The 57,671-nt window shown below is 51.1% G+C and carries 45 protein-coding genes and 1 other RNA gene (2 of these 46 only partly in view); 31 read left to right on the top strand and 15 right to left on the bottom strand.

What is annotated here, in order from left to right:
- From eno to rnr, 3 genes are all read left to right on the top strand, one after another.
- On the top strand, positions 1 to 80 hold the 3' end of the coding sequence (gene eno / locus NST04_RS02695) for a phosphopyruvate hydratase (protein ID WP_036726271.1). 1,207 nt of this gene lie to the left of the window's left edge; only the last 80 of its 1,287 coding nucleotides appear in the window; its start codon lies beyond the left edge, outside the window; it ends in the stop codon at positions 78 to 80.
- Positions 81 to 309: 229 nt separating this feature from the next.
- Positions 310 to 543 (top strand): preprotein translocase subunit SecG, encoded by a 234-nt coding sequence (gene secG / locus NST04_RS02690; protein WP_036690096.1) that lies wholly within the window; start codon positions 310 to 312, stop codon positions 541 to 543.
- Positions 544 to 773: 230 nt separating this feature from the next.
- Positions 774 to 3,692 carry a ribonuclease R gene (gene rnr, locus NST04_RS02685; RefSeq protein WP_341185163.1) on the top strand — a complete coding sequence of 973 codons (2,919 nt, stop codon included), beginning with the start codon at positions 774 to 776 and terminating at the stop codon, positions 3,690 to 3,692.
- Positions 3,693 to 3,809: 117 nt separating this feature from the next.
- Here the strand turns inward: rnr and NST04_RS02680 are convergent, their stop codons facing one another.
- Positions 3,810 to 4,148: a hypothetical protein gene (locus tag NST04_RS02680; RefSeq protein WP_341183082.1), complete on the bottom strand. Its 339-nt coding sequence runs from the start codon at positions 4,146 to 4,148 to the stop codon at positions 3,810 to 3,812.
- A gap of 202 nt (positions 4,149 to 4,350) precedes the next feature.
- Here NST04_RS02680 and smpB point away from each other — a divergent pair, with 202 nt between their 5' ends.
- Positions 4,351 to 4,830 (top strand): SsrA-binding protein SmpB, encoded by a 480-nt coding sequence (smpB, locus tag NST04_RS02675; protein ID WP_036690100.1) that lies wholly within the window; start codon positions 4,351 to 4,353, stop codon positions 4,828 to 4,830.
- A 201-nt stretch (positions 4,831 to 5,031) separates the two neighbouring features.
- Positions 5,032 to 5,396, top strand: a transfer-messenger RNA (tmRNA) gene (ssrA, locus tag NST04_RS02670).
- A 518-nt stretch (positions 5,397 to 5,914) separates the two neighbouring features.
- Here ssrA and NST04_RS02665 read toward each other — a convergent pair.
- Entirely contained in the window at positions 5,915 to 6,811 is an 897-nt protein-coding gene (locus tag NST04_RS02665; protein ID WP_341183081.1) for a LysR family transcriptional regulator, read from the bottom strand.
- A gap of 169 nt (positions 6,812 to 6,980) precedes the next feature.
- Between NST04_RS02665 and NST04_RS02660 the strand changes: the two genes are divergently transcribed.
- The 4 genes from NST04_RS02660 (at position 6,981) to NST04_RS02645 (ending at position 11,459) form a co-directional block, all read left to right on the top strand.
- Positions 6,981 to 8,462, top strand: a complete 1,482-nt coding sequence (locus NST04_RS02660; RefSeq protein WP_341183080.1) for an SLC13 family permease — start codon at positions 6,981 to 6,983, stop codon at positions 8,460 to 8,462.
- Between the two features lie 49 nt (positions 8,463 to 8,511).
- Positions 8,512 to 9,753, top strand: coding sequence for a 2,3-bisphosphoglycerate-independent phosphoglycerate mutase (locus NST04_RS02655; protein WP_341183079.1), 1,242 nt, complete (start codon positions 8,512 to 8,514; stop codon positions 9,751 to 9,753).
- Positions 9,754 to 10,293: 540 nt separating this feature from the next.
- Positions 10,294 to 10,788: an RNA polymerase sigma factor gene (locus tag NST04_RS02650; protein WP_341183078.1), complete on the top strand. Its 495-nt coding sequence runs from the start codon at positions 10,294 to 10,296 to the stop codon at positions 10,786 to 10,788.
- A complete protein-coding gene (locus tag NST04_RS02645) occupies positions 10,785 to 11,459 on the top strand; it encodes a zf-HC2 domain-containing protein (RefSeq protein WP_341183077.1) in 675 nt (224 codons plus the stop codon). The genes NST04_RS02650 and NST04_RS02645 overlap by 4 nt, the downstream gene beginning before the upstream one ends.
- Before the next feature lie 153 nt (positions 11,460 to 11,612).
- Here NST04_RS02645 and NST04_RS02640 read toward each other — a convergent pair whose 3' ends face one another.
- Positions 11,613 to 13,457: an alpha/beta fold hydrolase gene (locus tag NST04_RS02640; protein WP_341183076.1), complete on the bottom strand. Its 1,845-nt coding sequence runs from the start codon at positions 13,455 to 13,457 to the stop codon at positions 11,613 to 11,615.
- A 60-nt stretch (positions 13,458 to 13,517) separates the two neighbouring features.
- Positions 13,518 to 14,084 carry a TetR/AcrR family transcriptional regulator gene (locus tag NST04_RS02635; RefSeq protein WP_341185162.1) on the bottom strand — a complete coding sequence of 189 codons (567 nt, stop codon included), beginning with the start codon at positions 14,082 to 14,084 and terminating at the stop codon, positions 13,518 to 13,520.
- Positions 14,085 to 14,212: 128 nt separating this feature from the next.
- Between NST04_RS02635 and NST04_RS02630 the strand changes: the two genes are divergently transcribed.
- Together NST04_RS02630 and NST04_RS02625 are read left to right on the top strand one after the other, a co-directional pair.
- Positions 14,213 to 15,469, top strand: coding sequence for a mechanosensitive ion channel family protein (locus NST04_RS02630; RefSeq protein WP_341183075.1), 1,257 nt, complete (start codon positions 14,213 to 14,215; stop codon positions 15,467 to 15,469).
- Positions 15,470 to 15,564: 95 nt separating this feature from the next.
- Positions 15,565 to 16,482: a VOC family protein gene (locus tag NST04_RS02625; RefSeq protein ID WP_341183074.1), complete on the top strand. Its 918-nt coding sequence runs from the start codon at positions 15,565 to 15,567 to the stop codon at positions 16,480 to 16,482.
- Positions 16,483 to 16,578: 96 nt separating this feature from the next.
- Here NST04_RS02625 and NST04_RS02620 read toward each other — a convergent pair whose 3' ends face one another.
- On the bottom strand, positions 16,579 to 18,909 hold the full coding sequence (locus NST04_RS02620) for a helix-turn-helix domain-containing protein (protein ID WP_341183073.1): 2,331 nt from the start codon (positions 18,907 to 18,909) through the stop codon (positions 16,579 to 16,581).
- 255 nt (positions 18,910 to 19,164) lie between these two features.
- Here NST04_RS02620 and NST04_RS02615 point away from each other — a divergent pair, with 255 nt between their 5' ends.
- The 7 genes from NST04_RS02615 to NST04_RS02585 all read left to right on the top strand — a co-directional run bounded on the left by NST04_RS02615 (position 19,165) and on the right by NST04_RS02585 (position 31,144).
- Positions 19,165 to 20,103 (top strand): ABC transporter permease, encoded by a 939-nt coding sequence (locus NST04_RS02615; RefSeq protein ID WP_036726287.1) that lies wholly within the window; start codon positions 19,165 to 19,167, stop codon positions 20,101 to 20,103.
- A gap of 10 nt (positions 20,104 to 20,113) precedes the next feature.
- The gene (locus NST04_RS02610; protein WP_209994846.1) at positions 20,114 to 20,998 is read left to right on the top strand and encodes a carbohydrate ABC transporter permease; all 885 of its coding nucleotides are present in this window, start codon (positions 20,114 to 20,116) and stop codon (positions 20,996 to 20,998) included.
- A gap of 38 nt (positions 20,999 to 21,036) precedes the next feature.
- Positions 21,037 to 22,578 (top strand): DUF3502 domain-containing protein, encoded by a 1,542-nt coding sequence (locus NST04_RS02605; protein ID WP_341183072.1) that lies wholly within the window; start codon positions 21,037 to 21,039, stop codon positions 22,576 to 22,578.
- A gap of 32 nt (positions 22,579 to 22,610) precedes the next feature.
- Entirely contained in the window at positions 22,611 to 23,657 is a 1,047-nt protein-coding gene (locus tag NST04_RS02600; RefSeq protein WP_341183071.1) for a glycoside hydrolase family 130 protein, read from the top strand.
- 91 nt (positions 23,658 to 23,748) lie between these two features.
- The gene (locus NST04_RS02595) at positions 23,749 to 28,284 is read left to right on the top strand and encodes a polysaccharide lyase family 8 super-sandwich domain-containing protein (protein WP_341183070.1); all 4,536 of its coding nucleotides are present in this window, start codon (positions 23,749 to 23,751) and stop codon (positions 28,282 to 28,284) included.
- Positions 28,285 to 28,488: 204 nt separating this feature from the next.
- Positions 28,489 to 29,796 (top strand): aminoacetone oxidase family FAD-binding enzyme, encoded by a 1,308-nt coding sequence (locus NST04_RS02590; protein ID WP_341183069.1) that lies wholly within the window; start codon positions 28,489 to 28,491, stop codon positions 29,794 to 29,796.
- 31 nt (positions 29,797 to 29,827) lie between these two features.
- Entirely contained in the window at positions 29,828 to 31,144 is a 1,317-nt protein-coding gene (locus NST04_RS02585) for a BaiN/RdsA family NAD(P)/FAD-dependent oxidoreductase (protein WP_341183068.1), read from the top strand.
- An 84-nt stretch (positions 31,145 to 31,228) separates the two neighbouring features.
- Here NST04_RS02585 and NST04_RS02580 read toward each other — a convergent pair whose 3' ends face one another.
- Both NST04_RS02580 and NST04_RS02575 read right to left on the bottom strand, forming a co-directional pair.
- The gene (locus NST04_RS02580) at positions 31,229 to 31,648 is read right to left on the bottom strand and encodes a type II toxin-antitoxin system death-on-curing family toxin (protein ID WP_341183067.1); all 420 of its coding nucleotides are present in this window, start codon (positions 31,646 to 31,648) and stop codon (positions 31,229 to 31,231) included.
- A complete protein-coding gene (locus NST04_RS02575) occupies positions 31,645 to 31,908 on the bottom strand; it encodes an AbrB/MazE/SpoVT family DNA-binding domain-containing protein (RefSeq protein ID WP_341183066.1) in 264 nt (87 codons plus the stop codon). The genes NST04_RS02580 and NST04_RS02575 overlap by 4 nt, the downstream gene beginning before the upstream one ends.
- Positions 31,909 to 32,014: 106 nt before the next feature.
- On the opposite strand from NST04_RS02575, the gene NST04_RS02570 reads away from it, so the two are divergent.
- Positions 32,015 to 32,368, top strand: coding sequence for a nitrous oxide-stimulated promoter family protein (locus tag NST04_RS02570; RefSeq protein WP_341183065.1), 354 nt, complete (start codon positions 32,015 to 32,017; stop codon positions 32,366 to 32,368).
- A gap of 67 nt (positions 32,369 to 32,435) precedes the next feature.
- On the opposite strand, the gene NST04_RS02565 is transcribed toward NST04_RS02570, so the two are convergent.
- Genes NST04_RS02565 through NST04_RS02555 form a run of 3 tightly spaced genes read right to left on the bottom strand, consistent with a single transcriptional unit; the run spans position 32,436 to position 35,022 of the window.
- Entirely contained in the window at positions 32,436 to 32,978 is a 543-nt protein-coding gene (locus NST04_RS02565) for a GNAT family N-acetyltransferase (protein ID WP_341183064.1), read from the bottom strand.
- Positions 32,979 to 32,990: 12 nt separating this feature from the next.
- The gene (locus tag NST04_RS02560) at positions 32,991 to 34,307 is read right to left on the bottom strand and encodes a HAMP domain-containing sensor histidine kinase (protein WP_341183063.1); all 1,317 of its coding nucleotides are present in this window, start codon (positions 34,305 to 34,307) and stop codon (positions 32,991 to 32,993) included.
- 7 nt (positions 34,308 to 34,314) lie between these two features.
- Positions 34,315 to 35,022, bottom strand: a complete 708-nt coding sequence (locus NST04_RS02555) for a response regulator transcription factor (protein ID WP_341183062.1) — start codon at positions 35,020 to 35,022, stop codon at positions 34,315 to 34,317.
- Between the two features lie 176 nt (positions 35,023 to 35,198).
- Here NST04_RS02555 and NST04_RS02550 point away from each other — a divergent pair, with 176 nt between their 5' ends.
- The 3 genes from NST04_RS02550 to NST04_RS02540 all read left to right on the top strand — a co-directional run bounded on the left by NST04_RS02550 (position 35,199) and on the right by NST04_RS02540 (position 38,819).
- Positions 35,199 to 35,903 carry a TVP38/TMEM64 family protein gene (locus tag NST04_RS02550; RefSeq protein ID WP_341183061.1) on the top strand — a complete coding sequence of 235 codons (705 nt, stop codon included), beginning with the start codon at positions 35,199 to 35,201 and terminating at the stop codon, positions 35,901 to 35,903.
- Between the two features lie 64 nt (positions 35,904 to 35,967).
- On the top strand, positions 35,968 to 36,363 hold the full coding sequence (locus NST04_RS02545) for a DUF948 domain-containing protein (protein WP_341183060.1): 396 nt from the start codon (positions 35,968 to 35,970) through the stop codon (positions 36,361 to 36,363).
- 308 nt (positions 36,364 to 36,671) lie between these two features.
- Positions 36,672 to 38,819: a pectate lyase family protein gene (locus NST04_RS02540; protein WP_341183059.1), complete on the top strand. Its 2,148-nt coding sequence runs from the start codon at positions 36,672 to 36,674 to the stop codon at positions 38,817 to 38,819.
- 112 nt (positions 38,820 to 38,931) lie between these two features.
- Here NST04_RS02540 and NST04_RS02535 read toward each other — a convergent pair whose 3' ends face one another.
- Both NST04_RS02535 and NST04_RS02530 read right to left on the bottom strand, forming a co-directional pair.
- The gene (locus tag NST04_RS02535; RefSeq protein WP_341183058.1) at positions 38,932 to 39,147 is read right to left on the bottom strand and encodes a hypothetical protein; all 216 of its coding nucleotides are present in this window, start codon (positions 39,145 to 39,147) and stop codon (positions 38,932 to 38,934) included.
- A gap of 34 nt (positions 39,148 to 39,181) precedes the next feature.
- The gene (locus NST04_RS02530) at positions 39,182 to 39,409 is read right to left on the bottom strand and encodes a helix-turn-helix domain-containing protein (RefSeq protein ID WP_341183057.1); all 228 of its coding nucleotides are present in this window, start codon (positions 39,407 to 39,409) and stop codon (positions 39,182 to 39,184) included.
- 162 nt (positions 39,410 to 39,571) lie between these two features.
- On the opposite strand from NST04_RS02530, the gene NST04_RS02525 reads away from it, so the two are divergent.
- On the top strand, positions 39,572 to 39,838 hold the full coding sequence (locus tag NST04_RS02525) for a DUF6809 family protein (RefSeq protein ID WP_341183056.1): 267 nt from the start codon (positions 39,572 to 39,574) through the stop codon (positions 39,836 to 39,838).
- Positions 39,839 to 39,896: 58 nt separating this feature from the next.
- On the opposite strand, the gene NST04_RS02520 is transcribed toward NST04_RS02525, so the two are convergent.
- Positions 39,897 to 40,697 (bottom strand): WYL domain-containing protein, encoded by an 801-nt coding sequence (locus tag NST04_RS02520; protein ID WP_341183055.1) that lies wholly within the window; start codon positions 40,695 to 40,697, stop codon positions 39,897 to 39,899.
- Positions 40,684 to 41,997: a helix-turn-helix transcriptional regulator gene (locus NST04_RS02515; RefSeq protein ID WP_341183054.1), complete on the bottom strand. Its 1,314-nt coding sequence runs from the start codon at positions 41,995 to 41,997 to the stop codon at positions 40,684 to 40,686. Before NST04_RS02515 ends, NST04_RS02520 begins: the two co-directional genes overlap by 14 nt.
- A gap of 176 nt (positions 41,998 to 42,173) precedes the next feature.
- On the opposite strand from NST04_RS02515, the gene NST04_RS02510 reads away from it, so the two are divergent.
- The 5 genes from NST04_RS02510 (at position 42,174) to NST04_RS02490 (ending at position 48,144) form a co-directional block, all read left to right on the top strand.
- Positions 42,174 to 42,971 carry a nucleotidyltransferase domain-containing protein gene (locus NST04_RS02510; protein ID WP_341183053.1) on the top strand — a complete coding sequence of 266 codons (798 nt, stop codon included), beginning with the start codon at positions 42,174 to 42,176 and terminating at the stop codon, positions 42,969 to 42,971.
- Positions 42,972 to 43,239: 268 nt separating this feature from the next.
- On the top strand, positions 43,240 to 44,505 hold the full coding sequence (locus NST04_RS02505) for a class I SAM-dependent methyltransferase (protein WP_341183052.1): 1,266 nt from the start codon (positions 43,240 to 43,242) through the stop codon (positions 44,503 to 44,505).
- 3 nt (positions 44,506 to 44,508) lie between these two features.
- The gene (locus NST04_RS02500; RefSeq protein WP_341183051.1) at positions 44,509 to 47,118 is read left to right on the top strand and encodes a metallophosphoesterase; all 2,610 of its coding nucleotides are present in this window, start codon (positions 44,509 to 44,511) and stop codon (positions 47,116 to 47,118) included.
- A 173-nt stretch (positions 47,119 to 47,291) separates the two neighbouring features.
- A complete protein-coding gene (locus NST04_RS02495) occupies positions 47,292 to 47,741 on the top strand; it encodes a LytTR family DNA-binding domain-containing protein (protein WP_341183050.1) in 450 nt (149 codons plus the stop codon).
- Entirely contained in the window at positions 47,734 to 48,144 is a 411-nt protein-coding gene (locus NST04_RS02490) for a hypothetical protein (RefSeq protein ID WP_341183049.1), read from the top strand. The genes NST04_RS02495 and NST04_RS02490 overlap by 8 nt, the downstream gene beginning before the upstream one ends.
- 124 nt (positions 48,145 to 48,268) lie before the next feature.
- Here the strand turns inward: NST04_RS02490 and NST04_RS02485 are convergent, their stop codons facing one another.
- Positions 48,269 to 50,650 carry a GH36-type glycosyl hydrolase domain-containing protein gene (locus NST04_RS02485; RefSeq protein WP_341183048.1) on the bottom strand — a complete coding sequence of 794 codons (2,382 nt, stop codon included), beginning with the start codon at positions 50,648 to 50,650 and terminating at the stop codon, positions 48,269 to 48,271.
- A 216-nt stretch (positions 50,651 to 50,866) separates the two neighbouring features.
- Between NST04_RS02485 and NST04_RS02480 the strand changes: the two genes are divergently transcribed.
- The 3 genes from NST04_RS02480 to NST04_RS02470 form a co-directional block, all read left to right on the top strand.
- Positions 50,867 to 51,802 carry a GNAT family N-acetyltransferase gene (locus NST04_RS02480; RefSeq protein ID WP_341183047.1) on the top strand — a complete coding sequence of 312 codons (936 nt, stop codon included), beginning with the start codon at positions 50,867 to 50,869 and terminating at the stop codon, positions 51,800 to 51,802.
- A gap of 340 nt (positions 51,803 to 52,142) precedes the next feature.
- A complete protein-coding gene (locus NST04_RS02475; protein ID WP_341183046.1) occupies positions 52,143 to 56,717 on the top strand; it encodes an S-layer homology domain-containing protein in 4,575 nt (1,524 codons plus the stop codon).
- A gap of 109 nt (positions 56,718 to 56,826) precedes the next feature.
- A protein-coding gene (locus NST04_RS02470; RefSeq protein WP_341183045.1) for a response regulator crosses the window boundary here: on the top strand, positions 56,827 to 57,671 show its 5' portion. Its footprint extends 298 nt past the window's final position; 845 of the gene's 1,143 nt are visible here — the first part of the coding sequence; it begins with the start codon at positions 56,827 to 56,829; the stop codon falls past the right edge of the window.

Here is a 57,671-nt window from a genome sequence, read left to right as displayed (position 1 = left end):
AACTGCTTCGCATCGAAGACGAGCTGGGCGAATTGGCTCAATACAACGGCCTGAAATCCTTCTACAACCTCAAAAGATAATTTCTTTTGAATCTATAGGTACTATGAGCCTGCCGGTTTCCGGCAGGCTTTTTGCTGCAGCCTGCTCGGTATAGAGAGAAAGGCAAGATTTTCATAGAGAGATAGGCGGGAATGCCGTCTGGAAGGTTGTATTCATTCTGTGGCTATGATAAAATAAGAATGCTGTTTATGAAACGGAAATTCTAATTTAGCATAGATAGTGATGCTTGGACGTAGGAGGTGGAAGTGAATGGATATCTTTTTGAAAGTAGTGCTTCTGATTTTTGCCGTAGGTCTGATTGCGGTCGTTCTTCTGCAAAAAGGGAAAAGTGCAGGTCTTTCCGGCGCCATCTCCGGCGGTGCTGAGCATCTCTTCGGTAAAACAAAGGCGCGCGGTATGGAGCTTGTGCTGCAGCGTGTAACAGTTGGTCTGGCCGCAGGATTCTTCATTATGTCAATCGTTGTAGCCATTGTAGTTGAATAACGGGTCTATAGTAAGCCTTCGCTCTGTTCTGAATGGAATAGACGGGGGCTTTTTTGTATGCAGATTTAATATTGTGAACATCATAACAGGGATGCCCGGGATTGATTTCGTGTATACTAGGGTATGAAGTATATAAAGGTAAATTTTACTTGAAATGATTACTGTGCAATAGGACAAGGCATACAGTATGCCGATGCATAGGAATGCAGCAGGAGGCTGAGGTGACGAACATGATAACACAGGAAATCTTACTTGATTTCATGCGGGAGACCGCTTATAAACCACTAACTTATGAAGAACTGGTGAGCCATTTCGCCGTTGAGGATAGTGCCGATTTCAAAGCCTTTGAGGCTCTATTGATTGAACTGGAAAAGGACGGCCGGATCATATTGACCCGGAGCAGCCGCTATGGTGTGCCTGAGCGGATGGATTTGCTGCGCGGACGGCTGCAGGTTCATGCGAAGGGCTTTGCTTTTCTGATTCCCGATAACCGGGAGCACCCGGATGTGTATATCCACGCGAACGATCTGAAGGGCGCAATGAACGGGGATATCGTCTTGATCCGTATTACCTCGAAGAGTCCGTCCGGTGGGCGTATGGAAGGCGAAGTGGAACGGATTCTGATCAGAGGCGTGTCGCAGACGGTGGGTGTCTTCCAGAGCCTGGAGACGTATGGCTTCGTGCTGCCTGACGATAAGCGGATTAACCGGGATATTTTCATCCCCAGGGAGTCTTTCAAGGGTGCGGTAGACGGGGAAAAGGTGGTTGTCCGCATTGTGAACTATCCGGAGGGCCGTGCAGCGGCTGAGGGTGAGATCATTGAGATCCTTGGCCATAAGGATGATCCGGGCGTGGATATTCTATCGGTAATCCGTAAGCATCAGCTTCCGGAGGCTTTTCCGGCTGAGGTGATGGTGGAAGCGGAGCAGGCGCCGGATTCGATCACAGATGAAGAGATTATCGAGCAGGGGCGGCGTGATCTGCGCGGGCTCAATATCGTAACGATTGACGGCGCGGATGCCAAGGATCTGGATGATGCGGTGAACGTAGAGCGTCTGGAGAATGGTCATTATAAACTGGGTGTTCATATTGCTGACGTAGGCTATTATGTGCGTGAAGGCTCTGAGCTGGACAAGGAAGCCTATGACCGCGGGTGCAGTGTGTATCTGGTGGACCGTGTCATTCCGATGCTCCCGCACCGGCTGTCGAACGGTATCTGCAGCTTGAATCCGCAGGTTGACCGTCTGACGATGTCCTGTGAAATGGAATTCGACGAGCAGATGAAGGTCGTGAAGCACGATGTCTTCACCAGTGTGATCCGCACGAAGGAGAGAATGACCTACTCTGACGTACGGAAGATTGTCGAGGATGAAGATCCTGAGCTGCTGGAGCGGTATGCTCCGCTAATCGGGGATTTCCGGCTGATGAAGGAGCTGGCGATGAAGCTGCGTGGTGCCAGGATGCGGCGCGGGGCGGTGGATTTCGATTTTGAAGAGAGCAAGATTATTGTAGATGAGGCCGGTAAGGCTATCGATATTGTAAAACGTGAGCGCTCTGTGGCAGAGCAGATTATTGAAGAGTTCATGCTGATCGCTAATGAGACGGTGGCGGAACATTTCCACTGGCTGAAGGTTCCGTTCCTGTACCGGATCCATGAGGACCCGGACCCGGAGAAGCTGCAGAACTTCATGGCTTTTGCGGCTAACTTCGGTTACCACGTGAAGGGCAGGGGTAATTCGGTTCACCCGCGTGCGCTGCAGGATCTGCTGGAGCAGATTCAGGGAACGAAGGAGCAGACGGTAATCAGCACGATGATGCTGCGCTCCATGAAGCAGGCGAAGTACGATGCCGAGAGCACCGGGCACTTCGGTCTGGCAGCGGAATTCTATTCCCATTTCACCTCACCGATCCGCCGTTATCCCGATCTGGTCATTCACCGTGTCATGCGTGAGGTCCTTGAGAATGGCGGAGCGCTAAGCGAGAAGCGTCACGAATACCTGGCCACCCGGATGCCGGATATTGCCCAGCAGTCCTCGGAGCGTGAGCGTGTAGCTGTTGAAGCCGAGCGCGATACCGAGCAGCTGAAGAAAGCGGAGTTCATGCAGGACAAGGTTGGCGAGGAATTCGAAGCTATGATCAGCAGTGTGACCAGCTTCGGGATGTTCATTGAGCTGGACAATACGGTCGAAGGTCTCATTCGCCTCAGTGCGCTGACGGATGATTACTACCACTTCGATGAAGCTCATATGGCGCTGATCGGCGAGCGTACCTCCAAGGTCTTCCGCATCGGCGATGAAGTGAAGATCCGCGTGGCCAAGGTCAACATGGATGACCACACCATTGACTTCGAGCTGGTTGATATGAAGCCGCGCGCGGCCGGAGACCACCGGAGCTACGGCGGACGCGGCGGCAAAGGCGGCCGTCCGGGCGCCGGAGGCTTCAGCAAGCCGTTCGCCGGTAAGGCTGGAGGCGGCAAGGGGCGGGGCGGCAAAGGCAAGCCGGGCAGCGCTGCTGCCGGAGGCAAGAACGGCGCCGTCAAGAAGAAGGGCGGCGCTTCGGGCGGCAGCTTCGGCGCTGCCGGTAAGGGCAAGGGCGGTGCGGCCGATGGCTTCGGCGGCGCTGTAGCAGAGCCGCGCCCGGATGGAGCAGCGGCGTGGGACACCGCCGGCGCAGCAGGCAGCGGCCGCAAGCGCGGGCGCGGGCCGGAAGCAGCAGCGCAGCGCGGGCTTGCCGCCGCGTCTTCGGCAGGCGCGGCGAAGGGTGACCGCCGGGGCGAAGCCGGCGGGTCTGGCGCTCCGCGCGAGCGCGGCAGAGGCCGCGGCGCGGAGGGCGGTGCCGGGGGCCGCGGCATCGCGTTCGGCTTTGGCTCGGGCAAGGGCGGCTACGGCGCGCCGAGCGGTGGCGGGTCTGAGCAGGCGGGCGGTGAGCTGCGCGGCGTAGACGCGGGCACACGGTTCCGCAGCCGCGAGGACCTCGGGGCCGAAGGGCGCGGCGCAGCGCCAGAGGGCAAGGGCCGCCGCAAGAAGAAAGGCGGCGTGTTCATTGGGCCTTCCGTGACGCCAGGCAACGGGGAGTCCGCAGGCCAGGCAGGAGCTGATACTGGCGAGAAGAGCGGGCGCCGTAAGCGTAAGAAGAAGCCTAAGGCGTAGGTTGAACGACAAGGCTGGGGCGTAACCTAAACCTCTAGATGAAAAAAGTGGAATCTTAATTCAGATTCCACTTTTTTCATTAAATTCACAGCCATAAGTGCAAATCACACTTCATGTTCATTTTTTGCTTTTCATCACCCAATCTCCTGTATACAACCATAATTCTTCTTCTTCATGCATTAATTTTAGCTCCTGCCAGTCCCTTGGATCATCACTTTCTAACGTCTCCACAATTTTATATTCTGAAAATGCATTTTTTGTTTCTGGTAGCTTGGCAAAAATGTAGTCTTTGGGAGGATGTAATTGTAATAAATCGATTTGCTCAAGCCACTGAATAGCAGTGTCAAGTTCCAGCTTTTTTTCTAGTATTTGAGCATGATCCGCCGCGTGAACTGATTTTAGTGCATAAATGAGCTGTTCCCGTTCTACTTTTAGCCCTTGAATTACATTATCCATGTTTACCTCCTTGATAAGTAAATCCTTCAAATATATTGGCATGGTGAACATGAAAATACAATATTAGAGCAGCTATATAATAAACTTCGCACAGCCGCAGCATAGAGCGTTCCTTCCTTGCGCTGGCCGCTTGCCTTTTGATACAATATAGACCTGGTGTCCGTAAAGGATTGCCGGGAATTCAATGCAAGGAGTGACGCTCATGGGTAAAAAAGCAGACGGGAAAGTGCTCGCCCAGAACAAAAAAGCTTCCCATGATTATTTTATTGAGGATACGTATGAGGCCGGGCTGGTTCTGACAGGTACAGAGATCAAATCACTGCGTAATGGCCGCGCCAATATAGGGGATGCGTTCGCTACTATTCGCAATGGCGAGATTCATATCCACAACATGCATATCAGTCCTTTTGAACAGGGAAACCGCGCCAATCCTACCGACCCTACGCGCACACGTAAGCTGCTTATGCATAAGGAGCAGATACACAAGCTGCTGGGCTCGTCCAAACGGGATGGCTTCACCATTGTGCCGCTGAAGATTTATGTGCGTAATGGCTATGCCAAACTGCTGATTGGTCTGGGAAAAGGTAAAAAGGAATACGACAAACGGGATTCCGCCGCGAAGCGAGACGCTCAGCGTGATATCCAGCGTGTGCTGCGCGACAAACAAAAGGTAGCCAGATAGACGGACTGCTGCACCCACACCAAGGGGTTCCAGATTCAACCTTCAATTCCTTTAACCCGCGTGTTAAAGTGTTGATAAATGTGTTATACTGGGTAAGTAGATTTTTGCTTCTGAACAGCCATCTTAAGTCAGATCGCTGTGTACCGGATCAGCATTTGTGCTTGTGATTGATCCGTTAATCCGAAGCGCCCTTTCTAATGAGGGGCCGTTCTTGGATTCGACGGGGATAGTTCGAGCATGAGTAGCGAGTAGTGGGGACGCGTCCGCTTCATCAACGCTAAAGCCTATTAAACGGCAAACAACAAAACAACTACGCTTTCGCAGCCTAAGAAACTGTGTGCGTGCTTCTACTCTGCATCGTCCATGTGACAGGGCTAGGGGCTAACAAATAGTGGAATACGCTGTCTCATCTCCGCCTGGGGTGAGCTGAAGAAGATAATCAGGCTGACCCGAAGGGGACCCGGTTACGGGGGGCTTCTAGGGTGACATCAAAACTGTAACTACACTCGTAGAAGCTTATGTGCCGTTATCTTCGGACAGGGGTTCGACTCCCCTCGGCTCCATATGGAGTATCAGTGAAAGACACCTTAACGGGTGTCTTTTTTCGTTATAATGATTGTTTTATCATTTATGGGATATCTGAAAAGGAGGGGGTCATCAGACAAAATACATTCGTAAACAAGAAGCATATGATCAAGCCATAGATAAGCTGAGTGTAAAAGAATATGAAGATTTGTTCAGCAGCAATTGCGGGCAAGGAAGCTATCCGATTGGCCAGAGAGTGCATTCGTCATAGGCGAGATTCTTCGATTGAAACGACAATAGCCGGCAATAATGCCACTCGTCTCATGCGTGAAGCATAGGCTGGCGAGTTTGAAATTAGTGGATTCGCACTCCCATGCGAGTGCGTGGATTGAAATTATTCATTGGATATTTCTAATGTCTTTGAATTTTTAAGCAGCGGACCAAACTGTCGAGTAAATTCTCGGCAGTTTGGTTTTTATTCGTGAGATTCAAATTGAAAATTGGAAACGCTTACTGATTCTGTTGGCCATAGTTGGACGGACGCTTGTGCGAGGCGGGGTTATTCGTTGCCAAACATTCCGTCCAGCAGCGCGAGGAACCGGGTAGCCGCGGGTGAGAGGTGGATGCTGCGATGATAGGCGTAACGGATGCCTCGCAGCAGCGATACTCCCGCGATTGGTACCACGACCAATTGGCCGTTCTGCACCTCATGACGGATCGCCAGGCTGGACACGATCGAGATGCCCAGTCCGTGGACGACGCTTTGCTTGATCGCCTCCAGATTACTGATTTCGATCCGCTGAGGGGGGGAGAAGCCGTAGCGACCGAACTCGCGCTCAAGGTAACTCCGGGTCGCCGACTGGTGAGGCTTGAGCACCCACATCTCATCCGCAAGCTCGGCTAGCGTGCAGCCAGACTCGTGAGCAAGGCGGTGTGCAGGATTGACGATCAACACCAGCTCGTCCTGGTAGAAGGTCCGGGCATGATAACGGTTCTCGTCGATCGGAATATGATCGGAGACGATCAGGAACTCGACCTTGTTGTTCTCCAGCATGGCGGTCAGAGCCCCTGAGGAGGTTATGTTCATATTGATCTTGATGCCGGGGGACAAGCTGTTGAACTCGCCAAGCACAGCGGGCAGCAGATGAGCGCCGACGAAGTTACTGGCGCCGAATGAGAGCGTCCCGAAGCTCAGGTCATCGAGTTGCCGGACATGCTCCTTGGCTGAGTGATACAGATTAATAATTTGCTCGGCATATGGCTTGAAGTGCTGTCCATGCTTCGTCAGATAGAGTTTTTTGCCGATCCGGTCGAACAGTGGCACCCCTATATCCTTCTCCAGGCTCTGAATCTGCATGCTAACCGCCGGTTGGGAGCAATAGAGTTGCTCGGCCGCCTCTGTAAAGCTCAAGCAATCCGACAAGGTGATAAAGGTTTGCAGTTTGCTAAAGTTCATCGGGGTCCTCCTCTGCAGACGATCTCTGCACGGCTCGTCGCGTGATCGTCCTTGTTTTTATTATACTATAACGTTTCCTTATAGTAATTCAAATTAAATCAAATTGTTTTATAGTATCTCCTTTCTTATACTGAAAGCGAATACACTTATGACCCGAGGAGGTTAAAGCATGGCCGACGAGAACATGCAGAAGAGCGGAGAGGCTGCTCCGCTCAAAAAGAAAGGACGCTTCGAAGCAGGAATGAAACGATGGGGTATCCCCTTGGCCGTGCTTGCGATGTTATTGCTCTTGATTATGCCGACGCCGGAAGGTCTTGATCCGGCTGCGCAGAAGTCGATTGCGATTTTCGCCGGTGCTTTGATTTTATGGGTGACGACGCCGATTCCGATTTACTTGACGTCGCTGATTGCGATATTGCTGCTGCCGCTCGTCGGAGCCGTCGAGGATCAGGAGGTCGCGTTCAGCACGCTGGGCTTTGACGTCATCTGGCTGATGGTATCGGCCTTCGTGCTGACCTCGGCGATGACGAAGTCTAATCTAGGGCGGCGGTTCTCGCTATGGATGGTGACAATGTTCGGCAAGACGCCAACCCAGACGCTGCTAGTGCTGGTGATCATTAACTTTATTCTTGCATTTTTCGTCCCGTCGACGACGGCGCGCGCAACGCTGATGATGCCGATCTGCCTGATCCTGTTAGATGTGTACAAGGCGATCCCGGGCCAGAGCCGACTAGGCAAGGTAATGATGCTGCAGGGACTGCAGGCGGATGCGCTGGCTACCTCGGGCGTCATGACCGCTACCGCAGGCAACATTATCGCTGTGGGCTTTATCAACGAGCAGGCAGGGGGAAGTATCGGTTACATGGATTGGCTGTTCGCGTCGATGCCCTCGGCTATTATTACGATGTCGCTGATCTTCCTGATCGGACTGAAGCTATTCTCGATCAAGGCAGAGGGCACGTTCGTCAACGTCATGGATTCGCTGAAGAGCGAGCTGCACAAGCTCGGGGCATTCTCGGTGGCGGAGAAAAAGGCGATGGCTATCTTCATCCTCACCGTCGTGCTATGGGCAACTGGGGATTATCAAGACGCCTGGTTCGGCTTCGAGATCAGCACTGAGCAGACGGCCGTACTCGCAGCGCTGCTCTGTCTGTTACCTAGGATAGGGATGCTGCAGTGGAAGGATGCCAATATCAAGTGGGAACTGATGATCTTCGCAGCAGGCGCTTATGCGGCGGGCAATGCGCTGGATAAGTCGGGCGGCGCCCAATGGCTGATCGGCAAGGTTGTGGATGGACTGGGCATCGACCGGATGAGCCCGGCCATGGTGGCGATCGTCGTCATCTTCCTCAGCATGTACAGCCATCTGATCTTTACGAGCAAGACCGTGCGGGTGACGATTCTGATCCCGGCGTTCATCGCCCTGGCGAAGACGCTCGGTATGGACCCGGTACCGTTGGCGCTGGCGGCAGCGACGACGATGACCTTTACGATCACGTTGCCGCCACATTCCAAGGTCAATACGATTTATTTCTCCACCGATTACTTCACAATCATCGATCAAGTCAAGTACGCTATCGTCACTTGCTTTATCGGAGCGTCAGTTATCTGTGTCGGGTACTTCACCTGGTACGGCTGGCTTGGCTTGTAAGCCCGCTGTTGATCACGTAGTTTGAATTTGTATAAGAGGAGGTGGGCGCATGCTCAGACGAAAAATGATCCTGGCAATTGCCGATGGACTGGGCGACAGGCCCCATCCGAAGCTAGGGAATCTGACACCGCTACAATATGCCGATACACCGAATCTGGATCGGCTGGCTGCTGAGGGCATCTCCGGAATGATGGACCCGATCGCGCCGGGCATTCCGGTCGGCACGGATATGGGACATCTGATCTTGTTCGGCTATGAACCTAATTGTTATCCCGGCCGCGGACCGATCGAGGCGCTGGGTATCGGCATGGAGGTTCGACCGGGAGATATTGTGTTCCGCTGCAACTTTGCTACTGTGGACGACCGCTGCGTCGTCGTCGATCGGCGGGCGGGCCGGATACGGCAGGGGACCGAAGCGCTCGCCCGGGCGCTCGACGGTCTTGTGCTTGAGGGAGGCGTGACCGCCTACTTCAAGCAGGCTACAGAGCATCGCGCCGTATTACTTCTCCGAGGAGAAGGACTGAGCGACCAGGTCAGCGACTCCGATCCGAAGGCGCCCAATGACGGTCAGCCGTACCTCCGTATCCGGCCGCTCGACAAATCGGACGAAGCGGTCAGGACAGCGTCGGCACTCAATGCCTTCTTACAGCACGCGCATCGTATCCTCTCCGGGCATCCGGTCAACGATGAGCGGGTGGCCGAGGACAAGCTGCCGGCCAACTTCATCCTGACCCGGGGTGCAGGGCGGATGGTAGAGCTGCCGCCGCTTGCGGAGCAGCGCGGCATGCGCGTTGCTTGCATCGCAGGCGAGAGTACTGTGTTGGGCGTGGCGCGGCTGGCAGGCTTCCGGGCCTTCACCAATGCGAGCATGACTGGCAATCTCGATACTAATATAGCATTGAAGGCCAGCATGGCGGTCGAGCAGCTTACAGATCACGATCTCGTCTACGTGCATATGAAGGCGCCGGATGTGAAGGGGCATGATAACGATCCGCTCGGCAAGGCGCATGCGATCGAGCGGTTCGATGAGCTGGTCGGACGTATCTGTGAGCAATTGCCGGACGATGTGTACGTGACGCTGGCGGCCGATCATTCCACGCCATGCGAGTACGGCGAGCATACCGGCGAGCCGGTGCCGGTCCTCATCTCCGGTCCGAGCATTCGCCGCGACCAGGTGCAGCGCTACAGCGAGATCGACTGCATGGCGGGCGGATTGGGGCGGCTGAACGGCGCCGACTTCGTCAGAACCGCCCAGGATTTGCTGGGTTTTGTGAAGAAGCAAGGAAATTGATCTAGCCCCTTCAGGAACCATGCCAATATCCTGTAGATATCCGCATTCAAAAGCGTGCTGGCAGGGGCTGTGATTGACTCCAAAGCAATGGAACTAAAAACAGGGGCTGCTAACCGGCGACTGTGAGCAGTTCTAACAACCGTTCCCGCCGGATTGTGGCTCTGCACGTCCACGCCTCGGCTCCATATGGAGTATCAGTGAAAGACACCTTTAGGGGTGTCTTTTTGTTTTATGGATATGGATTAGGAAACTTTCAGAATCTGCATGCCGAGTATGCTTGCACAAATTTTATTTTATTGGTTTAATTTGTTTATTCATAGAAGGAAGAAGATGGATAACAACGATTGATATTTTGAAAATGGTAATGTCACTCCACCAGCTTTTCCCGTAAAACGTGAACGAACCGACTTTTTCGGCCTCTTCCTTTCTTTTTGATCATTCGTAAAGACTATTTCAGTAAGAGATAAAATGGAATTAAACATAAATTCATTGTAACGTTTCTTTGTTTGGTCAGTCTTATATATGTAAGGTGGTGAACCCTTGGACGAATTAGAGGAACTAGAGGGAGTCTATGATCAATATTTCCGAGATGTATATATCTTTGTGCTTTCATTAAGCAGAGATGAGCAGATCGCCGAGGAAATTACACAGGAGACCTTTCTTAAAGCGCTGAAGCGAATTGAACAGTTCAGGGGGGACTGTAAAATGAGCGTTTGGCTGTGTCAGATTGCGAAAAATACTTATTTCTCCTATATGGACGAGCAGCGGAGGTACGCTCCGATGGCTGAGCAAGAAGCAGAAGCCGGTATTAACCTGGAGCAAAAACTTATTAATCAGGCTGAGGCTCTGCATGTTCATAAGGTTCTGCACGGATTGAAGGAGCCGTATAAGGAGGTTTTTATGCTCAGGTTATTTGGAGAACTGTCTTTCGATCATATTAGCCAGATTTTTGGCCGAACGGAAAGCTGGGCGAGAGTGACCTATCACCGGGCCCGGATGAAGATACATAATCTGTTAATGGAGGATACAAGATGAGCCGTATCTCATGTGACATTATTCAAGATCTACTGCCCCTGTACTATGATGACATATGCAGCGAAGCCAGCAGGGAACTAGTGGAAGAGCACCTTGTTGGTTGTGCAGAATGCCGCGCTTCTCTGATACAGTTAAATTCTAGCCTGAGTTTACCCACACAAGAGATGGAAGTGAATATACTGGAGGGAAACGGGTTGCGTAGTATTAAAAGGATGTGGATCCGTACCCAATCGCGGGCTTATTTGAAAGGAATACTGCTGGCTGCTTCCGTATGTGGATTTTTGATTCTTGGCTACTTTGGTCTGTTCCGATGGAATTTCATACCGGTGGCATCCGATCACATTACTATTTCTAATATAAGAACCATACCAAGTGGTGAAATTGCCTTTAATATTCAAATCAATGACGGGTATACCTTCAATCGTGTGAAAAATACCGTTAAAGATGACGGGAGTTACTATATAACCCCTGTCCATACTCTACTCAAATCGAAGGATTATGTTGTCTCGAGTCTTGCCAGTGGCGGGGTATACGTCAATCCTGTGAGTGTAAGGGCCTACCAGAAGGCGCATGGAAATGATGTGGAGATTACGGCCATCTATTACGGTGCACCGGATGATCCGATTCTGATTTGGAAGAAAGGCATGGAACTGCCGGCAGCAAACCGATAGTCAGGGCGATTCTAGGGTGACATCAAAACTGTAACTACACTCGTAGAAGCTTATGTGCCGTTATCTTCGGACAGGGGTTCGACTGCCTCGGCGCCATATGGATTACAGCAGAAGACACCTTATCAGGTGTCTTTTTTCATTTCTGTGGATATATTATTTATTTCCTAGTACATAAGAAGCCGTTTCCCGTGGATGGCTAAGAGGATAATGATGACCATACGGAACAACATCAACGTTACCAAGCTGCACTGGAACAGAATAGCGCTGATCTTGATCACCCCAAATAATATGAAGATTAGACCTTGGTGCTTTGGTGAAATCACCCTGATAGTTTTTCGACAGCAAACGGTTGAGCTGAAGAGTGGTATTCACAATTCTAGGCGAAGTGAAGCTGCTGCGTACTTTGGCAATATAATGTTTTGGAATACTATCGGTATTTTCAAATAAACCGTTACCTATTAAATAACGTTCTAATGAACTAGCCGTTGCTAACTTCAATGCCCATTTATTCAACAATTGAGGAGCATGAAACGATTTGGAATTTTTTTTGGCAACAGGTGGTTGAAGTAAAGTGATAGTATTCTTCGTATCTAGGTACTCGTGCGCTAACGCTTCCAGCAGAATAACCGCTCCAAAGGAGTGGCCAATCCAATGTGCGCCATGAGTGGCTTTTCCTGATAACTCCTTCACTACATTCAAGTAGAGATCCATAAGATTTGTCTCCCGCTTAAAAGGGGAACGTCCTAAACCCGGGAGATCCGGAATCCATACCGGTTGACCCGTTTGTTCATGAAGCTCTAGACCTAAAGGAAATAAATCGGAACCATCACTGAGCAAACCGTGGAATAAAATAAATGGTCTGCCCTCCCCCTGTATTTGATACATCACAGTGTTTCCGGTTAAGGTTCGTTCAAATGCAGGATGCTGCTGGTCATTGGGGTACATCAGGCGATAATCCAAGTCTGCGACTACGGCCGGGAAAAAATTCATCACACTCGTCTTAATAAACCAATCTTCGCCCATGATTTTTTTCGGTAAATCATTTGAAAAGGTTCTATTTGTAATAAAATTCAGTCCATCCGATGGAATTCGTGTGATTTTACTGATCCCGCTGTTCATAAGTGCTTTCATGAAGCGAAGGGGTACAGAGATTGTAGGTGCTGCCATGTTCATACTTTCTGACATCACGCCTAATAATTCAGATATATCCGGATCATGCTGGTTGTCTGGAACGAGTGTATAGGTTTGAATAGACGATGTCTCCAGCTTAACAACCTGAACAATAAATTTCGCCAGCGCATCGTTTGAAATAAGCGGTAATTTATACCCCTTGCCTCCAGGAATAACCGGCATCAGCCCTCTGCGCATACTCTCCACAAGCAAGCCTAAGCCGGCTACTTGCTCCGTACTTCCTGTTGTACTGCTGCCGACTACAGTGGGCGGATTAATCACAGACAGCGGATAGCCTACTGCGGATGCCTGCTGGCGAATATACAGATCTGCTAGAAATTTTGTTCGTTCATACGGATTTTTTATTTTCAAATAGTCGTGCCCTTCTTGGAACACATCAATTGCAACCTTGCTGTTAGTATCATCAAAGGGGCTCATATAACCAACGACATGAATAAATTGCTGCAAACCCTTCAATAGATGGATACGTTTAGCGAATTCACCGATATGCTTGGCGCCGTTTAAAAATACAGAGGTTGCCTCTTGCATTGTCGCTTGAATATCCATTTGTCCGCCGGCGTGAATAATAACATCGGTGCTCAACACCCTATCTTTATCTTCATCACTTAGACCTAAATCTGGTTTCGTCAAATCCCCTTCAATAAAGTGCATCGCTGCCTCGTTGAGAATACCTTTTTCCTGAAAAATACGTTTTGCTTTACCTTTCGACCTCACTAAAAGAAAAATTATAACCTCCTCTTTAAGAAGCTCCTCCACGAGTTGCCTCCCGATAAAGCCTGTTCCACCTGTTAAAAATATTGTTCTCATATCATCCGTGCTCCTTTTTAGTACTAAATGGTACTAATTTTCGTGTAAAAAAAATGCTTCTTATCGAAGCAAGTTGAAAAAGTGGCTGGCTGTTTGCGTGATCACCGTTGCATCCTTCAATATCTCAGCAAGAAACAGCGCTCCTTCCAGATTCGTGATAAAAAGTGCCGCTACCTCGTCAATATGAATCGTATCTTTAAACTCGCCTTTTTCTGCTCCTTGCTTAAGTAATAGAGAGATTTTCATCTGTAATCCTGTGAAAAAGAGACCTATTTTTTCTTTGATGTGCGTAGCTTGTGCCGGAGTTTGAATATAAAGCGTAATAAACGGACAGCTCCCCTTATACTCTCTGGATTGAACGCCCTGTGATAAATGCTGTAAAAACATCTGGACACGCTCTTCCACGGATAATTGGTTCTGGGAAAGGATATCATCCATTGCACGCTCATACGTTTCAATCCAATAATCCACGACGCCTGCTAACAATTCCTCCTTATCCGCGAAGTGATAATACACATTCGATTTGGACACTTTGCTCACACGAACTAATTCATCCATGCTGGTATAAGCAAATCCCTTTTCTAAAAATAAGGCTGCCGCGACTTCAAGCACACGTTTTTGGTTCATTACTTTTGCCTTTGTCATGATTAGAACTATATAGTACTAATTCGAACATTGCAAGTATTTTCATTTTTGCATAACCCCTATTTATCCTCTATAATTGTAGGCTACTATGCACCTGTCAGGAGGAAATGATGAATTTTATTAAAGAACACCTTGCAGGATATGGCGTGAGCGAGCAAATGAATGTGTATCTCTCGAACATCATCATGGTTTTATTTATTGCTATGCTCTCTGTAGTGGCCAATCTTGTCGCCAAAAAAATCGTACTGAAGATCATCATCCATATCATTAATAACAACCGGTATACGTGGGATAATTTCTTTTTGGAGAAAAAAGTATTCCACAAGCTGTCGCATCTCGCACCGGCCTTTATCATCTATTACGCTGCACCTATTTTTCCGCTGTATCAGTCTTTCATTGTAAAAATCGCCTTAACGTATATGATTATCGTAACGATCACGGTGTTTAATGCCCTGCTTGACGCCATCGATGCTATTTACCGTACGTATGAAGTGTCCAAGATTAGGCCGATCAGGGGTTACATTCAGGTTGCGAAGATTATTCTGTATATTATTGCTGCGATTGTAGTGATTTCTAACCTCATGGGACAGAATCCGCTGATTCTTCTTAGTGGGCTGGGCGCTTTATCGGCTGTTCTTATGCTGGTCTTCAAAGATTCGATATTGGGCCTCGTGGCAGGGGTGCAATTATCCTCTAACGATATGGTCCGAGTCGGCGACTGGATTGAAATGCCTAAATATAATGCTGACGGCAATGTAATTGACATTACGCTGAATACGGTAAAGGTGATGAATTTCGATAAAACCATTACCATGATTCCAAGCTATGCTTTGATCTCAGATTCTTTTAAAAATTGGCGGGGCATGGAGGCTTCCGGCGGCAGAAGGATGAAACGAAGTGTCTGTATTGATACGAGCAGTATATGTTTCTGTACCAAAGAAATGATTGAGGAGTTCCGGAAGGTACACTACCTTAGCGATTATATTATGACAAGATTAGATGAAATTAACTCCTATAATATCGAACATCATATCAATATGGAGAGCAAAGTGAATGGTCGACAGCTAACGAATATCGGAGTATTCAGAGAATATGTCCAAGAATATCTGCGCAATCATCCCAAAATTCATAAGGATATGACGCTCATTGTCAGACAGTTGGAAGCAGGAGACAGCGGACTGCCCTTAGAAATTTATGCGTTCAGCAATGAGACGACCTGGGGCGTGTATGAGTCGGTGCAGTCGGATATTTTTGATCATATTTTTGCGGTTATCCCTCTGTTTGGGCTTCGTGTATTTCAGAATCCAACGGGACAGGATATTGTTAATTTAAAAGAAAGAAGGGAGTATTCGGCTTGGTTAAGCTGATTATAAGAAGCCTCCCTTTAGTGTATAATAAAGCAAATTGAAGCCCTATCCCTGTCCCTGGATTGGAATGGACAGGAAGCCGAGGAGGAATGGTTGTGGCCAGCATCAGACAGAGAATTGTTCCGCATCTTTGGTATGACAAGGAGGCGGCAGAAGCCGCCCGCTTTTACGCTACTGTGTTTCCGGATTCCAAGGTTACGAGTGTGAACACCATTCATGATACGCCGTCCGGCGATGCGGGTCAGGTCTCTTTTGAGGTCTGGGGGCAGCCGTTCATGGCGATCAGCGGAGGTCCTTATTTCAAGCTGAATCCATCGGTGTCTTTCTTTGTGAATTTTGATCCCTCACGGGACAAGGATGCAGCTGAGAGATTAGATGAGGTGTGGGATAAGTTAGCTGAAGGCGGTACCGCCCTGATGCCACTCGGCAAGTATCCATTCAGTGAGCGGTACGGCTGGATTCAGGATAAGTTCGGAGTGTCCTGGCAGCTGATTCTCACGAACCCGGCAGGGGAAGAGCGGCCTGCGATTATTCCTTCCTTATTGTTCGTCGGGGATCAGTGCGGGAAGGCGGAGGAGGCGATGTCCTTCTACTTATCCGTATTCAAGGACTCGCGCCAAGGGAATATTGCCCGATACCCGGCAGGCTCTGCGCCGGATCAGGAAGGAACGATTATGTTCGCGGACTTCATGCTGGAGAATCTGTGGTTCACGGTAATGGACAGTGCGCATAATCATCAGTTCAGCTTCAATGAAGCTGTCTCCTTCATGGTATCCTGCGATTCTCAGGAAGAGATTGACTACTACTGGGACAAGCTGTCCGCAGTTCCTGAAGCCGAGCAATGCGGCTGGCTGAAGGATGCCTTCGGTATCTCCTGGCAGATTATTCCGGCGGAGATGAATGAGATGATGAAGAAGGGCACGCCGGAGCAGCTGGCGCGTGTGACGAAGGCTTTTCTGCAGATGAAGAAGTTCGAGCTTGCGGAGCTGCGTAAGGCCTATAAGGGAGAATAAAGCGGCAACTTCATGGAATACCAACACAAGCGATAAGGAACATATCCTTATCGCTTCTTTGCGCACAAATATAAGAATGTATAGGTTTCACTTGCCCTACACCTTCCCCCCGCCATCCCCCGTACGGTACTTCTTCCGATACTGGGCGGGAGTCATGCCGTATACCTTTTTGAAGCTGGAATAGAAGGTGTTCAGGGACGAGAAGCCGAAATGCTGCACGATGGGCTCGATCGGTGAGTCGGAGGCAATGAGCTCCTGGCAGATGAAGGTTAGCCGCTTCTCAGATATTTTATCGGTGATGGACTGGGTGGTCTCTGCTTTATAGAGACTGCGGAAATAATTGACGGACAAGCCCAGATGATCGGCCAGCATGGTGGCAGACAGATTCGGGTCGGTGAGATGACTCTCGATGAACTGGTCTACCTGTCCGATCAGGGCGATATTCTTGGATTGGCTGCGGGCCGCCGCAATGTCCTCGAGCGTCTTGGTAATCAAAGCCTCCATCCAGGGCATGACATTATCCATCGTTTCCTGCCGGATGATCTGCTTCTCGACGGACGTCAGTCCCCACGAGCTGGGCAACGGCTGGGAGGAATGCTCCTGGATGAGCCGGCGGATGTCCATGAACAAGGTGATCAGAGACATTTTACATTCAAAATAAGGCAGTTCCCGCAGCTTCACTACCGCTGAGCGTAAGACCTCCAGAATGACGGCGGCGTCCCCCTTGAGTATGGCCTGGGCGATCTGCCGCTCCTGGCTCACAGGCAAATGATATAATTCCCCGGGTGCAGCGGGCAGCCATTCCTTCACAATGAGCGACCGGTGTCCGAACCGGAACCTCTCCTGCGTCAGATCATAGGTCTCCAGATACACCTCATGCATGTCGGTTAAGCCAGGCAATGTCCGGCCCCAGGCCACAGTGGTTCCCACGGACAAATACTGCTGGATCAGCTGCCCTGCCACTTGCAGCTCCTTCGCGAATTCCTCTGACAACGGAGCCGATAAGACTACAGCCACGTGGTCGTCTCCCATATCTACCGTCTGCAGCTTGTGCCTGGACGATTGCAGCGACTCCTGAATAATATTGGACATCGCGAACCGGAGCAGCCGCCGGTCCTTCTCCGGGTACACTCCCGAGAATTCCGCGAAGTGGTCGATCCGGAAGATGGCTACGGACAGCTGATCGCTTGGCAGATCAATCCCCCATTCCACGAATTGAGCGCGGATCTCCGCTGCCGAATGGTACGTCTCCCCCAGAAAATCCCTTAAGAACCGCTCTCTGCCCAGGAATTTATTATGCCGCCATTGCTCGGTCAGCTCGTGAATCTGATTATGCTGCGAGGTGAAAACGCTGGATAAGTATTCGAGTTCATTGGCGTTCGCGCCAAGGCCCGGCTTCTCCGCCTGATGCTGCCGCATGACCCGGCTGATCAGCTCCTGAATGGGTGAGTACACCCGTTTGGAGATTAGAATAATCACCGCGAGGGAGGCTGCGAACAAGACGAGGAACAGGATCAGGCTGGTATCGCGCAGGACCGTGATTTTATTCAGAATGGCGGACTTCGGGATCATCTCAATGAAGGTCCAATCCTGGATGCCCTTAACGGAGGAGTCGGCATAGACCACCAGCTTCTCCCCCTGATCCTGGGGCTGGAACAGCTTCCAGCCGCTGGCCCCCTTCATCCCGTGGCTTCTAAGCTCGGCAATCTGCTGCGGATTCATTGGTGTGCTGCTAAAAATCGTCTCATCCCGGTCATTCAGCACGGTGATCGAACGGCTCGCGAAGTTTGAATTATTCTGCAGCAGGGTCATGAGATTATGGGTATCCACATTCATGACGAACGCGGAGATAGAGCTGCCTTTTTCATAAAATCTGACGATGGTCATCACTTCTTTGGGTGTATTCCCGGTAAGCGGGAGGGACAAGGTTCTCGGAATAAGCACGCTGTGGTTCGCTGTTTCCGGGTCGCGTAAGCGCTTAATAATATCCTGATCGTAAAAGGCAGCGGTATCATTTAACCCAAGTCTGGAGTCAATGACCGTATTCGTATAATCGTTAATGAGGTAGACCGAATCAATAGAGGGGTTGGCGTTCTTAATGTCCGTCAGCTGGCTCCATACCTCATAGGTCTCGAAATCGCTGTAATGATCCGAAAGGGCATACACCTTAAGCGCACTGTCATTGCTGGAGGAGAAGCTGAAATCAAGAGCCCATTCCATCAGCCGCGACGTATTCCGGGCCCCGTTCACGAGGAGGGATTCCGAATGATCTCCGATTTCCTCCAGCAGCGTCTTGGAAGATTGCCCATAGAGCAGTACGAAGGATATTCCTAAGACCAGAACGTTCGCACTGACAAAGTAAAAAATAAGCTTCATGTAGGTAGGGTGCCGCTTCAGCGAGGCGAAGAACGGTTGTCTGAATTTCATGGCTCTGGAACCTCCGTAATCATAACTGTCCGGCTCATTATAAGTAGATTTATTATAGCACACAGGGTATTTTCGTCTGCCGAATCGTTTGTTTTGGGAAGAGTGTTGTTTTTGGGAAGGCGGTAAATCTGCACTTGCGGGAAGGATTGGCGTTTCTCGGAATTGCTCAGGGCACAAGGGCTTGATAAGGTGACGGCATAGATAACGGAACGCTCCTTAAGCGATTACCGGTCTTGAGGAAGGGGGGATGTACAAATGAACTACCCGCTTAACGCAGGTAAACGTTCAAAATGGAGGCATATCACGCAGAATCCTTTTCTGTATGTGATGGCTGTACCGGGGCTGTTGTTTTTCCTCGTGTTCAGTTATTTTCCCATATACGGGATTATGATTGCCTTCAAAGATTATGATTTTGCCAAGGGGATCACGGGGAGTGACTGGGTAGGATTTAAAAATTTCGATTACTTTTTCACATCAGATGACTTCTGGACGATTCTGCGGAACACACTGTTACTCAACGTGCTGTTTATTGTGTTCACGACAGCGGCGGCTGTTCTGATTGCACTCATGTTCAATGAGATCCGCAATAAGTATTTCAAACGGATCTCGCAGTCGCTTATTTTCCTGCCTTATTTCATGTCCTGGATTGTAATTGGGATGATTGTCCAATCCTTATTCGGCGGGGAAGAGCCCATGATTAATGTCTGGCTGCAAAATATCGGCATGGAGCCGGTCAACTGGATGTTTGAGTCGAGTCTGTGGCCTTATATTCTAACGGTGATCCGGGTGTGGCAAGGCGCTGGTTATCTCTCGATTATTTTCCTGGCCGCCATTACGGGCATATCGGAGGATCTGTATGAGGCGGCCCGCATCGACGGGGCTTCTAAACTGCAGATTGTGACACGCATTACGCTGCCGCTGCTGGTGCCGACGATTATGATCATGACGCTGCTGGCCGTGGGTAAAATTTTCAACGGAGACTTTGCGATGATCTATGCCATCATTGGCGACAACTCGATGCTGTATCCGACTACCGACGTCATTGATACGTTTGTCTTCCGCTCCATGCGGCAGCTGCACGATTTCGGCATGTCTTCGGCAGTGGGCCTGTTCCAGTCTATTATGGGTCTGATCTTCGTCATTGCTGCCAACTGGGTAACCCGCAGGGTATCTAAAGAATCTGCTTTATTCTAGGAGAGTAACTATGAGACAGAAACATAGCGCTGCGGATCGCACCTTTACGGCATTCGCCCATACGTTCATTTTGCTGTTTACTTTATTTTGTCTGTTTCCTTTTCTGCTGATGATTGCCGGTTCCTTTACGGATGAGGAGGAGCTGATCGCGCACGGCTATACCTTATTCCCGCAAAAGTTATCGCTGGCCGCGTATAAGGCGGTTCTGCAATCAGATGTACTGTTCAATGGCTATGGCGTTACCCTGTTTATCACGGTTGTCGGGGCCTTAAGCGCCCTGTGCATTTCTGCCATGCTCGGCTATTCACTGGCGAATAAACGAAATGTTCTGCAAACGCCCTTTCTGTTTTTTTGCTACTTGCCTATGCTCTTCTCGGGAGGTATCATTCCGTTCTATATTGTAGTCAGCCAGTGGCTGCATTTGCAGAATACAATCTGGGTGCTCATTCTGACGATGTTATGCCAGCCGTTTCTCGTCTTCCTGCTGGTCAGCTTCTTCCGCACTATACCTGAGGAGCTAGAGGAAGCTGCCAGAATCGACGGAGCGAATGAGATGAGAGTGTTCTTCCAGATTATGATTCCGATCTCCAAGCCGATACTGGCTTCTGTCGGCCTCTTCTATGCGCTGAGCTTCTGGAATGACTGGTTCATGGGACTGATGTTCATTGATAACGAGAAGTTATTCCCGCTGCAGTTAATTCTGCGCCGGATGGTTTCCAATATGGAAGCGGCCAGGAATCTGATTCCTTCCGGTGCAGCGATTGCAGTGACTCCACCGACGTACGGGGTGCGGATGGCGACCACGGTACTGACCATCGGCCCGATTGTACTGCTGTATCCGATGCTTCAGAAATATTTTGTCAAAGGTCTAACGGTAGGCGCTGTCAAAGGGTAAGTTATTCAGATTGTCCATAGATACGGGAGGGTTACGAGATGAGGTTAAACAAATGGTTCGGCACGGCAACAACAGCGGTATTGGTGTCGTCACTGGTGCTGGCAGGCTGCGGGGGAAATGCGAAGAACGAAGGCAGTACAGCGAATTCTACGAATTCCCCTTCCAGTTCAGAGGGTGCAGCGCCTGCTTCCAAAGAAGTAGTGACGCTGAAGGCTTATTTCCCGGGAGATAAACCTGCGGGGTTCGATGCTGTGCTGCAGGCGGTCAACGACAAGCTGAAAAAGGATAATATCGGAGCCGCTCTGAATATCAACTTCATGCCTTGGACCGATTACGGGAATGCGGTATCCGTGAAGATGTCTGCCGGTGAAGAGTTCGATATGTACCTGGATGCCCCATGGCTATCCATGAACCAGATGATCGAGAGTAAATCGTTGACGGAGCTGGATGCGGCAGTGGCTGCACGGCCTGAGCTGAAGTCATCCATTCCGGAGGAAATGTGGGAGTATAACAAATTCGGCGGCAAAATTATGGGGATTCCGCTCGGCACCACCCAAGGCCAGCTGTATGGCGTACTGATCCGTAAGGATTTACGCGAGAAATACGGGCTTCCTGAGCTGAAGACCCTCGATGACCTGGAGAAATTCCTGTATGCAGTCAAGGAAAATGAGAAAGACATCAAGCCTTTTGTCATTAATGGAATTAAGGCCGATAAGCTGCCATTTATCCTGAGTAACTCTGCGAATCTGGCACAGGATGAAGTGCTGGAGATTGGGGTCAACATGTTCTCGTATGCGATCAAGGATAAGAAGGTCATTGGCCAATGGGAGAGCCCGACGATTGCCGATGCTTATGAACGTGTTACCAAATACTACAAGGATGGGATTATCTCCAAAAATATTGCCCAGGAGCAAAATGCCGAGACGCTGTTCAAGCAAGGTAAATATGCGGCGACCTACTATGCAGCTGATGGGGTCGAGGGGCTGAAATATTCGGAGATGCTGAAGGACGGCAGCGACAAGCTGGAGATTTTCATACCGAACGGGGAGCAGGCTAAGCCTTATACGGCTTATCAGCAATGGAACTTCCTCTGTATCCCGACGACCTCCAAGCATTCCGATGTCACTATGGATGTAGTGAACTGGCTGTCGATTAAGGAGAACCATGATTTGATGGAATACGGCATTCAAGGGAAGGACTGGGAGCCTGTCGGTGATTCGAGCTATAAGGCGCTGTCCGGCTATACATTCCCTGGTTATGTGCTGACCTGGCGGCCGACGCTCAACCGAACACCTGACACCATGATGCAGGATGACAAGAAGTGGTTCGACTTCTCGACCCAGACGTCCAATTTCACGCTGAGTCCGATCGCAGGCTTCAACTTCAATGCTGAGAAGGTAAAGACAGAATATGCCAAAATCACGCCGCTGCACGATTCGATCTTCCTGCCGCTAAGCCAAGGCCTGATCCCTGCAGCGGAAGGAAAGAAAACGATGGAGGACAAAATGGCCAGTCTCGGCGGGCAAAAAGTGATCGATGAAATCCAGGCTCAGATTGATGCCGTCACCGCCGGGAAATAACAGCATTTCAAACACAGAAAGAGGTTCTTTCAATGAAAATAATACGCAGCGCGCATAATCCTCTGATCGAAGCCCGGGATGTTGCCCCCTCCCGTCCCGACTTCCGGGTGCTGGGCGCGTTCAATGCAGGCGTGGCGCAGTTACAGGAGGAGACGATCCTCTTGCTGCGCGTTGCCGAAGCGCCAATATCAGACCGGGCGGACGAGGTGCTCGTTCCCCGGTTGAATGAAGCAGGGACGGAGGTGCAGGTAGAACGTTATGACAAGAACGATCCGGGCTATGATTTCGCCGACTCGCGCTTCGTAGCCAAGGATGGACAGACGGTGATGCTCACCTCCTTATCCCATCTCCGGGTAGCGCGGAGCCGGGATGGCATTCATTTCGAGGTCGAGCCGCAGCCGGCCCTGTTCCCGGAGCATCCTCTGGAGGCCTGGGGGATCGAAGATCCGCGGGTGACCCAGATCGGGGACACCTATTACATCACTTACAGCGCGGCCTCCGCGCGCGGTGTTGGTGTCGGGCTGGCGGAGACCCTCGATTTCCGGACCTTCACACGTCGCGGGCTGATGCTGCCTCCCGAGAATAAGGATGTTATGATTTTCCCGGAGAAAATCAATGGCAAATACTACGCGCTGCATCGTCCGGTGCCGAAGTCCTTCGGCGCGCCCGAGATGTGGATCACGGAATCGCCTGACCTCGACCATTGGGGGAACCACCGCTTCCTGATGGGACTCGGCGAACAGGGCTGGGACTCGGCCCGCATGGGCGGCGGGGCGGTTCCGATCCGCACGCCGCAGGGCTGGCTGGCGCTGTACCATGGTGCGGACAGCAGCCACCGCTACTGTATGGGGGCGGTGCTGCTGGATCTGGAGGACCCGTCCCGGGTCATTGCGAGATCGCGTGTCCCGGTGCTGGAGCCGGAAGCTTCCTATGAGGTGAACGGATTCTTCGGCAAGGTCGTGTTCTCCTGCGGCGCGTTGCTGCTGGACCAGACAGTCCGTATGTATTACGGCGCGGCAGATGAAGTGATGGCTGTGGCGGACATCCCGCTTCAGGATATATTAGATACTCTTGTGTAAGAGGAAGGAGGCAGTGGGAGCTGCCTTCTTTAATCTAAAGTTTAGAAAGCGCTAACAAAAACCTGGTGCAGATAAGCGAAGGAGCGTGTACATGACTGGTAAGATGCAAAGCAGGATCAAAAGATGGATATGTCTCGTGCTGGTGGGTTTGATGATCTCGACCCTCGGGTTCAATTACCCTGTATCGGCGGATAGCTCATCGCAGGAGCTGGCTGAAATGAAGCTGATGAAGCAGCGGGTGGTGGATTTCTATATCTCCAAGGACATCATCAATGACGGAACCAATGGCCGGGTGGAATGGACTTTTAAATCACAGGCCGGAACTTATTTATCGACTCAAAAAGCGGATGGAAGCTGGAGCGATGTAGATTATACCAGTACGGCCTCCAGTGCCAACGGGCGGGCGTGGTCGCCTTACCTTGCGCTGGACCGGATGCAATCGATGGCCCAGGCTTTTGCAGATCCGAAGGGGCCTTACTATCACGATGAAGCCATGTTAGCCGGTATTCAGAAAGCGCTGGATCACTGGTTCAAGGTCAAGCCGACCTCCACCAACTGGTGGGAGACCGGCATCGGGAAGCAACTGCGGCTTAGTAAAATTGCGCTGCTATGCGAAGGCTATCTGACTGCGGAGCAGGCTGCCAATATTGTCGGCACGTTAGACAGCAAACCGAATACAATCGATGGAGCCAACTCGTCCTGGTACAATCAGAACTATATGATCCGCGGCTTATTACTGGAGGATGCCCAGAATGTCCGCAGCGCTGTAGAGGCGTTTAACGTGCTCTCGGCGGTGACGGAGACGCTAACGGGAATCCAGTCGGACATGTCCTTTTTCATGCATGGGAAGACGAATTATACCACGGGCTACGGAAGAAGCTTCGCGAGAGATATGTCCTTCTGGGCTTATGTCGTCTCGGGCACAAGCTTCGCTTACAGCCAGGCGGCCATTGACTCGTTGTCCTCTTATGTGCTGGATGGAACCAGGTATCTGGTGAGAGGCGATGTTGCCGATCTGGGCATGGGGATGAACGGACCGGAGTGGCCGGATTATGAGAGCTCCGCGCTGACCTTCTATGAAGATCCGCTGGAGTGGATGCAGGCGGCTAACCCGAAGCGGGCGGATGAGTTCGCTGTTTTCCTGAATAATATCCGGGGTATTGGCACGGTCTCGGGCAATGGACTGGATGCGAACAATATGACGCAATGGCAGACCCTGGTCTCCTCTCATATGCGGAAGGATTACGGAATTACAGTGAAGATGTCGTCCAGCACGGTCAAGGGCGGCGAAATGAGAACCATTAACCCAAGCGGATACAACCTGCTCTACTGGACTCCGCAAGGCGCCACGGCTATCCAGAGAACCGGGGATGAGTATAGAACCGTGTACCCTCTGATGAACTGGAATCATGTTCCGGGAACAACAGCTCCCTACGTTTTCACGAAGGAGAATAACTTCAACAACCCGAAGACCTTTGTCGGCGGCGTAACCAATGAGCGGTACGGAGCCACGGCGTTTGACTTCAACAAGCTGAGTACCAGCGGGAAAAAGGGCTACTTCTTCTTCGATGATGAAATGGTCGCGCTGGGCGCAGGCATCACTTCAACGAATGCCGCTCCGGTCCATACCACGCTGAATCAGAGTCTGGCTGTAGGCGATGTGCTTGCAGACGGCAAAGCCGTTGCAGACGAAACGTTGCAGGTGAACGGACGCTGGGCGTATAACGATCATACCGGGTACGTGTTCCCGGACAAGACGAATTTCCAGGTGAAGCAGGAGACGAAGACCGGGAAATGGAGCGATGTGGTTACTGGCAGTTCTGCGGAGCCCATCACTAAGCCGGTGTTCTCGATGTGGCTGGATCACGGTGTGAAGCCGGTCAATGCCTCCTATCAATACATCGTATTGCCGGGTAAAACCGCCGGGGAGGTTGGCAGCTACGCGGAAGCAAGCCCTATCCAAATTCTGTCGAATACGCCGTCCGTTCAGGCGGTCCGGCACCGTTCGCTTGGCATTGCGGAAATGCTGTTCTATCAGCCGGGTACAGTCACGCTAAGAGAAGGACTGACCGTCACCGTGGATAAACCGTCGATGGTGATCGTGGATGAATCCGCGGACCCTGTCCGCATCTCGGTGGCGAATCCCGAAACGCCGGGAATTACCGTCAACGTAACGCTGAACCGGAACGGAGAACAGACCACAACCACGTACAGACTCGGCAAAGATACGTTTACCGGCCGGAGTATGACGCTGAGCGAGGGAGCTTCTATCGATGATAGAGGGTATGATCTGGCTTACAGTAAAGGTGCGGTGGCTTCCTCCAGCGTGGGCAAGCAATTTGCATCAAACGCTACAGATCTGTACAGAACCTCCAGTTGGAGCTCAAACGCTTCAGACGATGAATGGATTTATGTGGATCTGCAGGATCAATATATGATCAATAAGGTTAGACTGCATTGGGAGAAGGCGTACGGCAGAAGCTATAAAATTCAAGTATCTGATGATGCGGCCACCTGGAAGGATATTTATGCGACCTCGATGGGGGATGGCGGTATCGACGACATTTCTTTCGGTAAAACCAGTGCCAGATTCGTCCGCATGCAGGGCGTTCAACAGGGCACCGGAGACGGCTACTCGCTTGCAGAATTTAATGTCTATGAAGCGGTTGTCCCTAACCTTGCGGAAGGCATGACGGTAAAAGCAAGCTCGTCCAAAGCCGCCGATGTATCAGTGGAGAATGCGGTAGACGGCTCATTGACGACCCGCTGGGGGTCTAACTATGCCGATCCGCAGTGGATTTACGTTGACCTTGGCGCAAGCCAACCCATTTCCAAGGTTATGCTGCATTGGGAAAGCTCCTATGGGAAGGAATACCGGATCGATGTCTCCGATACGCTGGAGGATTGGAAGACAGTATATAGTACGTCCAGCGGAGACGGTGAAATTGACGAGATCTCCGTAGGTCCGGTGAATGCCAGATATGTGCGGATGTATGGAACTCAGAGAGCAAGCAAATACGGATACTCGCTCTGGGAATTTAAAGTCTTTGGACCAGAGACGCAGGAAACTGTTCCTGCCCGGGTTGAGCTTGCGGCAACGCCATCTTCGGTGGTGCCTGGAGGCAAAGTATCCGTTATGGGGGCCGTCTACGCCGATGGCAATCTTCCGTTATCCGGTGTAGATGTTGAACTCACAGCAGCCGAGGGAAGCCTTGAGCCTGCAAAAGTTACTACAGATGTGTACGGCAAGTTCAGTACGGTATTTACCGCACCGTCTGTCCCTGGAGATGTCTCCATTGTAGCCGTACTGCCGGCAAGTCCATCCGTAGCAGGGACGATTAACGTGTCTGTAGAAGAAGAGGCCGTGCCTGTATCTGCCCGGATCGAGCTTGAGGCCACACCGGCCTCCGTAACCGCTGGAGACAAAGTGTCCGTTACGGGAACCGTCTATGACGGTGAAGAGCTTCCGTTAGCAGGCGCTGCGGTCAGTCTTATGGCAGCATCAGGAAGCTTTGAGCCTGCCCTTGCGGTAACGGATGAGCACGGCCGGTTCAGCACGGTCTTTACGGCACCGTCCGCAGCCGGGGATGTGGTCATTACGGCTGTACTGACTGACAATCCTTCCGTGACGAATAAGGTTACCGTTTCTGTAAGCAAGGCCATACCAGTTCCTGCCCTTATTGAACTTCAGGCGGCACCTTCTGCCGTGAATACCGGAAATGACGTATCCATTACAGGAATCGTCTTGGGCAGCGACAATCTTCCGGTCTCCGGACTTGAAGTCGGACTCGTGGCATCCTCGGGCAGCCTTGAGCCTGCTCATGCTGTAACGGACGCAAACGGCCGGTTCAGCGCGGTCTTTACGGCACCGTCCACACCTGGAGAAGTGACGATTACGGCAGCTTTGAGTGCGTATCCGTCCATTACAGGAAGAATTAACGTCTCGGTTAACGAGCGTTCGGGCGGCGGAAACGGCGGCGATCCCGGAGGCGAAGCGCCAGTGACACCGACAGTACCAGTGCCGCCGGTTATTGTTGGAACATTGGGTGAGCCGGATGAGAGCCCGCAATCCCCGGTTACTCCTCCGGTGACTGGTCCATCCCTCACAGATATTGCCGGCCATTGGGCCGAAGCCAGTATCCGGGAAGCTGTCCGGCAGGGCATCATTACAGGTTATCCGAACGGCTCGTTCCAGCCTAACCGTAACGTGACCCGTGCTGAATTCACGGTGATGCTGGCAAAGGCACTGAAGCTTCAGAACACAGAAGCAGCGTTATCCTTCAAGGACAGTGACCGTATTGGTTCGTGGGCTAAGGCAGCCATTGGGCAAGCGGTAGACCTGGGAATCATCCAAGGGGATAACAACAGCAATTTCCGCCCGGATGCGCCTGTAACCAGAGCGGAAATGGCTGTCATGCTGGCAAGAGCATTACGCCTTGCTCCCGCTGCGCATTCCGCTGGATTCGCGGATGACCGCGATATCCCGGCCTGGGCAGTTGGAGCAGCAGCCGAGATGAAGAAGTCAGGATTGATGCAGGGTAAGGGCAACAACAACTTCTTCCCGAAAGCTGCCGCAACACGGGCAGAGACCGTCACAGTTCTGCTCAGAATGCTGGCAGCTAAGTAAATAAAGCTAACCTTTCATTTGTATACATTAGAACACAGCAAAGCAGCGATTCTCCTGTTAATAGGGAATCGCTGCTTTGTATTTTTGGCCATCTAATCGGCTATGATCATAAGGAGATCAGTGAAAACCAGTACACTTATGCTATAATTTAAATAACTGTTTTTGTGCTTAGAGAAAATTGGATAAAGGATGCATTGACCAACCATGTATGAGAATCAGACTTCTACGCACCACAAGCTCTTTATTATCGGCGCAGGTGCAGCCGGACTAATGGCCGCTGTTACTGCGAGTGATATGGGGATCGATACTGCCATTCTGGAGAGTAACGACCGGATTGGCAAGAAGATCTTAACGACAGGCGATGGCCGCTGCAACATTACGAATGAATCCACTGTGACAGCTGAGGATGAAGCAGCCGCTTTATCGCGCAAGTATCACAGTAATCAATCCGGATTTCCGCTTGCGGTAGTGCAGCAATACGGCGTCAGCCAGACGATTGATTTTTTCTCCTTTCTTGGGCTTCCGCTTACAAGACTGAAGGGGGGCTTGATGTATCCGATGTCGCTGCAGGCAGCGGCGGTACTGGATATTTTCCAGCTGGCGCTAGAGGATCGGAATGTTCCCGTATACCTTAAGAATAAAGTGGTGGATGTTACTGTCTCGGCGGACCATCCGCGCTTCACGATAAAATGCCAAACGGAGACAGAGGAAGAGGTTGTTTATACCAGCGACTATCTGCTTCTGTCTACGGGTGGCAACACCGGTCCCAATGCAGGAAAAGAACCTCCCGGTTATACCCTTGCCGAACGTCTGGGGCACACCCTGATTGAGCCTTTTCCGGCCATTGTGCAATTGAAGCTGCAATATCCGAATATGAGGGCTCTGTCCAGTATCAAATCTCAGGGACAAGCTCATATCATTGTAAAGGGTAAAGTCATCGGCAGTGAACAGGGTGAGCTGGCCTTCACAGACTATGGAATTACCGGTCCGCCCATTCTCCAGCTAAGCAGGAAGGCTGCGTATCATCTGGCAAGAGGAGAACAGGTGAAACTATCGGTGGATCTGATGCCGGGCCGCTCGGAGGAAGAGCTAGTAGAGTTTCTGGAAAAGCTCTGGGAGAGCTTTGGGCACCGGACCGTGGCGGATTCCCTCGTGGGTATCTTCAACAAGAAGCTTGTTACTGTCCTGCTTAAGGAGACGGGCTTAGATCAACAGCCACAGCTTCTTTGCCAGAACCTTCCGACGAGAATTAAAGAGAATTTTTATCGGCTCTTGAAGCGTTGGGAATTCAAAGTGACGGATACCAATGGCTTTACGAATGCGCAGGTGACAGCCGGCGGCATTGATACGTCCGAACTTACCCGGGGAACGCTGGAATCCAAGCGGGTGCCCGGGCTGTATTTGGCCGGCGAAGTGATGGATGTGGACGGAGATTTCGGCGGCTATAACCTGCAATGGGCCTGGAGTTCCGGATATGTGGCCGCCATGGCGATAGCTAAGTCCATTCAATAAATTTATTAGGAAAAGGGATGCATCAATTAACATGTATAAGGATCAGACTTCTAAGCACCACGAGCTGTTCATTATCGGTGGGGGTGCTGCAGGTCTAATGGCTGCAGTTACAGCGAGGGATCAAGGTATTGATACAGCCATTATTGAAAGCAATGACCGGCTCGGGAAGAAAATTATAACGACGGGTAATGGGCGTTGCAACATTACGAACCAATCCACCGCCACCGGTACGGATGAAGCAGCCGCTTTATCCGTCAAGTATCACAGCAATCAGGCAGGCTTCCCAATACATGTACTGCGGCAATTCGGTGTCCGCCAGACGATCGAATTTTTCTCTTCGCTCGGGCTTCCTTTTATGAGCTTGGAGAATGGCCGGATGTATCCGATGTCGCTGCAGGCGGCTTCGGTGCCGGGTGTGTTTAAGCTGGCGCTGGAGGATCGGAATGTTCCCGTATATTATAAACATAAAGTGCTCGATGTGGCCGTTTCGGCGGGACATCCCCGGTTCGCGATAACCTGCAAGACGGAGACAGAGGAACAGGTAGTATATACCAGCGACTATCTTTTTCTATGTACCGGCGGCCTTACCGCTCCCAAAACAGGAACAGACGGCTCCGGTTATACGCTTGTCCAGCGTCTGGGACATACCATGATCCACCCGGTGCCAGGCATTGTACAATTGAAGCTGGATTATCCGTATTTGAAGGAACTGTCGGGCATCAAATTTGAGGGAGAGGCACATGTTATCGTAAACAATGAAGTCATCCGCACGGAGTCTGGCGAGATTCTTTTTACGGACTATGGGATCTCGGGCCCGCCTATCCTTCAGCTAAGCAGAAAGGCTGCGTATAATCTCGGCATAGGAGAATCCGTGACCCTGTCGGTCGATTTGATGCCGGAGCGCACGGAGGAAGAGTTAATTGATTTCCTGGAGATCCACTGGGGGATCTTCGGACACCGAACAGTTGCCGATGCCTTCGTCGGTATCGTCAGCAAGAAACTGATTCCTGTGCTGCTGAAAGAAGCTGGAATTGATCAACAGCTGCATCTGCTGTGTCAGGATCTATCCTGGAAAACCAAGAAAATATTCTATAAACTATTGAAGCGTTGGGAATTTAAAATCACCGATACCAACAGCTTCACGAACGCCCAAACCACTGCCGGTGGCATCGATACTACGGAGCTGGTCGAAGGAACGCTGGAATCTAAGCTGGTGCCTGGGCTCTATTTAGCCGGTGAGGTGATGGATGTAGACGGCGATTGCGGCGGCTATAACCTGCAATGGGCCTGGAGCTCCGGATATGCCGCCGCGATGGCGCTTGCTGAACGGCGTGCCCGGACCACGTAGAGGGATAGAGGATAGATGCAATAGCGAAGACACCCGTAGGGGTGTCTCCCGGCGGCCCCATATGGAGTACCTCAAAAGCGTACTTTAATGTTCGCTTTTTTGTGTTTTTCCAGCGACACAGTGTGCTTTAATAAGTTTAGTTAATGCTTGAAGTTCATATTTATGGTTAACCATATCAACAGTAAAGTCTTCTGCTTTTTTGACATCCATATTAAAGAACAAGTCATTATAGCGTAGGAAAATAACAAGTGCTGTGAAAGCAGTGCGTTTATTTGCATTGTGAAACGGATGATTTTGACCCAGTGACTCGAACAAAGCGGCTGCTTTTTCAAAAATGGTGGGGTAAGCATCTTCTTCAAAAGCTGAAGATTGTGGGCGAAGGACAGCAGATTCGAGCAGTCCCGGCTCTTTGACACCAACTTGTTCACCTGGACTATAGCGTTGAATCATTGCGAGATTAATGGCTATGACTTCTTGGACGGATAAATAACGGGTTTGAATCATCTGTCTTTGAGACCATGTAAGGTCTGATCGTATTGATTAATAACATCTGCCAAAGAATCCATGAAATTTTCACTGATTCCATGAGGAAGCGATACCTTTGTTGACTTTTTTATAATAATTTCTCCAGTAGACTGGTTTATATCGATAAGAACGGTATCCCCTTGATCCAGCCCTATTTGCTTGAGTGCATCAGTCATTGTTATACCTAAGCTGTTTCCGAATTTAGTGACTTTTCGTTCCATTTCAACCACCCTATTCATTAGAAGTCCTCCTCAATATTATATTTAACTGTTATAACAATTATACATTATAGATGGATTAACGTAAATATGCTAAGCAACTGTTAAGTCAAGGAGGCCTTATTATATGAGCAGACAGGCTGAGAAGCCACTGAACGATGGCCCTATCATCCACAAAGAAAAAATAATTGCTTCAAAAATGATCCGTATCTATTGCAAGAAAAAACATCATGAGAAAGAGATCTGCGGGGAATGCCGGAGCTTGGATGAGTATGTTATGAAAAGACTCTCCTATTGCAAATTTGGAGAGGCGAAGACCGCTTGTGCGAAGTGTCCAATTCATTGCTATGCACCGGCTTACCGCCAAGAAATCAAACACGTGATGCGTTTCTCAGGACCATGGATGCTGCTGTATCATCCGATAGAATCCATAAGGCATATCCCCATACCGGAGAAGTTAAAAAAAACGTTGTCACGATAGCCGGTAAGCCCATTCCAGTTAAAAACAGTCAAGGAACAGGATGGCCCTGCGCCTTGGCTGTTCGTGGTTACACATTCTCCAACCCCAGCCATTCCCGCTTCAATATAGCGAATTGCTGGGTATTCTCATACTTCGGCGTTCCGTCTTCGTTCGTGGTGAAGGAGATGAATTCGAGGAAGCAGCCCTCCCTGCGCATGCCCAGCTTCTCGCAGAGCTTCTGCGATCTGGAGTTGTCGTCCTCGACATAGGCATAGATGCGTCTGGCTTCCTGCTCCAGGAAAAGGTAGCGCAGCAGCGCACGGGCGCTTTCACTGGCATAGCCGACGCCTTCGTAGGCCGGATTGAAGTGCCACCCTACGCTGTAGGTATCAGGCTCCTCTTTCATGCAGAACAGATCGCCAATAATCGCCCCGGTCTCCTTCAGCGTGACGGCCAGATGGGAGTCGTCCTGACTCCGTTTGCTGGCGTCCGCGATGGCTTCTTCTAACGTGGAGAGGCGTTCGCTAAGGAAGCAGTTTACCCGCGGATTCGCTAGGTACTCCAGCATCCCCGGTGCATCTGCCTCCCGGAAGTTTCTGATGATTAATCGGTCAGTACTGATGTCTTGCATGATGGTTCCTCCTTAAGGTTGGGTGGGCGTGGTATTTACCGGCAAACGGATGTGAACGGAATACCTGCCGCCAGTGCTTGTAAAAGTGATTTCGCCCTTATGCTGGCTGATGATTTTGTGGCAGGTCTTGAGGCCGATCCCGGTGCTATGGATTTCCTGGGCCTCCCTTTTAATAACATTCGTGATATCCATCAACAGCCAGCGGCCTTCAATCCTATACGCAGTAGTGACGGGCGCAGATGTATCGGCATACTTCGTAATGTTGGAGAAAAGATTATCGAATACCCGCCTGAAGGAGATCAGGTGAAGCTCCACGCGGAAAGGGACAGGGGACGGCTCCCATGCTACCTGGAAGCCGTGATTCTCCAGCAGCATCGACTGCTCATCGATTAACTGATCCATCAGCTGAATCCCATCGTAGGACTCGAACTCCAGGTCATTCTCCTCTGTGTTATACACGGTGAAGTACTCGAATAGCTTATCGGACAGATGCTTAATCTGATAGGCTTTTTCCCTGCTGTTATGAATGTATTTCGCTAACGCTTCCTGATCCTGATACTTCTTGTATTCGATGATGTCCAGGTAGCCGACCAATGCGGTGAGCGGTGTCCGCAGATCGTGGGACATGGCAGTGACCAGCTCGCTGTTGGCCAATCTGGCCTGCTCCTCGCTCTCCAGACGCTCGATGAATGACTTCCTCATCTCATTGATGCTCTGGGCCAGCGACGACAGCTCATCCTTCCCCTTGAGAGTAATCGGATAGTCCAGATTCCCGCCCTCCAGAATTTTAATCTCCTTCTCCAGCACGCCAATATAAGAGGTCTTCTTGTTGATGAAGAACAGAACCAGGACGATGAAGAAGATGAACGACAGAATCACACCGAGAATCGTAATGAGGTTGTAGTACTTGTATTCAAAAAAATACTCCATATACACCTGAGCAGCCGTATCCGCAAAGGTAACCGTGGAATACTGGGATTTGCTGAAAATGTTAGGGTCGGGCAGAAACCTCGTATTCTCGGTCTTGATCGTATACCCGTCCGTAGAGTAGAGGAATTGGTTGTCCTTATAGAGATAGAGATTCACGTACTTGGCGTCTCGGACCCATGCGGCTATCTTAGCGTCATCCTTAAGCGAAAGATGCTGCCCGGAGATATATGCTTGAAGTGCCGGAAGGGCGTGCTCTTCTTGCTTGTGAATGAACGAGCTTCTGGTCCGGTAATGCTCCAGCAGATCTTCGCCTGTGGACTGCAGCAGCAGGAATAATCCTGCAGAAGCCACGAACGAACCGATCAGGCACAGAATTAATTTCAGTTTCAGCCTGCTCAACCGTAGCTTATGATTCAATCCGGTACCCCTTTCCCCAGACGGTTCGGATGAACTTGGGATTCTGCGGGTCCTTCTCCAGCTTCATCCGCAGATTGCGGATATGAACCATCACCGTATTGTTGCAGCTGTAAAAGTAAGGCTCGCCCCACACACTCTCATACAGATTCTGCGCCGAGAAAATCTTATTGCGGTTGCCGGCCATCAGCGCCAGTAGCTTGTACTCAATTTCGGTTAGGGTCAGCTCCTTCCCATTCATCATGACCTCGTTAACAGCAGGATTAATGCTTAGTCCGTTGAAGGTGATCACATCTGAGGGGGCGGAGGTATCCTCCTTGCCTTTGTATACATAATACCGCCTAAGTAAGGCCTTCACCCGGGACACCAATTCGGTGTAGGAAAAGGGCTTGGACAGGTAGTCGTCACTTCCGGCCGAGAAGGCGAGCGTTTTGTCAGAGTCTTGAGTCTTAGCTGTCAGGAAAAGAATAGGCGCACTGGTCATCTCACGAATCTCCACGCAAGCCTTGAAGCCCGATTTCCGGGGCATCATAATATCGAGAATAATCAGATCGATGGTATCGTCTACTTTATTCACGGCATCTTCACCGTCTACAGCCTCAATGACACGGTATTGCTCGCTCTCCAGCAGCACCCGGACAATCTCCCGGATCTCGTGGTTGTCATCCGCTATAAGTATGGTTTTCGCAGGATTCATCATTCTTCCATCCCTCTCCTTTCCCGGGTACTCGTCGTGCTTACATTATAGATTGTCCATTGCGTTTAAACCACCGGATGACAGGCGACTTAAGAATTCTTAAGGAATTCCATGCCCGGATCTTAAGAATATTTACCTAAGCTGGTACTATCATAAGCCAGTGAAGAGAGGGATTCGAAATGGATGGGTTATTACACAAAAAGCGGGTCAGCAAGGTTCTCCTCGCTTGCGCAGGCCTTGTAACTACGATCATATTCATCAGATACCTGCCGGAGCTTCTGCGCCTGACGATGTCGCTGGATGCCTTCCGGGACTATATCCTTTCTACAGGAAAGCTAGGGCCGGTTATGCTGGTTCTCTTCCAGATTCTCCAGACGGTGATCGCGCCCATACCGGGAGAGGTCGTTCAAATTGCCGGGGGATACATCTATGGAACAACGCTAGGGGCGGTCTACGTGACTGGGGGGATGATGCTGGGGGCGGTGATTGCCTTCTATTTCACCAGATTCCTGGGCGGGTCTTTCATTGAGCGGCTGCTGCAGAAGGATAAGTTCAAGTGGATGCGGGGGATGATGGATAATAAGAAATTCTCAATCTTCCTGTTCATTGTTTTCATTATTCCCGGATTCCCCAAGGATATGTTCATCTATGCCGCGGGATTGACGACGATGAAGCCCCTAAGATTCTTTATGATCCTGCTCTTTGCCAGATTCCCGTGGCTGCTGGCCTCCGTGAGCGTTGGGGCTAATATTTATGATAAGAATTATGGCCCCACCATCGTCATCTCCGTTATTTCAGTCATAGCCTTTATCTTGGGATTAATCTATAAGGACAAGCTGATTGACAAATTATCTTCCTTCAAAGGCGGCAAAAGCGGGTCGTAGCCTCAACATCTAGGAATGATGTCTGTAACTTGGACATAGAGTGGAACTACAGGAGGCGTTGCATATGGTTATCCAACTTAGTGTTGCTTTGGCTGCGGTTGCTTTTGTTGGACTGGTGATATTCGTGATTCTTACGCTGCGCAAGGGAATGACCACGCTCGGGGAGACCAACAAGACGCTGGGCGAGGTGAGAAATGCCATCCATGGATTGACGGGAGAGGCGACTCAGCTCATACACACGGCGAATCAGGTCACCCGGGATGTGAAGGGGAAGATCAAGACCATTGATCCGATCTTTGAATCTGCGCACAATGTGGGCGAAGTCATTCAGACGGTGACCGAGACCTTCAAGAAGAACGCTACCGACATCGGCCAAAGCTTGAACCAGGAGCCTGAGAAACCCACGGCTTCCGTCAAAAGCAAAAGCGGCCAGATCCGCGTCAATACGAAGTTTCAGTAACCTTTGTATCATTGATAAGAAGCGTCAGTTCCAGGCACCCCGGGCGGGTGTCTTTTTGTATGTAGTTATCATTACGCTGCAAAATAATCATTTTCTCATAATAGCGCATAATTGCAGGTGAACTGAGCAAATGATTGTTTCGACACTATTTGGCTCTCTGCTATGCTCGGGATATCCGACAGGTTCATTTCCGTCTACTTCAAGGGTTCGGATCAGCCGGGATAAGAGGAGGGCAGAACAGAAATTCCACGGTAACTTGCAAGCGGTTACAATAATATCTGCAACAACCTAAATCGGGAGGCCAATCTATGAAAAGAATCGTTGCAAAGGTAACCAGTATGACTTTGTTGTTCACTCTTGGACTCACTCTGCTATTCAGCGGGTGGGGGACTGCGGTGGTACATGCTGCGGGACTTACGGTAACAGGCAGTGGGGGCGGAAATGAAGCGGCATTTGTGGAGTGGTCACCAGTCAGTAATGCGTCAGGGTATAAGGTATATGTCAAGGCTGCAAGTGCAGCAGATTCCCAGTATCAGCAGCTCCATAATGAATTAATCCGCAGATATGCCTCCTACTGGAGAGCAGATGCCGTAGGATTGGCCGCTGGTAATTATGTGATGAAAGTCGAAGCTGTGCTGTCCGGCGGGGGGACGGCAAGTGCGGTTACGGGAACGCTGACTGTAGCGGCGTATGACCGGTCGGGGTTTTCTTTTTCCACAGCATCACCTTATGGTACAGGCTCTGGTGCTTATAATGACAATGGAACGCTGAGAAGCGGCGCACAGGTGCTGTATATCACCTCTCAGAACGCGCAGACCGTAACGCTTCCCGTAGTGGTCAGCAGCTCAGGTACAGTGCAGACGGGGACAGGGCTTGGCAGCATTCTCGCTCTCCGGCAAAAAGGCTATGACACCACCCCGCTCGCCATCCGGCTGATCGGAAAGGTGACAGCCGCCGACCTCAGCGGACAGCTGAACAGCAGCGGATATCTTGAGCTCAAAGGCAAAAACAATTATACGGAAATGAACATTACCCTCGAAGGAATAGGAAAAGATGCGTATGCCTACGGCTGGGGAATGCTGCTCAGGTATACCGGGAATGTAGAGGTAAGGAACCTGGGTGTGATGTTATTCCCGGATGACGGCATTTCCATGGATACAGGCAACGCGAATGTGTGGGTGCATAATAATGATATTTTCTACGGATCAGCGGGAAGTGACGCTGACCAGGTCAAAGGAGATGGCTCTACGGACCTCAAAAAAGGCTCCAGCTATATTACCATCTCGTATAACCACTATTTCGATTCCGGCAAAGCGGCTCTCGTCGGACTGAGCGAATCCGCCGAATTCTTCGTCACCTTCCACCATAACTGGTTCGATCATTCCGACTCCCGCCACCCGCGGATCAGAGTAGCTTCGGTCCATGTGTATAATAACTTCTATGACGGCGTATCCAAATACGGTGTAGGCGTGACGACTGGCTCTTCTGCCTTCGTGGAAAGTAATGTGTTCCGTAACGCTAAATATCCGATGCTGAGCTCCCAGCAGGGTACGGATGCACTGGGCGAAGGCACATTCTCCGGGGAGACTGGCGGGATGATTAAGGCCTACAATAACAGTATTACGGGTGCGTCCGGCCTTATCTATGCGAACTCCAATACCGGAACTGCTCCGGCAAATGCAGCCTCTCACGATGCTTACCTGGCCTCATCAAGAAGCGAAGCCGTTCCCGGCTCGTACAAAGCACTTGTCGGCGGAACAGCATATAACAACTTCGATACGAGCGTGGATACAGGCGTCAGCGCAGCTGCGGTGGATAGCGTAAGCGCAGTACAACAGAAAGTGACAGCGGGAGCGGGACGTCAAGGGGGCGGGGATTTCAGCTGGACTTTTAATAACGCTGTAGACGACACCTCCTATGCCCTCAACGCGCCGTTAATGTCGGCCATCCGAAGCTACACCTCAGGACTGGTGTCTGTGGGAGGCAATTCCGGCCCGGTAGGACCGACACCTGCACCAACAGCGACACCTGCGCCAACGGCAACACCGGTGCCAACAGCGACGCCGGTACCGACAGCAACACCAGTGCCAACGGTAACGCCTGTGCCAACAGCAACGCCTGCTCCGGGAGCGGCGGTTCACAATTTTACAACATCCGGCACATCAAGCAGCTTCTTCACCATTCAAGGCAACCTCTCCACCAGCAAGGGAACGGTACTCTACAACGGCCTGACCCTGACCCAATGTCTGAAAATCGAGAGCACCACCAGCATCCAGTTCACCGCCGCCAAGGCCTCAACGCTAACGTTAGTCTTCAACTCCGAGGGAACCAAGATTAAGGTGGATGGGACAAGCTATCCAATCACGAACGGCATAGCTACCGTCTCCCTTGCGGCTGGCGCGCATACGATTACGAAGGATAGTACGGCTAATTTGTATTATGTGGTGGTGGAATAAATAGGGGATTTCTTTCGCTGAACCGAACCGAATTAAGGCGACCTGTAGGGGTCGCCTTTTACTCTATTCTTTTACTCTATTAGTGATTTACTATACACTTTTAAACTTCGTATTATGTAGTAACATGATTTTTAAAAAAGGATTTAATTCCATCATATATAACAACTAATCCAATAATTAATGCCAAACTTCTTACCACAAACTCAGCAACATAGAGGTTCCCTTGGTATTGTGTTGAACTAAAGGTATGCCCTGTGATAAATCCTGGTGATACCATCACAAGCACACCTAAAACGACACTTGAAATTAAAAGCACGACTTTACTCACAAATATCCCCCTTTTTTATTCTTTAGATGTAAAATCAATTACTTTCTTTACTGTCAACCAAATCAATAATCTCTCGTATGTCCTGAATATCTAGAGCTTCTGCAATTCTAACGATATGACTGAAGCTAATGCTTTCTCGCTTACCATTGGCTAGTTCGCTTAATGCGGCGTGCCGGACCCTGGATATTCGGGACAACTCCCGCATCGAAATCTTATGCTGAGCAGTCAATTCAGATATTTTCACTACAATATTTTTCCCCACTGCAATTCCACCTTATCCTGAGCATTTGTTATCGGCTGTACACAGCTAAGCTCACCGTAAATAATTTAAGATTGGCACGCATGTGCGTACCGAGTTTCCTCTGTAATTATGCTACGCTGATGTATATCATAAATCTATAATGTAGCTTATAAAGGAGGCCCAATGCCCAACATTCTCGAATCGCTATATCATGGTAGTCTATTTCCTAGTGAAGATATAATCTCCAAGGACCCCAATTATCGTCCGCTTAATGGTCAGATCACCGAATCTCTCGAAGCTTGGAAGCAGAAGCTGTCCGTGAGCGAGTTCGAGGAACTGGAGTCTTTATTGGAGCTATATTCACAAGTGCAGGGAATGGATATGACGGCTGCATTTGTGTCAGGGTTCAAGGTCGGTGCTATGACGATGATAGAAGTGCTGGTAGAGTAAGAGACCTGGGTAAGTGGTTCTATGTTAAAAACAAACAGCTTTGCTCTTCAATAGCGGGTTATCCCTCCCCATACCGCCCCACCGCCATCTCCGCCGACTTCAGCATACGCTGCTTGAGCTGCTCGCCCTGGGTGATCTTCACGCGCAGGCCCAGGAAGCGGATGCGGGAGAGCAGGAACTCGCTGTCGTCCCTCATGTAGTGGACGGTGATGTGGTAGATCCCCGTAGCTTCATCGAAGGCCACGGACTTATCGAAGCAGGAGAAGGTGGCCAAGATCCGCGACAGCTCGGCATTGTAGACCGGAATGACCTGAATGCAGGCGGATTCTCTCAGACCGTCCAGGAGCCGGGCAATCCGGGCCTTGAGGCCATCTATCCGGTGGGCGGGGATGGGAGCAGGTTCGGCAGACACGATGTTCCGCAGCTTGGTGGACATGAGTGAGCGCTGCCGGGTGCTGTACCACTGCAAATACCACTCCCGCTTATACATATTGTACTCCAGCTTGTGAGGGAAGCCGGACGGATCGGTCCGTTCCCCGCCATGCTTGATCGCATACGTGATCTGAATTCCCTGATTCTCCATGATGATGCGGCGCAGGGGGCGGAGCAGCGGATGATAGACCTGGCGTTCCTTGCTGCGGGCTTTCTCGATAATGATCTCTCTTACTTCAATAGAAGCTTCGGCCTCCAGCAGGAAATTCAGTTTACGTAAGGTCTCCATTGAAAAAGCTTCAGCCGCCGCCGGATGCCCCAGCATCGTCCTCAGCCAGGAACGCTCCTGCGAGGTCAGCGCCAGGGAGCCTGCTTCCTCCAGGCGGGAGATGATCTGGAAGTTGAATATTTTCTCAAAGGGATTCATAGTAGCTCTTAATCTCCTTCCATTCCTCCATGAACTGCTTGCGCAGCCAGCGGGGCTCCAGAATCTCGCAGCTGGAGCCGAAGCTTCGCAGCCACGGCTTGATCTCAAAAATCTCGTTTACCATAATCTCGTACAGGAAGGTCGTATCGGATTCCTCCGTAATGGTTCCCCACTGCCCTTGCGCCTCCACCCGCTCCCGGATGAAGTTAGCGCCGGACCGGCTGGGATTATAGAATCGGACGGCCACCTTAACTGTACGGTTGGTATCCGTCACCCAGCTATACTCCAGCTGAGCCCCCAATTGCTGAAGTCTCTGCGCGAACTCCTCTTCTTCTACAGGCTCGCCCTCTTCAACCTGGGTCAGGCCGTCCATCCGCAGCTTCTTGATCCCCGTCCGGCTATGATAGCCGATCAGATACCAGCGCCCATACTGATGATCGTAGACGACACGCAGCGGAAGAAGGCTGTCCGTAATCCCTGCCGATTCCCTCTCGAAGAGGGGGTTGGTATTCTGGGAGGTGTAGTTCATGCCTTTTTTGGGCGACAGATAGAGGAATTTGATTCTCCGGCGCTGCTGAACCGCCCCGAAAATCGTATAGAGATGCGCTTCATCCAGAATCCGTGAATGGTAATGGTATTTGTAGCGGTGGGTCTCTGTGGCTTCGGGAAGAATGCCCCTTATCCGCAGCGCCTTCTTCAAGGTGTCACGCAGCAAGTAGCCTTGGACAGACGGAATCTGCGTATTGGCAATGACATCTACATAATCGAACAGGTCGAGCAGCTCGTCATCCGTCAACTGGTCCAGCAGATCGTTGGCGGCTTTGTAACGGTAAGGGCGCTTGTCATTCACTCTTACAATCACGCCGACCTCCTCCAGGTATTTCAGGTCTCCCCGGATGGTCTTCTCGTCCGGCAGCGGCGAATCGGCAGGCATCTGGTCACAGCAGCCGTCGTGCAGCTCCTTGGCCGTCAACTCCTCGCTCTGAAGTGCAGTTAACAACAGTGTCAGCCGGATGCTCTCGGTCTCCTTCAGCGATTTGGCCCGGAAAAGGAACAGGAGCAGCGGATCGGCAGATTCATAGTAATTATAGCGAAGCCAATCGGATAGCTCGGTGCCTTGTTCGGCGGTCAGATCCTGCTGCAGGACGGTTACCATCTCTTTGAGATTGCGCAGCGTTTTGTCATAAGTATGTACGGAAATGCCGAGCCGCTCGGCGAATTGCTGCCTGCTGTAAGCGCCCCCGGCTAGTGACAGCATACGGAGAAACTGTATTTCTTTATCGAAGCTTTCCTTGGCCATATGTAACCCTCCAGCCTGTAACGCATTCATGAGTTGTAATAGTTAATACCTCTATTAAGCACCAGAGTTGCATGAAATGGAAGATTTTTGTCCGCCGCCATACTTACACCCTGTTCCACATTGGCAAAATGAGGGAAGATAAAGCCAGCGAAACCGACTTGGAACGGAGGGATGGCATGAACCCTATAAATACGCTCATTCATGAGCAATTGAAGCAGATTGAACAAGAGGAGCAAGTGACGATCCTCTATGCCTGTGAGTCAGGCAGCCGGGCGTGGGGATTCCCCTCGCAGGACAGTGATTATGATGTGCGGTTCATTTATGTGCATCGGCCAGAGTGGTACTTATCAATCTGGGATGCGCGGGATGTCATAGAGCGTCCTATTAACAAAATGCTGGATATTAGCGGCTGGGATCTGCGCAAAGCGCTGAAGCTGTTCCATAAATCCAACCCGCCGCTGCTGGAGTGGCTGCAGTCCCCGATCCAGTATGCTGAGAAGTTCAGTATGGCGGAGCAGCTCAGGAGGATCTCACCGTATACCTTTTCGCCGAAATCCTGTATGTACCATTATCTGAATATGGCCAAAGGCAACTACCGGGATTACCTCCAAGGGGAGCAGGTCAAGATCAAAAAATATTTCTACGTGCTGCGCCCGGTGCTGGCCTGTGAGTGGATTCACCTGTACGGGGAGATGCCGCCGATGGAGTTCGAGGTGCTGGTGGACCGGCTGATTCCAAGGGATAGTGAGCTGTGGCAGGTTGTGCAGCATTTGCTGGACCGGAAGAAGTCGGGAGAAGAGCTGGACCTGGAGCCGCGGCTGAGTGCGATTAACGAGTATTTGGAGGAGCAGCTGCAAGCGCTGGAGCAGACAGCGGCGGCATATCTCAGTGCTAGGACGGACAATCGGAATGGGCAGCTTGATGCTCTGTTCCGGGATGCTTTGCAGGAAGTGTGGGGGTTGAATTTAAACTAAATAGATTGAACTAAATAATTTGAGTTAAGGGAAAAGTGGCGGAGGGGAATTTTGGAACTGGAGGAGCGTTAGCGACCGCCTGAAAGCTTTCCGTAGGAAAGCTCACTTCGGAAGCATCAGCTGTCTGCGGATTTCCACCGCGAAAAGCGGTATAAATCTAGAAATCTGCAGACAACAGCGGCCGGAAGTCCAAAACTTCTCTGTAGTGACGACTTAACTTTAAGTTAGGCTTGGCTGATAAAGAACGACCGACAGGAGGAAGACAATCATGGCTATTGTACAACTGAGATCAACGAACCCGCAGCTGAGCTTCATCATTAAAAAGAATCCGCAGAGCGGCATGCAGCTTCGCCCGGTCCGCCAGGGTATCGCTTACGGCTGGTATTCGGATGAGGCTACCTATAATGTGTATTTTAAGGACGCTGACAATGAGGTCTCCTATAAAAAGAACGAAGGCGAGAGCTTCGAGTACCTCAATGTCTCCCGCTATAACACTCCGTTATTCCCGCTGAATGCGGTGAATGAGTTCTTCACTGCACCTTTCAAGGCGCGGGATGAACGGGATGCGGAGGGGTATGAGCACTCTTTTACCATCCAGATGATTCATGTCGAGCGGCTGCATTATATCCGGTTCTTCGAGCAGCATCTGAAGGATTATACGTTCACCCTGGAACACCAGGCGCATAAGAGCTATTCCCTGACCATTACTACGCAGCTAAGCTTATATCACCTCCTGCATGTGGTCAGTGTGCTGTCATTGTTCTTATCTATCTTTGGGGATGAGTATATCGATATTTCGGACCGGATTCTGGACAAATATATCCGCAGTCTGAATGTGATGGATGCCCCCTTCTACATCCGCAGCCTATTCGCCCGAAATCTCCTGAAGACCCGGGAGCAGTTCAAGCGGTATAAGGCGGCGGTCGAGCAAACGGATCTGTACCCGATCGGTCTGGAGTATGGCAGCACGGCGATGCAGCGGCGGACGTTCATCTCGGGTGTGCTTCCGTTTGATAAGCCTATTCTGGATATCGGCTGCGGGGAAGGCTTTTACGCCATTCCGTATGCCGGGAAGATTGAGGGCGCTTATTATGCGGTGGACATCAACGAGGAGCTGCTGGAGGTTGTGAACCGGAAGGCAAAGGCCAAGGAGCTCGACAACATCGTCACCTTCCGCTCGCTGGAGCATTTCCTGGAGCTCTACAACGGAGAGCAGGTGGATGTCATTCTGACCGAGGTGGTGGAGCATATGAGTGAGACGGAAGCGGCTGCGCTGATCCGGCAGATCATCCGCCATGTGGATTTCGGGCAGCTTATTGTGACTACGCCGAATGCGGACTTCAATCCTTACTATGAGCTGGAAGGCTTCCGGCATGAAGATCACAAGTGGGAAAAAGGCCAGGCGGCGTTCCAGGAGTGGCTGACGGCCGCCCTGCAAGGGCTGGGCGTAGAAGCCGAATTCTCGCTCGTGGGCGACCGGGTGGGCGAGATCCGCACCACACAGAGCGCAATTGTGCGCAGACAGGAGGGTTAGACCATGGACATTCAGACGAAGGTACACACGATATTCATGCTGGTGGGTGCGACGGAGTGCGGGAAGTCTACTTTTGCCAAAGAGGTACTGATCCCCCAGCTTAAGCTTGCGGATAGCAACACAGGTCTGCGCACAAATGTGCAGTACCTCTCCTCAGACCTCATCCGTCAAGAGATCTTAGGCTATGACTACGATAAATACGACCAGGTCATGCTGGAGGCCAGCTCGCATACGTTCGTGTTGTTGTTCGAGCGGCTGAAGCGGATCACCTCCTGGCCGATTAATGCGGAGTTTGTCATTATGGATACGATTGGTCTCGCGGAGGATTATCGGAGTAAGGTGCGGGCGATTGCCCAGGAGAACCAGTATAATCTGGAGGTCATTCTGTTCGATTACCGCAAGCGGGAGGATTATTATGCCTCAGAGCGCTCGAAGAAGCTGATCTCCAGCCACCTGAACCGGCTGCGCCGCGAAGTGCTGCCTGTGTTGTCCCGCGAGGGCTACCATAGTATTCATAAGGTGCGGGCCAAGGATTTTCTGCTGGAAGGTGTTGAAGGTACTGAAGGTTCTGGGGAAAAGTTGCCGAACCCGGATTACCGGGTGCACATTCAGGATTGGGAGGCCTATGCCGCTGCTGTGCTTCCGCAGGAACAGGAATACATCGTAGTCGGAGACGTACACGAGTGTGTTCAAGAGCTGCAAGGGCTGCTGCGCAGCTACGGCTACCGGATTGAAGAAGGGATGCTAAGTGCTACGGATAAGCTGAAGAATACACGGATTATCCTGGCGGGCGACTGGATCGATAAGGGCAAGCAGACCCGGGAGATTACAGAATTCCTGTATGACAACCGTGAGCATTTTCTGCTGGTGATGGGCAACCATGAGAATTTCGTCTACAAGTACCTGCGCGGCGAGATTCAGGGTACCGACCCGGAGTTGTTAAGAACGTATTTTGATTCGACCCAGGTGTTACAGGAAGATGCGGAGCTTCACCGTAAATTCGAAGTGCTGGTGGAGAGTGCCAAGCCCTTTTACCGCTATATAGGGATGCGGGGCCCTTCCTTCTATGTAACCCACGCTCCTTGCCGCAACAAATACATCGGGAAGCTGGATGCGTATTCGCAGCGCCATCAGCGCAACTTCCGGTTGGACCGTGAATCTGCTTACGAGCAGCAGCTTGAGTTCCTGAAGGAGGAGGCGGAGGGGAATCATCCGTTTCACCTGTTCGGACATATTGCCGCCAAGCAGACGTTCCGCATCAAGAACAAGCTTCATCTGGACACGGGAGCCGTGCACGGGAACGGGCTGACTTCAGTCCAAATAACGTTCAAGCCATTCTACAAAAGCCATAAATCCCGGCAGCAGCTATTTCAGGAGGATTTGCCGGTTCTCTTCCGCGAAGTGAATACGGTCTCTGTGGAGGAGTTGGATGCGGAGTCCATACGCAGGCTGCATTACTCCTCGCAGAATAAGGTCAACTTCATCTCCGGGACGATGTCGCCTGCGGATAAGGATGAAGTAGAAGGCGAGCTGGAGTCGCTGCGCAAGGGTCTGGATTACTTTGCCGAACGCGGGGTACATGAGGTGGTCCTTCAGCCTAAATATATGGGATCGCGCTGCACGGTGTATCTGTACCGGGACGTAGAGCATTGCTACGCGGTTAGCCGTAACGGCTATAAGGTCAAGGCTGTAGATTTGACGCCAGTCTATGAAGGCCTGCTGGAGCGGTTCGAAATATATATGGCGGAGCAAGGCATCCGTGTGCTGGTGCTGGACGGGGAGCTTCTGCCCTGGAAGGCGCTGGGGGAAGGGCTGATTGAACGCCAGTTCCAGCCGATTGGGCGGGCACTGGAGAACGAGCTTGCGTTCCTGAGAGAGCACGGGTTCGAGGATTCGCTCGGTGAGTTGATCCAGGCGTATGAAGCCAGCGGATTCGAACAGGATCAGCATCACCTGACCAAAGAAGCGCTTAGCACCAGCTACGGCGCTCACGTATATCAGACATATAAGCATGTCCGCAGTATCCGGGATGCCTATGTGGGACTCGACCAGCGGGACGAAGCGTACCGGGTATATAAACAGCAGTTGGAATTGTATGCCGGAGATGCGGAGCTGGACTATAAGCCTTTTGCCATCCTGAAGGAAGTGCTGGAGAGCGGGAAGGACCGGGTGCCTGAGGGGATAACCTCGGAGCAGTACCGCTTCCTGAATGACGACGAGATCCTGGTGCTGGACCTTCAGGAGCCGGAGGCTTACAGCCGGGCTGAGGACTATTTCGCCGCCATAACCATTGAGCAGAAAATGGAGGGGATCGTCATCAAGCCGGAGCGCGAGCAGCCGGGAGTGGTCCCTTACTTGAAGGTCCGTAATCCGGGTTACCTGTCGATTATTTACGGCTACGACTACAGATTCCCGCACAAGTATGCCAAGCTGATGAAGCAGAAGAATATCGCACCTAAGCTGCGTACTTCCCTGGCTGAGCATCGGCTGGGTAAGCAGATGCTGGAGATTAAGCTGGAGGATATTTCGGCGGACAACAGCGACTATAAGCAGATTGCCGCGAACCTGTTGTTCGAGGTGACGAAGGAGAAGGAGATTGATCCGAGGCTCTAAAAGGATCGTCAGGCAGGCTGCCGGGAAGCTCCCGGCAGTCTTCTTCGTGCGTCCGGCTGGCCGCAGGCAGCGCTCTGATGAAACAAAACGCCGGATTCCTGCAAGTAAACGCAGAATGATGGTCAAGTCTCTTTTAAGATAATAATATGGGTGTTGAGAGGAGGCAGTGACAGTTGGAGATTAGATTTGAAGCAGACCCAGGCATGGATCGGGGATGGGCCAAGGTGGTCACTCATCCGGCGGAACAGGAACAATGGAAGAAACTTGAGACTGCGATTCAGGCGGCAGAGAAGCGGATCACCGTCATCAATGCCGGCAATAACCGCCAGGTCACTGTGGAAGCCGGCAAGGTTGCAGCTGTAGAGGCGGAGGGCCGGATGTGCAGTGTGCGGCTCATTACCGGGGAGATGTACCTGCTCAACACGAGACTGAAGTTCGCGCTGGAGGTGCTGGATACGCCCGGGTTCATTAAGATCAACAATCAGACCATTATAAATACCCGCTATATCAAAGAATTCTCGGCAACCGCTAATGCACGGGTGGAAGTCCGGCTGACAGATAATACTTTCTATACTGTCAGCCGTTACTATATCAATGATTTTAGGAGGAATTATCATGGCTAATCAGATCAGGCAAGGATTCTTTCAGGTATTTACTCTTACGTCGCTTTGGGTCACGCTGCTGTTAACGGTGTTCTTCAGAGATCAGCCGGTGGAGATGTTGTATCTGTGGCGTCTGGCGGGTATTGCCGCTGTAGCTGCCGTAATATTCGGGGTTATGTATAATATGCTGTGGAATCACTTCACGCTGAAGCCGCTGTGGAATATCCTGATCGGTTCACTGCTCAGCATTACCGGCGGAATGGGCATGGTATGGCTTTTCTCCATCGAGATGTTCGATTCTATCAGCGCCTGGTGGCCTGGAATGCTGCTGTTATCCGTCATCCTGCATACGATTGCGTTCTACTTCTATGCCAGAGCGAACAGCAGGAAGTCAGCGGAAGAGCTGAATAGGATTTTGAAGTAGTCGGAGAGCACGCTTAGCCGGGGTTGCAGACTTGAAGTATACATTAAAAGAAGAAGGAGAGCACCCCGTGGGTCAGCTCTCCTTCTTCGTATCTATCTATGCCGTTCCTCGGATCGGCGTGAAGTTAACCCATCACAACCAGCACTTCGTTCTCTGTAGCCATCCGGGACACTGGAATCAGGTTGCCTTCGATCTCCTCGCCGTTGATGACGATGCGGGAGACGCCTTTCTGGACGCCGTTTTTGTTCTCGACCTGGATGTTCAGCTTCTTCCCGCGGAATTCGCGCACCATGGAGAAGTTGGTCCAGTCCGAAGGGACACACGGGTCCAGACGCAGGCCGTCCTTCTGGGGCTGAACGCCCATAATGCCCTCTGCCAGTGAGACCATAACAGTGGAGGCCGTGCCGGTCAGCCAGTGGACATGGGCCCGGCCCTGATACGGGCTGTCCTTGGATTCCACGAATTGGCCGTGAACGTAAGGCTCCAGCTTGCGGACCTCCGCATTCTCGTTCATGGTGGCCGGGCTGCAGTTCAGGAAATACTCGAACGCGCGTTCACCGTTGCCGATCACTGTCTCCGCCAGGATAAGCCAGCCCTGCGGCTGACTGAAGATGCCGCCGTTCTCCTTCGTTGAGGCATTGAACAGCGCCATCAGTGCTACCGGCAAGCCGTATTTGCGGAATGGCGGGTAGAACAGCATCGTGCCGTAATCGGTCCGCAGATTTTCATAGACCTTGTCCATAGCTAGCTTGGCCTGATCCGGGCGGGCCGCGCCGCTGAGCACCGACCAGCTCTGCGGATTGAGCCAGATTCGGCCTTCATCGTTCTCCCAGGAGCCGATGGTATAGTTATCCTCGGTGAAGCCTCGGACGAACTGATCGTTCTCCCAGGCATACTTCTGGATGTTGCTGTCCAGCTCCTCCAGCAGCCCTTGGGCCCATGCCGTATCCTCTGGCTTGTTCTTGTTCTCCGCGATATCCATGAATACCTTGAAGCCCATGTACAGCTGGAAGGCCACGAATAGGGATTCGCCCTTGGCGCCAAGCCGCAGACAATCGTTCCAGTCGGCATGGAGGCCGACCGGCATCCCGTGCGCGCCCATCCGGTCCAGGCTGAATTGAAGCGCCTGCCGCAGATGCTCATACACCGTTGCTTCGCCCTGATCTGAATAAGGAATGACCTCATCGGTGAAGTCCCAGTTCCCGCTCTCATTCAGGTACTTGATAACTGTCGGGAACAGCCACAGGGCATCGTCGGCCCGGTAGTGCGGATGTCCGGTCTCCCGCACATACTCAGGGTCGTCAGGTGTTCCCTCATGGCCCGGGTTATGGTCGAATTTCACCAGCGGCAGCCCGCCGCCGTTGGATACCTGGGCGGAGATCATCAGCCGCAGGCGTTCGAGAGCCATCTCATGGTCCAGATGGATAATCCCCTGGATGTCCTGCACCGTATCCCGGTAGCCGAGCCCGTTGCGCAGGCCGGAGTACTGGAAGGAGGCGGCACGCGACCAGATGAAGGTGATGAAGCACTGATATGCGTTCCAGGTGTTGATCATATGGTTCAGATTACTGCTTGGAGTCTGCACCTGGAAGCGGTTAAGCTTGCTGTGCCAGAAGGTCTTCAGTTCTTCAAGCTCCCGGTCTACCACGGACAAATCCTGATAGTGGCTAAGAATGCCGGAGGCTCCCTCTTCATCATATTGTCCCAACAGGAAGGCAATTTCCTTCTCTTCTCCCGGTTGCAGCTCTACATTCATCTGCAGGGCACCGCATGCATTGGCATTATAGTTCAGTGAGTTCGAGCATTGTCCGTTCTCCACGGAGAGCGGATTCCCGTAGCTGCGGTAATCTCCAAGGAATGTATCGCGGTCCCCGTCATAACCGGCCACCTCTGCTCCGGCCGCGCCGAAGAATCTCCAGGTCTGTTCTCCCGCGATATTTTCATTGATGACTTGAAGAATTTTATCGTGCTTGAAGTAGGTCCGGGAAATAAACAGCGTGTATTGCAGGTTCACGGTATCCTGCTCATAGTTGTTGTCATTGGTGAATTCGGCGAAGCCGAAGAGAGCCAGCTTTCGCGGAGTGGTGCCATCATTGCGGATCTTCATGCGCCATACCTCATAGGTCTTGTTCAGCGGTACATAGTATAAGGACTCGGTATGAATGTTGTCATAATCTGAGACGATGTTCGTGTATCCGGTTCCATGATGGCAGACGGATTTGTATTGCTCCAGATCCTTGCCTACCGGCTGCCAGGAGCCGGACCAATAATCACCGTTCTCCAGGTCTTTGATATAAATGTAGCGCCCAGGCTCGTCCTTGGAGTTGAAATGATAGCGGATATGCCGTCCGTTGGCCCCGGATTTCACGAAGCTGTAGCCTCCGGCATTGCCTGAGATAATCGCACCGTATTCCGGTGAACCGAGGTAGTTGGCCCAAGGAGCAGGCGTATTCGGCTTCGTAATCAGATACTCTTTGTTCTTGTCGTCAAAATGACCGTATTGCATAACCATTCCTCCTCATGATAGATGACAGGCAGGGTTATGAACGCGCGTTTATAAACGACCGAAGAATCCCGCCTACTTCCATTATAAGACAATAATGGTCTGACAATATAGCCTATATTTGAGAAAAAAACAAACAGTAGAGTCTTTCTATAGCAGTTTCCTATATTTGAACGGGAGCATGGTGCTGATAAGATCAAGAGGAAGGAGGATTGCAAGATGAGTGTGAAGCAATGGTCTGAAGCTACAATATCCTATGATCTAAATGGTGAATGGTCTATCCGTAGAGCAGAGCCCGGGGAGTGGGGCGTATATTGCTCCGTCTACTATAACATGAAGTATAGCGGTTTTTTTAGAGAGGAAAGCTATGCGAATCCGCGAAGGAATGCCTTTTGGATATACAAGGGGGAGAGTAAAATCGGCGGAGTCCGGATGTCCCCGAATGTGATCTACCATCTCTTTGTAATCCCGCCCTTTAACGATTCATTTGGAGTATTGAAGCAGCTTAAAGCACTGTTGATTCAGTGGTCTGACCGGAAGGAGCCTGTACGCACCTATGAGATTCTGCCGGATCAGGTTCAGCTGTATGCCCGGGCAGGCTTCTGGCCGGATGAATTCAGGTGCCGCTGGATGCAGCGGCCTACAGAATATTTTCACATCAAATGGGAGGATGATCTGAGGATAGAGAGTCCAGAAGTGGAAGGAACTGAGGACGGAGGCAAACGGTTCATCCTTGCAGAAGAGATTGCCCGTTGTGATTTTGAGAGTTTTAGAGGCGGACTGGATGCAATCCGGAGGAAGCAATTTGCTTTAGAAGATTTTATACCCGGTGAAGATCCTAATTATTCCAATGAAATATTGATACAGGCTTCCACGCTGGTATTCGATAACACCACTGATCAGCTCATTGCCAACTGCCGGCTGTGTCTGCAGGATCATGTGGCGGCAGTCTACAGCATCGGCGTTAACCCCGCCTATCGGGGAAAAGGGCTGGCTACACGCATGCTGCAAAGAGCCCTCACCACTCTAAAGGGAACGTATCCGCTGCTGAGATTGTATGTAATGGAGGGAAATGTTGCGGAATCTGTGTACTATAATCTCGGGTTTAAGTCCGGGGTGCAGGAGATTCAGAAGATGTATATCCCGGTGGATTAACGCAAATAAGCGATCCGCAAGATCAGCGAAGGCACCCTTAGGGGTGTCTTTTTTTAGCTATAAAAATGAATGGAAACACAAAGAAAAGGGATCTTTCGCAATTATGCAGTGATTTTTGTCACAATAAAGGAGATTTGTAGAGTTAATGTAGAGGTCTGTCGGATAGTATTAGAAACTAAGAGATTATGATACACAACCTGTCGGTATCCGTATCGCACGATTTGGTGAACGCCTGCATAAGAAGGGAGGAAAGTACAGGTAACAGGCAAGCGGTCTATGAATAATAGGAAGTGTCGGCTGATCCCATAAAAGTCCCATTAGATGAGGAGAACAAAAAAAGATGACAACATCGAAAAAATGGAATAAAAGAGGTTCCCGCGCTCTGGCAGCCTCGTTGTCGATTGCGCTGGTTGCTGCCAACTTTGCGCTGGCCGGACCCGTGGCCCATGCGGCTGTAGCGGATAATGATGGGTCGGAAGAAATTTTCACTTCAGAAGAGTACCGGAACTTCACCAAGCCGGATAGCGGGGCAGTCAGTCTAACCTTCCCGGAACTCTTTATCACCGCAGAAGCGGATGAAATGATGTCAGGGGCTACGGTTGTCATTAACGGATATAAGTCAGGTGACAAGATTACATTCGCAACGGGTGATACAGGAATTGAAGCTAAATCCGGCCCAGGGGACGGCGTATATATATTAAAAGGCAATGCTTCAACTGCAGATTATCAGAACGTATTGGAAAATGCTGAATTCACCATGACATCGCCGGGTGAGCGCAGTCTGACCTTCGGCCTTGGTCCTGTCCCGGCTTTTAATAAAAACGGCCATTTCTATGAGTATGTGGGAGAACAAAACAGTATCACGTGGCCGAAAGCCAAGGCAGATGCCGAGAAGAAGAGTTATTATGGCCGCCAAGGGTATCTGGTGACGATTACTGACCCGGATGAGAACGCTTTTATTGCGGAAAAGACTCCGGTAATTGGTTGGATTGGCGGGAAAGACGTGGCCCGAACGGAAGATGCAAACGGAAGGGCTACAACACGTGTCTCCACCTTGCAAAGCAACAAATATAACGGCTACGGTGATTGGCGTTGGGTCACTGGACCAGAAGGATTGGTGCAATTCGAAGGCAAATCAGGACTTCGTTTCTACCAGGGGTATGAAGCAGATGGAGGAATAAAGGATACTGCTAAGGTTACCGATGCAACTTACGGCTTGGGTAGTGAAAAAATCATGTATTCTAATTGGGATAATAAAGAGCCCAATGACTCCACATTTGAGCATGTGGTCCATATTTATTCTGGCGGCAGTAGAAGTGGGAAATGGAATGATTATCCAACTAGCGGCCAGGAAGTAAAAGCCTACCTAGTTGAATACGGCGGCATGCCAGGCGATTCCACTACCAAAATTAACACAACCATTACTCTAGTGGACAAAACCCCACTTAAGCAGGACAACAAGACAGCAGAGGGCTATCTTAATCTTGAGCCGCAGGAATATACGAAGGCTTCTCTGGCAGTGCTCAAGAATGCATCGGATGCAGCCAAGGCTGTCCTTGAAGATGACCATGCTTCCCCGGAAGAGATTGAAGCCGCCCGCAAGGGTCTGGAGGATGCAATTGCCGGGTTGGTTAAGCAGCCGCCGGTAGCTAACAGCGCAAGCTATACAGCCGGAAGCAACAATCAGGTATCCATCAAGTTCGACAAGGACATCAAGTTTAACGCGGACGATGCGGATACTACAGATGACTTCAGAGTAACATTGGACGGAAAATTGGTCGATGTTACGAAGGCTGTAGTATCCGACGAAGATCCAAGTGTCATTATTCTGACCCTGGCCAGCCCGTTGTCCAATGACCCGGTGGTTAGAATCGAATACGATGCCGCTGAGTCGGCAATCCATGCTCAGACACCTGGGAAGGAGCCAGTGTCCGACTTTACGCTGATCGCTAACGGTCCGTTCGGTGACTCTTTGCAGATTCAAGAGCCTGCGAACGGAACCGAGGTATACGGAGCAGACTTCCCGCTCCCGGTAACCGGACAAGCTGCACTGGACTCGGTAGTTACGGCTGCCGTCTATAAAGTGGACGTTCATCCTAATGCCTATCTGTTCGATCTTGAAGTAGGCATTACGGTAACTGATGATGTCTATAAGTGGGACACCAAGCTGCCGGGACCGCTGGCACCAGGGTCCTACCATGTGGCGGTGACTTCTACCAAGACATTCGGTGATGAGGTAAGAAAAGAAACGAAGCTGGTACCGTTCACCGTGCCGCAGCTTGAATTGACTCATGTGGCGGTAAATGAAGGGCAGCCGGATCATGCTGTGCTGACGTTCAACCAGCCTGTAGGTTCTGCTTTGACCGATGCTGATTTCACCGGGCTTACCGTCGATGGACGGAAAGTGATTGCTGTGAAGTCCGTACAGGGCGATAAAGTAGAAGTCGTTCTGGAGGAAGCGCTCGGTCCAGATGATGCATTGGTCGTAGGGTACGACCCTGCTGCCGGTAATGTTACGGCTGAAGGCAATGTCCTGAACGAATTGAAGCCGATTCAGGCAGGCGACCAGTCCGGCATTACGAAGGATAATAATGTGATTCCGCTTCAGCTCGTTGCTGCTTATCCCGAAGCCGGCAAGCTCAAGCTGGTATTCAACAAGCCAATCAACGATCTTACCGATCTGTCCGGATTCACTTACGGCGGAGTGCCGCTCAAGGAGCCTTTTGAAATCAACGGCAATGAACTGATCGTGTCCATCCCTTCTGATTCTAAAGGTGGTCTGCTCAGTTACGATCCAGAGCTTGGAAGTGTGACTGAGAATGGAAACAAGAATAACCCGCTTACGGGTCTTCAGCCGGGAATTGATCTTGGCGGAGATTCCAAGTATATCTCAGAGGCAGGCAAGCTGCCTGAGAACGGTCTGGGATTAAGTGTTGGAGATAAGCCGGTATCGCTGCATCCGGGCTTCCAGCCGGATGTACCAAGCGGCTATCAGGCAACCGTGCCTAATGAGACCGGTACCATTGCCCTGAATCTTGCCCCGGCAGGAGATAACGATACACTGCGCAAGGTTAGCTTAAATGGTGTAGAGGTTCCTGATGGAGACTGGAGCAAGCTGCCGCTTCAGGAAGGGCTGAACATCATTCAGGTGGACATTGTGGATGCGAAGCGTCCGGGCGTTAAGCTGGGTCAATACCAGATTCAGGTCATCCGCGCAAGCGGGAAGCTCGTATCGCTGGAGCCTTCAAGCGGCACCCTGCAGCCGGAGTTCAAGCCTGAAACTACAAGTTATGATGTAACTGTAGGGAACAGTGTATATGAAATGTCATTCAAGCCGGTAACACTTGACCCGGGTGCGGTGGTAACACTCAGCATTGCCGGTGAAGCTCCGGTAGAGGTGAAGAACGGCGAATGGAGCAAAGCGCTCCCTCTGAAAGTAGGCAAGAATGAAGTCCTGGTTACCGTCAAGGATTCTGCTGGCAAAACGAACACTTATACGATGATCGTTACCAGACAAGAGCCTGCTCCATCAGGCGGAGGTTCTGCACCGGCTCCAGCAGCTCCTGATACATCCAAAACCGAACTCATCCAGGTAGATGTAGCCATCGGCGGAGCCAATGCGGCTGGAATCACGAAAGTGCCGGTACAGCGCACCACTCAGAGCAATGGTACAATCACCGATTTGGTCCGCTTCACCAAGGATAAGGCTGAAGAAGCGGTGAAGATGGCGAAAGAGACAGGACAAAGCATTGCCCGTGTAGTCATCCCGGATGCGGCGGACAATGTCAGCGAAGTGAATGTCCAAATTCCGGCGGAGACCGCCAAATTGCTGAAAGAGAATGGCATTGTGCTGGAAATCTATACGGAGAACGCGATTGTACGTATTCCGAATGAATCGCTCGAAGGAATCACGCAGGACTTCTATTTCCGGCTGGTGCCGGTGAGAAGTGCAGCAGAGCGTAGTGAAATCGAAAAGAGAGCCACGCTCGAAGCTGTGGTCCGTGAAGTGGCGAAGGACAATAAAATCGAAGTGGTTGCCAGACCGATGACCATTGAGACGAACCTGTCCAGCCGGGCGGTAACTCTGATTCTGCCACTCAAGGATGTGAAGCTGCCTGCGAATGAAGCAGAGCGCAATGCGTTCCTGGCACAGCTGGGTATCTTCATCGAGCATACTGACGGCACGAAAGAGGTTGTGAAAGGGAAAGCAGTTACCTATAAAGACGGACTGCTCGGACTGGAATTCTCCATCTCGAAATTCAGTACTTTTACTATCATCAACTTCAATAATCAGTCGCCTGCGAAGCATGCATCCTATATCGTCGGCTTCCCGGATGGTCAATTCAAGCCGGACGAACGCGTAACGCGCTCACAGATGGCCCTCATGATTGCCCGGAATCTGGGCTATGATGCCAATGCTGCTGTAGGTACGTCTCCCTTCCCGGATGTGGCTGTCCGCCATTATGCGGCAGCAGCCATTGCCTTCGTGAATGCACAGGGCGTAATGAAGGGTGATCCGTCCGGACAATTCCGGGGAGCTGCTCCGATTACGAGAGCGGAAATGGCCGCAGCTGCTGCAAACTACCTGAAGCTTGCCGTATCGGCAGACGGAAAATCGAGCTTCAGCGATACCACCGGACATTGGGCACAAGGTGTCATTGAGGCCAACGTGAAGGCAGGCCTGCTTAAGGGCTACCCGGACGGCAGCTTCAAGCCGAACACCTACCTGACCCGTGCGGAAGCTGTAGTCATCGTCAATCAGATGTTTAACCGGGGTCCATTATATGGAGCCGATGCTATTAAATTCCCGGATGTATCCAAGAATCACTGGGCTTACCTGGATATCCAGGAAGCCGTAATCGATCATCAGTACCGGATCGACAGTGAACAGAAGGAACAGCAGGTTACAGAATAACTGAATGGGGGTTGGAGGAGAGATCATTCTTCTCCAGCCCCTAAATCATTAAATTTGAAGTATAATGGTTATAACACCGTACTGATTTCCAGCTGCGAAGGAGATCCGAATGAAAGCAATCCTGATTGACGATGAAGAATTGGCACTAAAGGCCTTGGAGCGTCAGCTTCATGCGCTTGGCGATTTTGAGATTATCGGCAAATATACCGATCCGCTGTTAGGGCAGCAAAAGGTGGAGGAGACCGAGGCCGACATTGTGTTTCTCGATATCCATTTACCGGAGCTGAACGGGATTGAGCTGGCGGAAAGGCTGCTGGAACAGAGGCCCGACCTGCAGGTTGTATTCGTAACGGCATATGATAAGTATGCCATCAAGGCCTTTGAGCTGAACGCCCTGGATTATGTGCTTAAGCCGATTCATATGGATCGTCTGAAGCTTACGGTCAATAGATTGAATGCCCAGCAGAAGCCTGGACCGGCAGTCTCAACAGCACCATTGCAAGCGAGCTGGAGGATGCTGATGTTCGATGCCTTCCAGATCTACGAAGGAGAGCAGGAGCTTGCACCGCTGCAATGGAGAACGGCGAAAGCGCAGGAAATCTTCTTTTTTCTGCTGCATCATCGCGGCAAAGTGGTCAGCAAGGCCACTCTGATTGAATTGCTGTGGGCTGATTTTGATCTGAATAGAGCCTATCCGCAGTTATATACCGCTGTGTATCATATCCGTAAGATGCTGGAGCCCTTCAGCAGAGAACGGATTCTCCTGCAAAATACGGCAGACGGCTACCTGCTCAAGCTGGAAGGAATCTACCTGGACGTTGATGAGTTCGACCGCTTTATCCAAGCTGGGATTGAGCTCTCGGACGACACGCTGCCCGAATATGAACGAGTCCTGAAGCTGTTCAAGAGCGAATATCTGGAGGGGTACGATTATGTGTGGGCGGAGCTTGAACG

This window comes from Paenibacillus sp. FSL H7-0756 (assembly GCF_038006765.1).
Classification (GTDB): Bacteria; Bacillota; Bacilli; order Paenibacillales; family Paenibacillaceae; genus Paenibacillus_AQ.
Note: the sequence above shows the minus strand (reverse complement) of the source record. Positions and strands in the feature narration are given on the sequence as shown.

Bases quoted from the DNA above. Each gene is read 5' to 3' on its own strand.
- secG (WP_036690096.1), top strand. From the start codon at position 310: ATGGATATCTTTTTGAAAGTAGTGCTTCTGATTTTTGCCGTAGGTCTG.
- rnr (WP_341185163.1), top strand. From the start codon at position 774: ATGATAACACAGGAAATCTTACTTGATTTCATGCGGGAGACCGCTTAT.
- NST04_RS02680 (WP_341183082.1), bottom strand. From the start codon at position 4,148: ATGGATAATGTAATTCAAGGGCTAAAAGTAGAACGGGAACAGCTCATT.
- smpB (WP_036690100.1), top strand. From the start codon at position 4,351: ATGGGTAAAAAAGCAGACGGGAAAGTGCTCGCCCAGAACAAAAAAGCT.
- NST04_RS02665 (WP_341183081.1), bottom strand. From the start codon at position 6,811: ATGAACTTTAGCAAACTGCAAACCTTTATCACCTTGTCGGATTGCTTG.
- NST04_RS02660 (WP_341183080.1), top strand. From the start codon at position 6,981: ATGGCCGACGAGAACATGCAGAAGAGCGGAGAGGCTGCTCCGCTCAAA.
- NST04_RS02655 (WP_341183079.1), top strand. From the start codon at position 8,512: ATGCTCAGACGAAAAATGATCCTGGCAATTGCCGATGGACTGGGCGAC.
- NST04_RS02645 (WP_341183077.1), top strand. From the start codon at position 10,785: ATGAGCCGTATCTCATGTGACATTATTCAAGATCTACTGCCCCTGTAC.
- NST04_RS02640 (WP_341183076.1), bottom strand. From the start codon at position 13,457: ATGAGAACAATATTTTTAACAGGTGGAACAGGCTTTATCGGGAGGCAA.
- NST04_RS02635 (WP_341185162.1), bottom strand. From the start codon at position 14,084: ATGAACCAAAAACGTGTGCTTGAAGTCGCGGCAGCCTTATTTTTAGAA.
- NST04_RS02630 (WP_341183075.1), top strand. From the start codon at position 14,213: ATGAATTTTATTAAAGAACACCTTGCAGGATATGGCGTGAGCGAGCAA.
- NST04_RS02620 (WP_341183073.1), bottom strand. From the start codon at position 18,909: ATGAAATTCAGACAACCGTTCTTCGCCTCGCTGAAGCGGCACCCTACC.
- NST04_RS02615 (WP_036726287.1), top strand. From the start codon at position 19,165: ATGAACTACCCGCTTAACGCAGGTAAACGTTCAAAATGGAGGCATATC.
- NST04_RS02610 (WP_209994846.1), top strand. From the start codon at position 20,114: ATGAGACAGAAACATAGCGCTGCGGATCGCACCTTTACGGCATTCGCC.
- NST04_RS02605 (WP_341183072.1), top strand. From the start codon at position 21,037: ATGAGGTTAAACAAATGGTTCGGCACGGCAACAACAGCGGTATTGGTG.
- NST04_RS02600 (WP_341183071.1), top strand. From the start codon at position 22,611: ATGAAAATAATACGCAGCGCGCATAATCCTCTGATCGAAGCCCGGGAT.
- NST04_RS02595 (WP_341183070.1), top strand. From the start codon at position 23,749: ATGACTGGTAAGATGCAAAGCAGGATCAAAAGATGGATATGTCTCGTG.
- NST04_RS02590 (WP_341183069.1), top strand. From the start codon at position 28,489: ATGTATGAGAATCAGACTTCTACGCACCACAAGCTCTTTATTATCGGC.
- NST04_RS02585 (WP_341183068.1), top strand. From the start codon at position 29,828: ATGTATAAGGATCAGACTTCTAAGCACCACGAGCTGTTCATTATCGGT.
- NST04_RS02580 (WP_341183067.1), bottom strand. From the start codon at position 31,648: ATGATTCAAACCCGTTATTTATCCGTCCAAGAAGTCATAGCCATTAAT.
- NST04_RS02575 (WP_341183066.1), bottom strand. From the start codon at position 31,908: ATGAATAGGGTGGTTGAAATGGAACGAAAAGTCACTAAATTCGGAAAC.
- NST04_RS02570 (WP_341183065.1), top strand. From the start codon at position 32,015: ATGAGCAGACAGGCTGAGAAGCCACTGAACGATGGCCCTATCATCCAC.
- NST04_RS02565 (WP_341183064.1), bottom strand. From the start codon at position 32,978: ATGCAAGACATCAGTACTGACCGATTAATCATCAGAAACTTCCGGGAG.
- NST04_RS02555 (WP_341183062.1), bottom strand. From the start codon at position 35,022: ATGATGAATCCTGCGAAAACCATACTTATAGCGGATGACAACCACGAG.
- NST04_RS02550 (WP_341183061.1), top strand. From the start codon at position 35,199: ATGGATGGGTTATTACACAAAAAGCGGGTCAGCAAGGTTCTCCTCGCT.
- NST04_RS02545 (WP_341183060.1), top strand. From the start codon at position 35,968: ATGGTTATCCAACTTAGTGTTGCTTTGGCTGCGGTTGCTTTTGTTGGA.
- NST04_RS02540 (WP_341183059.1), top strand. From the start codon at position 36,672: ATGAAAAGAATCGTTGCAAAGGTAACCAGTATGACTTTGTTGTTCACT.
- NST04_RS02525 (WP_341183056.1), top strand. From the start codon at position 39,572: ATGCCCAACATTCTCGAATCGCTATATCATGGTAGTCTATTTCCTAGT.
- NST04_RS02520 (WP_341183055.1), bottom strand. From the start codon at position 40,697: ATGAATCCCTTTGAGAAAATATTCAACTTCCAGATCATCTCCCGCCTG.
- NST04_RS02515 (WP_341183054.1), bottom strand. From the start codon at position 41,997: ATGGCCAAGGAAAGCTTCGATAAAGAAATACAGTTTCTCCGTATGCTG.
- NST04_RS02510 (WP_341183053.1), top strand. From the start codon at position 42,174: ATGAACCCTATAAATACGCTCATTCATGAGCAATTGAAGCAGATTGAA.
- NST04_RS02505 (WP_341183052.1), top strand. From the start codon at position 43,240: ATGGCTATTGTACAACTGAGATCAACGAACCCGCAGCTGAGCTTCATC.
- NST04_RS02500 (WP_341183051.1), top strand. From the start codon at position 44,509: ATGGACATTCAGACGAAGGTACACACGATATTCATGCTGGTGGGTGCG.
- NST04_RS02490 (WP_341183049.1), top strand. From the start codon at position 47,734: ATGGCTAATCAGATCAGGCAAGGATTCTTTCAGGTATTTACTCTTACG.
- NST04_RS02485 (WP_341183048.1), bottom strand. From the start codon at position 50,650: ATGCAATACGGTCATTTTGACGACAAGAACAAAGAGTATCTGATTACG.
- NST04_RS02480 (WP_341183047.1), top strand. From the start codon at position 50,867: ATGAGTGTGAAGCAATGGTCTGAAGCTACAATATCCTATGATCTAAAT.
- NST04_RS02475 (WP_341183046.1), top strand. From the start codon at position 52,143: ATGACAACATCGAAAAAATGGAATAAAAGAGGTTCCCGCGCTCTGGCA.